Source organism: Nocardioides sp., assembly GCF_964228225.1.
In the GTDB taxonomy this organism is placed as follows: Bacteria; Actinomycetota; Actinomycetes; order Propionibacteriales; family Nocardioidaceae; genus Nocardioides.
This window is the reverse complement of sequence record NZ_CAXQZB010000030.1, coordinates 1-48,339: the sequence shown is the minus strand read 5'-3', so window position 1 is coordinate 48,339 and position 48,339 is coordinate 1. Positions and strand designations below refer to the sequence as shown.

The 48,339-nt window shown below is 74.4% G+C and carries 41 protein-coding genes; 19 read left to right on the top strand and 22 right to left on the bottom strand.

Going from position 1 to position 48,339, the window contains the following annotated elements:
* Positions 1–231, top strand: a 231-nt coding sequence (locus ACERUJ_RS07350) for a lysoplasmalogenase family protein (protein WP_370247842.1), incomplete at its 5' end; no start/stop codon positions are given.
* Here ACERUJ_RS07350 and ACERUJ_RS07345 read toward each other — a convergent pair.
* From ACERUJ_RS07345 to ACERUJ_RS07325, 5 genes are all read right to left on the bottom strand, one after another.
* Positions 210–1,280 (bottom strand): MBL fold metallo-hydrolase, encoded by a 1,071-nt coding sequence (locus ACERUJ_RS07345; protein ID WP_370247841.1) that lies wholly within the window; start codon positions 1,278–1,280, stop codon positions 210–212. The two genes, ACERUJ_RS07350 and ACERUJ_RS07345, sit on opposite strands and share 22 nt — an antisense overlap.
* 41 nt (positions 1,281–1,321) lie before the next feature.
* The gene (locus ACERUJ_RS07340) at positions 1,322–2,152 is read right to left on the bottom strand and encodes an SDR family oxidoreductase (protein WP_370247840.1); all 831 of its coding nucleotides are present in this window, start codon (positions 2,150–2,152) and stop codon (positions 1,322–1,324) included.
* Complete coding sequence (locus ACERUJ_RS07335) at positions 2,149–3,249, bottom strand: diacylglycerol kinase (protein WP_370247839.1); 1,101 nt, start codon at positions 3,247–3,249, stop codon at positions 2,149–2,151. The genes ACERUJ_RS07340 and ACERUJ_RS07335 overlap by 4 nt, the downstream gene beginning before the upstream one ends.
* A gap of 40 nt (positions 3,250–3,289) precedes the next feature.
* Positions 3,290–4,507 (bottom strand): NADH:flavin oxidoreductase, encoded by a 1,218-nt coding sequence (locus ACERUJ_RS07330; protein WP_370247838.1) that lies wholly within the window; start codon positions 4,505–4,507, stop codon positions 3,290–3,292.
* Positions 4,508–4,619: 112 nt separating this feature from the next.
* The gene (locus ACERUJ_RS07325; protein ID WP_370247837.1) at positions 4,620–5,423 is read right to left on the bottom strand and encodes a hypothetical protein; all 804 of its coding nucleotides are present in this window, start codon (positions 5,421–5,423) and stop codon (positions 4,620–4,622) included.
* A 188-nt stretch (positions 5,424–5,611) separates the two neighbouring features.
* Here ACERUJ_RS07325 and ACERUJ_RS07320 point away from each other — a divergent pair, with 188 nt between their 5' ends.
* From ACERUJ_RS07320 to ACERUJ_RS07310, 3 genes are all read left to right on the top strand, one after another.
* Positions 5,612–6,400, top strand: a complete 789-nt coding sequence (locus ACERUJ_RS07320; RefSeq protein ID WP_370247835.1) for a putative protein N(5)-glutamine methyltransferase — start codon at positions 5,612–5,614, stop codon at positions 6,398–6,400.
* A gap of 62 nt (positions 6,401–6,462) precedes the next feature.
* Positions 6,463–8,130, top strand: coding sequence for a metallophosphoesterase (locus ACERUJ_RS07315; RefSeq protein WP_370247834.1), 1,668 nt, complete (start codon positions 6,463–6,465; stop codon positions 8,128–8,130).
* Positions 8,131–8,200: 70 nt separating this feature from the next.
* The gene (locus ACERUJ_RS07310) at positions 8,201–9,139 is read left to right on the top strand and encodes an oxygenase MpaB family protein (RefSeq protein WP_370247833.1); all 939 of its coding nucleotides are present in this window, start codon (positions 8,201–8,203) and stop codon (positions 9,137–9,139) included.
* Positions 9,140–9,142: 3 nt separating this feature from the next.
* On the opposite strand, the gene ACERUJ_RS07305 is transcribed toward ACERUJ_RS07310, so the two are convergent.
* Together ACERUJ_RS07305 and ACERUJ_RS07300 are read right to left on the bottom strand one after the other, a co-directional pair.
* Positions 9,143–11,503 (bottom strand): SpoIIE family protein phosphatase, encoded by a 2,361-nt coding sequence (locus ACERUJ_RS07305; protein ID WP_370247832.1) that lies wholly within the window; start codon positions 11,501–11,503, stop codon positions 9,143–9,145.
* Between the two features lie 16 nt (positions 11,504–11,519).
* Positions 11,520–12,011, bottom strand: a complete 492-nt coding sequence (locus ACERUJ_RS07300) for a MarR family transcriptional regulator (RefSeq protein ID WP_370247831.1) — start codon at positions 12,009–12,011, stop codon at positions 11,520–11,522.
* Positions 12,012–12,078: 67 nt separating this feature from the next.
* Between ACERUJ_RS07300 and ACERUJ_RS07295 the strand changes: the two genes are divergently transcribed.
* Entirely contained in the window at positions 12,079–13,581 is a 1,503-nt protein-coding gene (locus ACERUJ_RS07295; RefSeq protein ID WP_370247830.1) for an MFS transporter, read from the top strand.
* Positions 13,582–13,686: 105 nt separating this feature from the next.
* Here the strand turns inward: ACERUJ_RS07295 and ACERUJ_RS07290 are convergent, their stop codons facing one another.
* The gene (locus tag ACERUJ_RS07290; RefSeq protein WP_370247829.1) at positions 13,687–16,560 is read right to left on the bottom strand and encodes an FAD-binding and (Fe-S)-binding domain-containing protein; all 2,874 of its coding nucleotides are present in this window, start codon (positions 16,558–16,560) and stop codon (positions 13,687–13,689) included.
* 7 nt (positions 16,561–16,567) lie between these two features.
* Here ACERUJ_RS07290 and ACERUJ_RS07285 point away from each other — a divergent pair, with 7 nt between their 5' ends.
* The 5 genes from ACERUJ_RS07285 (at position 16,568) to ACERUJ_RS07265 (ending at position 24,273) form a co-directional block, all read left to right on the top strand.
* On the top strand, positions 16,568–17,251 hold the full coding sequence (locus tag ACERUJ_RS07285; RefSeq protein ID WP_370247828.1) for a GntR family transcriptional regulator: 684 nt from the start codon (positions 16,568–16,570) through the stop codon (positions 17,249–17,251).
* Between the two features lie 61 nt (positions 17,252–17,312).
* On the top strand, positions 17,313–17,897 hold the full coding sequence (locus ACERUJ_RS07280; RefSeq protein WP_370247827.1) for a TetR/AcrR family transcriptional regulator: 585 nt from the start codon (positions 17,313–17,315) through the stop codon (positions 17,895–17,897).
* A 36-nt stretch (positions 17,898–17,933) separates the two neighbouring features.
* Positions 17,934–20,312: an MMPL family transporter gene (locus ACERUJ_RS07275; protein WP_370247826.1), complete on the top strand. Its 2,379-nt coding sequence runs from the start codon at positions 17,934–17,936 to the stop codon at positions 20,310–20,312.
* Between the two features lie 237 nt (positions 20,313–20,549).
* Positions 20,550–23,708, top strand: coding sequence for a fused isobutyryl-CoA mutase/GTPase IcmF (gene icmF, locus ACERUJ_RS07270; RefSeq protein WP_370247825.1), 3,159 nt, complete (start codon positions 20,550–20,552; stop codon positions 23,706–23,708).
* Positions 23,709–23,733: 25 nt separating this feature from the next.
* On the top strand, positions 23,734–24,273 hold the full coding sequence (locus ACERUJ_RS07265; protein ID WP_370247824.1) for a thioesterase family protein: 540 nt from the start codon (positions 23,734–23,736) through the stop codon (positions 24,271–24,273).
* A gap of 508 nt (positions 24,274–24,781) precedes the next feature.
* Here the strand turns inward: ACERUJ_RS07265 and ACERUJ_RS07260 are convergent.
* Positions 24,782–26,740 (bottom strand): clostripain-related cysteine peptidase, encoded by a 1,959-nt coding sequence (locus ACERUJ_RS07260; protein WP_370247823.1) that lies wholly within the window; start codon positions 26,738–26,740, stop codon positions 24,782–24,784.
* A 96-nt stretch (positions 26,741–26,836) separates the two neighbouring features.
* Here ACERUJ_RS07260 and ACERUJ_RS07255 point away from each other — a divergent pair, with 96 nt between their 5' ends.
* A complete protein-coding gene (locus tag ACERUJ_RS07255) occupies positions 26,837–27,619 on the top strand; it encodes a helical backbone metal receptor (protein WP_370247822.1) in 783 nt (260 codons plus the stop codon).
* A gap of 100 nt (positions 27,620–27,719) precedes the next feature.
* A complete protein-coding gene (locus tag ACERUJ_RS07250) occupies positions 27,720–28,115 on the top strand; it encodes a hypothetical protein (RefSeq protein ID WP_370247821.1) in 396 nt (131 codons plus the stop codon).
* 113 nt (positions 28,116–28,228) lie between these two features.
* On the opposite strand, the gene ACERUJ_RS07245 is transcribed toward ACERUJ_RS07250, so the two are convergent.
* From ACERUJ_RS07245 to ACERUJ_RS07220, 6 genes are all read right to left on the bottom strand, one after another.
* Positions 28,229–28,384 (bottom strand): DUF1059 domain-containing protein, encoded by a 156-nt coding sequence (locus ACERUJ_RS07245; RefSeq protein WP_370247820.1) that lies wholly within the window; start codon positions 28,382–28,384, stop codon positions 28,229–28,231.
* 51 nt (positions 28,385–28,435) lie between these two features.
* Positions 28,436–30,679 (bottom strand): heavy metal translocating P-type ATPase, encoded by a 2,244-nt coding sequence (locus ACERUJ_RS07240; RefSeq protein ID WP_370247819.1) that lies wholly within the window; start codon positions 30,677–30,679, stop codon positions 28,436–28,438.
* Positions 30,663–31,685: a hypothetical protein gene (locus ACERUJ_RS07235; protein WP_370247818.1), complete on the bottom strand. Its 1,023-nt coding sequence runs from the start codon at positions 31,683–31,685 to the stop codon at positions 30,663–30,665. Before ACERUJ_RS07235 ends, ACERUJ_RS07240 begins: the two co-directional genes overlap by 17 nt.
* Positions 31,682–31,903 (bottom strand): heavy-metal-associated domain-containing protein, encoded by a 222-nt coding sequence (locus ACERUJ_RS07230; RefSeq protein ID WP_370247817.1) that lies wholly within the window; start codon positions 31,901–31,903, stop codon positions 31,682–31,684. The genes ACERUJ_RS07235 and ACERUJ_RS07230 overlap by 4 nt, the downstream gene beginning before the upstream one ends.
* A gap of 26 nt (positions 31,904–31,929) precedes the next feature.
* Entirely contained in the window at positions 31,930–32,220 is a 291-nt protein-coding gene (locus ACERUJ_RS07225; RefSeq protein ID WP_370247816.1) for a metal-sensitive transcriptional regulator, read from the bottom strand.
* A gap of 64 nt (positions 32,221–32,284) precedes the next feature.
* Positions 32,285–33,148: a thioesterase family protein gene (locus ACERUJ_RS07220; protein WP_370247815.1), complete on the bottom strand. Its 864-nt coding sequence runs from the start codon at positions 33,146–33,148 to the stop codon at positions 32,285–32,287.
* A gap of 76 nt (positions 33,149–33,224) precedes the next feature.
* On the opposite strand from ACERUJ_RS07220, the gene ACERUJ_RS07215 reads away from it, so the two are divergent.
* From ACERUJ_RS07215 to ACERUJ_RS07200, 4 genes are all read left to right on the top strand, one after another.
* Positions 33,225–34,316 (top strand): NADH:flavin oxidoreductase, encoded by a 1,092-nt coding sequence (locus ACERUJ_RS07215; protein WP_370247814.1) that lies wholly within the window; start codon positions 33,225–33,227, stop codon positions 34,314–34,316.
* Positions 34,313–35,824: a YdiU family protein gene (locus ACERUJ_RS07210; RefSeq protein WP_370247813.1), complete on the top strand. Its 1,512-nt coding sequence runs from the start codon at positions 34,313–34,315 to the stop codon at positions 35,822–35,824. Before ACERUJ_RS07215 ends, ACERUJ_RS07210 begins: the two co-directional genes overlap by 4 nt.
* A gap of 67 nt (positions 35,825–35,891) precedes the next feature.
* Entirely contained in the window at positions 35,892–36,476 is a 585-nt protein-coding gene (locus ACERUJ_RS07205) for a helix-turn-helix domain-containing protein (RefSeq protein ID WP_370247812.1), read from the top strand.
* The gene (locus ACERUJ_RS07200; protein ID WP_370247811.1) at positions 36,473–37,045 is read left to right on the top strand and encodes a hypothetical protein; all 573 of its coding nucleotides are present in this window, start codon (positions 36,473–36,475) and stop codon (positions 37,043–37,045) included. The genes ACERUJ_RS07205 and ACERUJ_RS07200 overlap by 4 nt, the downstream gene beginning before the upstream one ends.
* 14 nt (positions 37,046–37,059) lie before the next feature.
* On the opposite strand, the gene ACERUJ_RS07195 is transcribed toward ACERUJ_RS07200, so the two are convergent.
* From ACERUJ_RS07195 to ACERUJ_RS07180, 4 genes are all read right to left on the bottom strand, one after another.
* Positions 37,060–38,199: a methyltransferase domain-containing protein gene (locus ACERUJ_RS07195; RefSeq protein WP_370247810.1), complete on the bottom strand. Its 1,140-nt coding sequence runs from the start codon at positions 38,197–38,199 to the stop codon at positions 37,060–37,062.
* A 298-nt stretch (positions 38,200–38,497) separates the two neighbouring features.
* Positions 38,498–38,959 (bottom strand): DUF5956 family protein, encoded by a 462-nt coding sequence (locus ACERUJ_RS07190; protein WP_370247809.1) that lies wholly within the window; start codon positions 38,957–38,959, stop codon positions 38,498–38,500.
* Positions 38,956–39,708 carry an SDR family NAD(P)-dependent oxidoreductase gene (locus ACERUJ_RS07185; protein WP_370247808.1) on the bottom strand — a complete coding sequence of 251 codons (753 nt, stop codon included), beginning with the start codon at positions 39,706–39,708 and terminating at the stop codon, positions 38,956–38,958. Before ACERUJ_RS07185 ends, ACERUJ_RS07190 begins: the two co-directional genes overlap by 4 nt.
* Positions 39,701–41,404: an acyl-CoA synthetase gene (locus ACERUJ_RS07180; RefSeq protein ID WP_370247807.1), complete on the bottom strand. Its 1,704-nt coding sequence runs from the start codon at positions 41,402–41,404 to the stop codon at positions 39,701–39,703. Before ACERUJ_RS07180 ends, ACERUJ_RS07185 begins: the two co-directional genes overlap by 8 nt.
* Before the next feature lie 102 nt (positions 41,405–41,506).
* Here ACERUJ_RS07180 and ACERUJ_RS07175 point away from each other — a divergent pair, with 102 nt between their 5' ends.
* From ACERUJ_RS07175 to ACERUJ_RS07165, 3 genes are read left to right on the top strand one after another with little or no spacing between them, the layout of a single operon-like run.
* On the top strand, positions 41,507–42,946 hold the full coding sequence (locus tag ACERUJ_RS07175) for a flavin-containing monooxygenase (RefSeq protein ID WP_370247806.1): 1,440 nt from the start codon (positions 41,507–41,509) through the stop codon (positions 42,944–42,946).
* Entirely contained in the window at positions 42,943–43,572 is a 630-nt protein-coding gene (locus ACERUJ_RS07170; RefSeq protein ID WP_370247805.1) for a TetR/AcrR family transcriptional regulator, read from the top strand. Before ACERUJ_RS07175 ends, ACERUJ_RS07170 begins: the two co-directional genes overlap by 4 nt.
* A complete protein-coding gene (locus ACERUJ_RS07165; RefSeq protein WP_370247804.1) occupies positions 43,569–44,492 on the top strand; it encodes an alpha/beta hydrolase in 924 nt (307 codons plus the stop codon). The genes ACERUJ_RS07170 and ACERUJ_RS07165 overlap by 4 nt, the downstream gene beginning before the upstream one ends.
* 213 nt (positions 44,493–44,705) lie before the next feature.
* Here the strand turns inward: ACERUJ_RS07165 and ACERUJ_RS07160 are convergent, their stop codons facing one another.
* From ACERUJ_RS07160 to ACERUJ_RS07150, 3 genes are all read right to left on the bottom strand, one after another.
* Positions 44,706–45,608, bottom strand: coding sequence for an SGNH hydrolase domain-containing protein (locus ACERUJ_RS07160; protein WP_370247803.1), 903 nt, complete (start codon positions 45,606–45,608; stop codon positions 44,706–44,708).
* 74 nt (positions 45,609–45,682) lie between these two features.
* Positions 45,683–46,564, bottom strand: coding sequence for an alpha/beta fold hydrolase (locus ACERUJ_RS07155; RefSeq protein WP_370247801.1), 882 nt, complete (start codon positions 46,562–46,564; stop codon positions 45,683–45,685).
* Positions 46,564–47,898: a hypothetical protein gene (locus ACERUJ_RS07150; protein WP_370247800.1), complete on the bottom strand. Its 1,335-nt coding sequence runs from the start codon at positions 47,896–47,898 to the stop codon at positions 46,564–46,566. The genes ACERUJ_RS07155 and ACERUJ_RS07150 overlap by 1 nt, the downstream gene beginning before the upstream one ends.
* Between the last annotated feature and the right edge of the window lie 441 nt (positions 47,899–48,339).

The following is a 48,339-nucleotide window of genomic DNA, read 5'->3' as shown; positions in this document are numbered from 1 at the left end:
GACGCGGACCCCACGACCCGGCGGCTGCTCGCGGCCGGCGGGGCGGTCTTCCTGGCCTCCGACACCGTGCTCGGCACCCGTGACCTCGTGCTGGCGGGGCGTCCCGACGCGAGCACCCGGTGGATGGAGCGGGTCGTGATGACGACGTACACGCTGGCGCAGGTGCTGCTGGGGCTCGGCTTCCGGCGGCTGGAAGGTCCGCCGCAGGCTCAGGCCCCGACCGCGCGGTAGCGCACCCCGTCCTGGGCGGGGGCGGCGGTGGCCTGACCCCGGGCGACGAGCAGGTCGAGGTGCGCCTTGGTCTCCATGGCGGCCATGCCGCGGCTGAAGACGTCGAGGGTCTCGTAGGCGTGCTCGTGGCGGGTCCAGCCCAGGGTGCCCGCGACGTCGTGGGCGGTCACCGGCCCGCCGGACAGCGCCGCCAGGCTCTGGGCGAGCCGCTTCTCGTGGTGGGTGGTCAGCTCGTCGACGCGGTCGTGGGTCGAGGGCGCGACCGGCCCGTGGGCGGGCAGGATGCGCAGGTCGGGCAGCGAGCGCACCCGGGCCAGCGAGGAGAGGAAGTCGCCGAGCGGCTGGTCGGTCGGTGGCACGGTGAAGCCGATCGACGGCGTGATCGTCGGCAGCACGTGGTCGCCGGCGAAGAGCACGCCCTCGGCGCGGTCGGCGAAGACGAAGTGACCCGGGGTGTGGCCGGGCGTGTGCACGGCCTCGATCGAGCGGTGACCGACGGTGATGGTGTGGTCGCCGTCCATCCAGCGGGTGGGGTACTGCCAGTCCTCCTTGGGCGGCACCTCGTCGTCGCCGCGACCCGCCGCCCACTCCTCGGCGACGTCCAGCGCCCCCGAGGAGCGGAGCACCGCCAGGAACGGGCTCTCGGTGATCTGCTCGACGTTGTTGAGCAGGTCGAGCGCCGGCTCCTCCCCGCGGCCCAGCGCCACCTCGGCACCCACCTCGTGGCCCAGGACGGTGGCCATCGTGTAGTGGTCGCGGTGCACGTGGGTGACCAGGAACCGGCGGATGTCGGCGAAGCCCGCACCGATCTGACCGAGGCACTTCTCAAGCAGCTCGCGCGCCACCGGGATCGCCCAGCCGCCGTCGACCAGGGTCAGCCCCGCGTCGGTCTCCAGGACGTAGACGTTGACCGCCTTGAGCCCGTCCATCGGCAGCGGCAGCGGGATGCGCCAGAGCCCCGGCGCCACCTGCCAGGCACCCTCTGCGGTCCAGTGCTCCCCGGAGTCCGGCGAGACGGCGTGGGCGGTGGGGGTGTTCGACAGGCTCACCCGGCGACCCTAGGACACCTGCTCAGCATGCTCGCGGCCGGTCACGCCGAGACGTCGGGGAAGCCGAGGTCGAGCGTCGGCTGCTGGATGCCGCCGTCGATCTCGAGCAGCTTGCCGGTGAGGTACTGCCCGGCCCGCGAGGACAGGTAGAGCACACCGGCGGCGATGTCGGCCGGCTCGCCGACGCGCCCCAGGGGCGTCTTGCCCTCGAGCTGGCCCATCATCGCGGGGTCGCCGGCCACGAACTCCAGCGCGCTGGTCATGATCGAGCCGACGTAGATGCCGTTGACGCGGATGTGGGGCGAGAGGTCCTGGGCGGCCAGCCGGGTCCAGTGCGCGAGCGCGGCCTTGGCGGTGCCGTAGGCCACGAACCCGCGGTCGGCGGTGCGGCCCATCATCGAGGAGATCGTGACCACCGAGCGCTGCGCGGGTCCGCCCGGCAGGTCGGGCGAGGCGAGCATGAGCGGCACGGCGGCGCGGGTCAGCACGTGCGCGGTGGTGACGTTGAAGGAGAACGACTCCTCCAGGAAGGCCGCGTTGGTGCGCAGGAACTCCTTGGGGAAGGTGCCGCCGACGTTGTTCACCACCGTGTCCAGGCGTCCGAACTCGTCCACGGCGCGCTGGGCCAGCCCGGCGACGGCGTCGAGGTCGCTGAGGTCGGCCGGCACGACGACGCAGCGGCGTCCGGTGGCGCGCACCTGCTCGGCGACCTTCGCGAGGTCGGCCTCGGTGCGCGAGGAGATGAGCACGTCGGCGCCGGCCTGCGCCAGCGCGACGGCGGTGCCGGCCCCGAGGCCTCGGCCCGCGCCGGTGACGATCGCGGCGTAGCCCTCGACCCCGAAGCGGTCCAGGATCCCGCCGTTGGTGCTCATCGGGCCACCAGCCCGCGGCCGGTGACCAGCGGCAGGTCGATGGCGCGCACGATGCCCGGCTCGGCGGCGACCACGGCCGGCAGGGCGTTGATGATGCGCTGGGCGGTGGTGATCATGCCGCTGACGTTGTGGTCGCCGTGCTCGCCGTGGTGGGTGAAGTCGACCTGCATCATCGGCTCGCCGGTGATCCGCACGCGGTAGCAGCCGTCGGTGCCGGCCGGCGGGGTCTCCCAGTCGAGATGGTCGGCGGCGTCGGTGCGGGTGATGTGCTCGAGCACGACGCGCGGGACGCCGTCGACCTTGCCGATCAGCTGGAACCGCACCGCGCCCATCGTGCCGGCGGCGACGTCGCCGCTCACCGACGGGCTGTCGCGGGTCGCGGCGCGGCGCTCGACCTCCTCGGTGAGGGGCTCGTCGAGGGTGACGCCGAGTCCGGCGGCGATCTGGCGCACGACGCTGCCCCACGCCATCGCGAGGATGCCGGGCTGCCAGAGCATGCCGACGAAGTCCATCGGGCGACCGAAGCCGAACAGCTCGCCCATCACGACCGGCTGGTAGTAGGTGGAGTAGTCGCAGATCTCCATCACGCGCACCTCGTCGATGCGCTGGGAGAGGCTGGTCATCACCAGCGGGAGCAGGTCGTTGGCGAAGCCGGGGTCGATGCCGTTGATGTGCATGCTGGCGTTGCCGCGGGCGCAGGCGTCCTCGATGCGGGCGATGAACTCCGGCGGCAGGATCTCCTCGGGCCACTGCAGCAGCACGGGTCCGGAGCTGGTGACGTTGATGCCGCGCTCCACGAACTCGATGAGGTCCTCGAGGCACTCGAACACCCGGTCGTCGGCCATCGCGGTGTGCACGATGGCGTCGGGCTGCAGCGCGAAGAGCTCCTCCTTCTCGGTGGTGGCCAGCACCCCGAGCTCGCGGCCCAGCTCGGCGAGCAGGCCGGCGTCCTTGCCGTGCTTGTCGGGGTTGGACACCCACACGCCGACCAGCTCGAGGTCGGGGTGGGCGTCGATGCCGGCGATGGCGTGGCGGCCGATCGTGCCGGTGGACCAGACGACGACGCGCAGCGGACGCTCGGGGATCACCTGTGACATGACGCACAAACTAGAACATGTTCTAGTTGAGCGGAAGGGGTCAGGCCCGACGAGTGGGTCCGAGCCCGATCGTCGGCGGCACCGGCGCCACCTCGGGGCAGCGGGTGCCGGAGTAGATCGTGGTCATGCAGCGGTTGCAGTGGATGCAGACCCCGCGCTCGGTCTCACCGGCGGCGATGCGGTTGACCAGGTCGGGCTCGCGCAGCACCGCCCGGCCCATCGCCACGAAGTCGAACCCCTCGGCCATGGCGGCGTCCATCGTCTCCTTGCGGTTGATGCCGCCGAGCAGCATCAACGGCATCGCGAGTTCGGCCCGGAAGCGACGGGCCTTCTCCAGGAAGTAGCCCTCCTCGAAGGCGTAGCGCTTGAGGAACGAGCGCCCCACCGGGGTGCGCATGCCCATCCGCACCAGCGGCGGCATCGAGGCGGCGAACTCCTTCAGCGGCACGTCGCCCCGGAACAGGTACATCGGGTTCATCAGCGAGGAGCCGCCGGAGAGCTGCAGGGCGTCGAGGTGGCCGTCGGCCTCGAGCAGCTTCGCGAACGCCAGCCCCTCCTCGGTGGTCACGCCGCCCTTGAAGCCGTCGGAGAGGGAGACCTTCGCCGTCACCGCGACGGCGTCGCCCACCTCCTCGCGCACGGCCCGGGCCACCTGCCGGGCCAGCCGGGCCCGGTTCTCCAGGCTGCCGCCCCACCGGTCCGAACGCCGGTTCAGCCCCGGCGCCAGGAAGGAGGAGATGAGGTAGGAGTGCGCCATGTGCAGCTCGAGCACGTCGAAGCCGGCATCGGCCAGCAGCCGGGCGGTGGTCACGTAGGCGCCGGTCACCCGGGCGAGGTCGGCCTCGGTCGCGCTGTGCACCATCTGCATCGACAGCGGGCTCGGCATGCGCGACGCCGCGAGGGCGTGCACGCCGTTGGACCGGCCGTTGGCCACGGGACCGGCGTGCCCCACCTGCCCCGCGATCTTGGCCCCGGTGGCGTGGATCTCCTCCGCGAGCCTCCGCAGCCCGGGCTGGGTGGCCCGGCTGACGACGATCTGCTCGCGGTGCGTGCGCCCCTCCGGCGCCACCGCGAGGTAGGCCACCGTGGTCAGCCCGATCCCGCCCTCGGCCACGGCCCGGTGGTAGGCGATGAGCGCGTCGCTCACCTGCCCGTCGGGCGCGGCGCCCTCGAACGTGGCGGCCTTCACCGTGCGGTTGCGCAGGGTGATCGGGCCGAGCTGGGCGGGGGCGAGGACGTCGGGAGGCGTACCGGTCACCCGCGAAACTGTAACTCGTTCTAGTTCTGACGGGAACGGTCGCGGTCGCACCAAGCATCCGGCAGCCGGAACCACCGATCCGGGCTGCCGGATGCTTGGTGCGTCGGGGACCTCAGGACCCGGCGACGTCGAGGCCCGGGACGGGGGCCGGAAGGACCGCGAGGGCGGCGCGGAGGTCGGCGGCCAGCGCCGCGGCGTCCGCCCCGGGGGGAGGCGTGAGGCGCAGCCGCGCCTGCGCCGGATCGTCCACCACGATCCGGAACCCCGGCAGGGCGGCCAGCGCCGGGGCGTCGAGCAGCGCGGCGACGGCGTCGCGCAGCGCAGCCGGCAGCTCCCGCGGGAGGTCGACGATCGCGCGCGCGGCGGCGGCGTCGTCCTGCGGGCCCGGTCCCCGCAGCTCGACCCGCCCGAACAGCGGGTCCACCAGCGGGTCGAGGGCGGGGGCGTCGCGGTCCAGGCCCGCCCGCAGCGCGTCGACGTCGGCGTACGTGAGCGTCACCAGGGTCGGGATCGCGGACACGGCGGTGACTTCCGGTCGCCGGGCCAGCCCGCCCAGCGCGGCGAGCCCGACCGATCCCTGCGGGTCGGCGCAGTCGAGGGTGACCAGCAGCCCCGGTCCCGCCACCGACGCCGTCAGCTCCGTGCCGCCGGGCGGCTCGAACCCGCACAGGTGGCTCCGGGTGCCCTCCAGCGTGGCGGGGTCGAGGTCGGCGACGCGCAGCCGCACCGACGTCGTCGCCGTCCCCGGCAGGGTGTCGCGGCCGTCGACCGAGAGGACCTCCGCGGCGGGGAACGGGTTCTGCTCCACCCACGCGGTGAACGCGGCGGCGCCGTCGGCGCCCGGCGTGGCCGAACACCCCGCCAGGGCCCCCAGCCCCACGGCACCGAGCAGCAGCCGCACCAGTCCCCCGCGCATCACCCGCGACGATAGCGAGCCGAGGGACGACCTCACCGCCGGCGGTCGGGTGCACCCGTCTCGCCGACGGCGCCGTCCTCGCCACCCACGGTCGTCGAGGAGGCGCCCCAGCGCCGTCACGAGACGCAGCGAGCCGAGGGACGACCTCACGGTGGCCCGCCCCGTCGGCCACCGGTCAGGATGGGCGGGTGAGCGCTGCGGAGACCGACGTCCTGGTGGCGCGGCTGCGGGCCGCGGGGTGCGTGTTCGCCGAGGAGGAGGCCGCGCTGCTGCGGCAGGCGGCGGCCGAGGGCGGGGACCTGGAGGAGCTCGTGGCGGCGCGGGTGGCGGGACGACCCCTGGAGCACGTGCTCGGCCACGCCACCTTCGACGGGCTCCGCGTCGCGGTCGCCCCCGGGGTGTTCGTGCCGCGGCAGCGCTCGCTCCTGCTGGTCGAGCTCGCCGCCCGGATCGCGCCGCCCGGCGGCGCGGTGCTGGACCTGTGCTGCGGCAGCGGGGCGCTGCTGGCGGCGCTGCGACGACGACGTCCCGACGTCGTGGGCCTGGCCGCCGACCTCGACCCGGACGCCGTCGCGGTGGCGCGGCGCAACCTGCCGGGCGTGCCGGTGTGGGAGGGCGACCTGTTCGACGCCGTGCCGTCGCGCTGGCACGGGCGCCTGGACGTCGTCGTCGCGAACGCCCCGTACGTGCCGAGCGACGCGGTGGCGCTGATGCCCGCCGAGGCCCGCGACCACGAGCACCGCCTCGCCCTCGACGGCGGCCCCGATGGGCTCGCACTGCACCGCCGCCTGCTCGCGCAGTGGCGCCCCTGGGCCGCACCGGACGCCGTCCTCCTGGTGGAGGCCGCACCCCGGCAGGTGCCGGAGCTGGCCCGGATCGCCGCCGCCCACGGACTGCGGGCCGAGGCGCACTCCCAGGAGGAGCGCGGGGGCCTCGCGGTGGAGGTGCGCCTCGCCGCGACGCGCGGAATCCGGTGAGGCGGGCTCGGACCGATATCGTCGGCCCCGCTCGCACGTCGTCAGGGAGGAGCCCCGGGTCCATGCGCCGGAACCGATCCCTGCTGCGCCCCGTCACCGGCGGCCTCGTGGCGGCCTGCGCCCTGACGCTCGTGGCCAGCGGCGTCGCCCTGGTGGAGAACCGCGACTCCCAGGCCGTCGACGCCGCGGGAGCGGCCGGGGCGGCCCCGGTCAGTACCGCCGCCACCGCCACCACCGGCGCGCCGACGGTCACCTGGACCGACACCCAGGGCGGCCTGGCCGGACTCCCCGGCCTGGGTGACACGGTGCCCTCCGGCGTCCCGGTGCGCGCCCGGATCGACCTCGCCGCCCGCGCCGAGCGCGTGGAGCTCAGCCTGCGCGGCGCCCGCCTGCTGGGCGTGCCCGCCGCCTGTCGGCCCAGCACCGTCACCCGCCCCCGCAGCTACCTCGAGCAGGACCGGCTCGTGTGCGAACCCGGAGCGGCGCGCAGCATCGTCGTCGACGCCCTGACCCTGGGCGAGGACGGCACCCGCGTGGGCGGCTCCGTCAGCGCGGTGGCCACGGGCGGCCGCACCCGCGCCGACGTCCCGGAGCGCACCCTGCTGGGCGGCACCGCGACCCTGACCCCCGACCTGCGGCTGCTGTCGAGCCCCGACTTCCTCAACGGCGACGTCGGCGACCTCGCCCGCGGCCCCTCGGCCTGGACGCCGCAGCGCTCGGCGAACTCCACCAACGCCGCCTACGAGACCGCGCTCGACACCGTGATGGACGACTGGGCGGCCCTCGACCCCGACGCCGTGCTCGTGGCCGGCGACCTCGTGGACGGCCGCTGGGGCTACGACGAGCAGCGCACCGGCAACTTCGGGCCGGTCGACACCCCCGCCCAGCAGCAGCGCGCGGTGCGACGGGCGGCCCGCACCTACTACCCCCAGTGGGCCGAGCGGTTCGCCGAGCGCGACCTGCCGGTGGCGCCGGCGATGGGCGACCACGAGTACGGCGACAACCCCTGGTCGGCGCGCAAGCGAGCGCTGGCCCCCACGTTCAAGGACGAGTGGGCGCGACAGTTCACCCGCACCGCCGACGGCGGCCTGCGCTACCCCGACCACCCGCAGGGACCGGCGGCGGCGACGGCCTACGCCGCCCGCCCGACTCCCGAGGTGCAGATCGTCACCCTCGACGTCTTCGACATCACCCCGGCCCGGGCCCGGCTCGGGCTCGACCCGCAGCAGCGGCGCTGGCTGCGCGGGGTGCTGGCCCGCGCACAGCGCGACGGCGTGGAGTGGATCGTGGTCCAGGGCCACATCCCGGTGCTGTGGCCGGTGGTCTCGCGCGGCTCGAGCCGCCTGCACTATCCCGGGGCGGCCCGCTCGGACCTGTGGCGACTCATGAAGCGCTACGGCGTGGACCTCTACCTGTGCGGCGAGGTGCACGACACCGAGGTCGTGCAGCGCGACGGGATCACCCAGATCTCCCACGGCGGCATCTTCCAGTTCGGCCTCACCACAGCGCTGACCATGGACTTCTACGGCGACCGGCTCTACCTCACCCTGCGCGACTACCGGATGTCGCACAGCGACGCGCAGGGGCGGCTGTGGGAGACCCGGCGCGAGGGCATGCCGGCCGACCTGCGCGTCTCCGGGGCACCGATCACCCTGGGCACCGCGATCCTCGGCGGCAACGAGGTGCGCTCGAGCTCCGGCCTGCTCCGCCCCACCGCCCTGCCGGACTGACACTCGCGAACCCTGGACACCCTGTCCAGACCCCCTGGCAGGTCGCCATACCTCCCGGTATCCTCGCCGCATGGCGCTGCGCTCGATCCCCCGTCCCTCCCGACCGCTGCCCAAGCACCACTGGCGCGACCGGCACGCCGCCCTGGATCCCGAGGTGGACTTCCACGAGATCTACCAGGGCCTGAGCCTGCACGAGTTCCCTTGGGACATCACCCAGGCCCTGAGCTTCGCCCTGTTCCGCACCTACGCCGTGCCCAGCATCGGCCGACTGCTCGACGACACCGGCCAGTTCACCGGCGCCTGCCAGAAGCGCTACGACGACACCGTGCTGCTGCTCGAGGCGCCGGTGAGCACGGCCTTCAGCGCCCCCGAGTCCAAGGCCGCCCTGCGCCGGATCAACCAGATGCACGCCATGTACGACATCAGCAACGACGACATGCTCTACGTGCTGTCCACCTTCGTCGTGGTGCCCAAGCGCTGGCTGGACCGCTACGGCTGGCGCCCGCTGATCCCGAACGAGCTGCGGGCGCTGGTGAACTACTACCGCGAGCTCGGCCGCCACATGGCGATCAAGGACATCCCGGAGACCTACCAGGGCTTCGCCGACCTGATGGACGACTACGAGCGCGCCCACTTCGCCTACGACGACGGCGCCCGCCGCGTCGCCGACGCCACCCTGGAGCTGCTCACCAGCTTCTACCCCGCCCCGGCCGCCCCGCTGGTGCGCACCTTCAGCTACGCCCTCATGGACGACCCGCTGCTCGCGGCGTTCGCCTACCCGGGCGTGCCCGACCGGGTGCGCGCGCTCTCCGAGAGCGCACTGCGGGCGCGCGCCCGCCTGCTGACCGTGCTGCCGCCCCGACGCCGTGCCGCCCGCGCCATCGACAGCCCGCGGGTGCGCTCCTACGACGCCATGCCGGCGCTGGAGACCCTCGGCACGTTCACCCCCTTCGGCGGGTGCCCGGTGCCGCACCGCGACGCCGAGCCCAGCCGCGCCACGACGGGCTGAGCCTCAGCCCCGCACTCGCAACACCAGCACGGTGCGGTCGTCCTGACCGTCGCCCACCGAGGCGACGACGTCGTCGCACCAGTGCGGGAGCCCCCCGGCGGGGTCCGCGCCGACCTCGGCGATCCGCTGCGCGAACGTGGCGGTGGCCCCGGCCGTGGCGACCTCGGTGAGTCCGTCGGAGTGCAGCACCAGGCAGTCGCCGGGCTCCAGGCGCACCCGGACGGCCGCGCGGTCGGCGCCCTCCCCGAGTCCGACGAGCCGGCCGACCGGCACCGGCACCGCGTGCGGCGCGAGCCCCGGAGCCGTCGGCACGCGCCAGGGCGCGGGGTGCCCGGCCACCACGACATCGACGTCCGTGGCGCCGGCGGGTGCCAGCCGCGCCACCACGACGCTGACCAGCGGGACGTCCAGCCCGGCGGCGATGAGGGTGTCGAGGCGGGCGAGGGCGGCGACCGGGTCGTGGCCCTCGTGGAGGTAGGCCCGCAGCGCGGTGCTGACCAGCGCCATCGCCGAGGCCGCGGCGGCGCCGTGGCCGGCGACGTCGCCCACCACCAGGACGGTGCCGGCGGGCGAGTCCACGACGTCCCACCAGTCGCCGCCGAGCCCCACGCGGGCGGCCGGCCGCGACGCGGCGGCGATCTCGATCCCCCGGGCGGCCAGCGCCTCGACCAGGCCGCGGGGCACCCGCTCGCGCACGGTGCGTGCCAGGGTCTCGGCCACCACGCGCTGCTCCCCCGAGCGGCGCACCAGCGCCTCGTCGAGGTGGCGGCCGAGGTCGGCGGCGGCCCGCAGCTCCCAGGGCGCGAAGGGCCGGCTGCGCCCGGAGGTGACCTCGCGCCACTTCTCGAACGAGCGCCGCGGGCTCAGCCGCACCTGCGCGCCCTCGGCGTCGGCGAGCCGCTTGTTGGTCGGGTCGCCGCCCCAGTCGACGACCTCGGGCTGCTCGGGCCGCAGCCACATCAGCCAGCGCTCGGCGTCGCCCACGAGCAGCACCCCGGCGGCCGTGGCGGCCACGCCGTCGCGCGTGGCGAGGTCGGCGTCGAGCAGGCCCAGCTGGTCGGTGGCGCGCACGCCCACCAGGCCCGACGGCTCGGGCGCGGCCAGCAGGCGGGCGGCGATCCGGCCCAGCAGCTGGGGCGGCGGGACCGCGCCCACCACCCGGAGCCGTCCCTCGGCGTAGATCGCCAGCCCGCCGGCGCCGACCAGGTCGCGCACGTCGGGGTCGCGCTCCAGCGCCTCCAGCGGGGCGTCGGCGGCGGCGAGCCGGGCGGTGATGTCGGCGATGCGGGTGCGCGCGGCGGCCTCGCGCTCGCGGGCGTCGGCCCGTTCCCGGGCGGAGACCAGGTGGGCGGCCACCTCGGTGACCAGCTCCGCGGCCGCGCGGGCCTCCTGGCTGGGCCGGTGCGGACCGGAGTAGTGGTGGCAGGCGATCAGGCCCCACAGCTCGCCGTCGACGAGCAGGGAGACCGACATCGACGCGGTGACGCCCATGTTGCCGAGGTACTCGAGGTGGATCGGGCTGACGCTGCGCAGGGAGGCGAAGGAGAGGTCGAGCGCGGCGCCGTCGTCGTCGAGGACGGGGTGCAGCGGCACCGGGGTGTAGCCGACGTCGGCGATGAGGCGGATGGGGTTGAGGGTGTAGAGCCGGCGCGCCTGGGCCGGGATGTCGGAGGCGGGGTAGTGCAGGCCGAGGAAGGGGTTGAGGTCCTCGCGGCGGCACTCGGCCACGACCTCGCCGTTCCACTCCTCGTCGAACCGGTAGACCATCACGCGGTCGAAGCCGGTGAGCCGGCGCACCTCCACCGCGAGGCGGTCGGTGAGCCCGGTGAGCCCGAGGTCGGCGTCGGCGCCGGTGAGGCGGGCCAGGGAGGTGCGCGCCGCCCGGTAGCCGCCCACCTCCGGCACCTCGCCGGAACCGTCGGTGCGGACCAGCGGCTCGAGCTCGACCAGCACCCGCCGGCCGCCGCGCCCGGTGCGCAGCACCCGCAGGTCCAGGGGCAGGCCGAGGAGTGCCGCGTCGGCGGGGCCGTCGATCCAGGTCACGACCGCCGGATCGGCCGGGCAGCCCGCGGCCACCCGGTCGGCGACGGTCGCGGCCAGCGTGGGCCCGAGGACGTCGGCGAGCGGGCGGCCCACGGCCACCTCCGGCGCCGGCCCGAGCAGGCCCGCGAGGTTGGCCGAGCACATCGCCACGGGCAGTCCGGGCGCGTCGGCGCACGCCAGCAGCACGCCGTGGGGCTGGATCGCGCCGGGCACGTGGATGGGTTCGGCGTCGCAGGTCTCGAGGGTGGCGACGTCGTAGGCCGGGGTGTGGCGGGCCCCGCCGGGAGGCGGGCCGACGTCGCGGGGCGGGGTGAGGGTCATCGCGGTCCGGTCGGGCTCACGGGTGCTCGGCGCCCGCCTCGTCGAGGGCGGCGTCCCAGGCGTCGTTGAAGGCGGTGAGCAGCGCGACCAGCCGGTCGGCGTCGGCCTGCCCGAGGCGGGCGAGCGCGGCCCTCAGCGCGCCGGCGCGCAGCTCGGCGTCGTGGGCGTAGAGCCGGGCCCCCTGCTCGGTGGGGCGCACGGGCCGGCTCGCGCCCTCGCCGCGCTCGAGCCGCTCGAGGTGGCCGGCCGCGATGGCGGCGTTGACCTGCCGGTTGATCGTGGACTGCTCCAGCCCGAGGGTCTCCGAGAGCTGGCGCAGGGTGCGCGGCGTGCTGTCGGCGAGCACCCAGAGCAGCCGAAAGGCCGAGACCTCCAGCCGTGCGCCCCGGTAGTCGAGGAGCCGCTTGCGGGTCAGGCGCAGCAGCTGGTCGCCGAGGGCCGTGACGTCGGCCCAGGCGGGATCGAGGGCGGCGGGGGCCGCCGAGCTCGCGGGGGGCGTGGGGGTCATCGGTCTCTCCGGGGTGGGGGTGCCCTCGATTGTGTCGTATGTAGGCTACATATGTACCGTGCATGCCATGCCGGATGGGACGACACGCACGACCGGGTCCACCACCACGCCCGCCCAGGACCGCCACGGCGGCACCGCCCGCCTCGCCGTGGGCGTGGTGTGCGCGGGCGGGTTCACCGTCTCCCTCACCCAGACGCTGGTGATCCCGCTGCAGGGCGACCTGCCCCGCCTGCTGGGCGCCTCGCCCGCCGACGCCGGCTGGGTCGTCACGATCACGCTGCTCGCGGCCGCCGTCGCCATGCCGATCGCCGGACGGCTGGGCGACCTGCTCGGCAAGCAGCGGGTCCTGCTCGCCTCCGCGGCCCTGCTGCTGCTCGGCTCGGTGGTGAGCGGGCTGTCCACCAGCCTGGCTCCCATGCTCGCCGGCCGGCTGCTGCAGGGCCTCGCGATGGGTTTCATCCCGGTGGGCATCGCGCTGCTGCGCGAGGTCAGCCCGCCCGAGCTCACTCACACCGCCGTGGCGGCGATGAGCGCCACCCTCGGCGTCGGCGGCGCCATCGGACTCCCGCTGGCGGCCTGGGCCACCCAGACCTTCGACTGGCACGCCGTGTTCTGGCTCGCCGCCCTCCTGGCCGCCGCGCTGCTGGTGGCCGTCGCGGTGCTCGTGCCGCGTCCGCCGGCGCGGGCCGCCGGCCGGCTCGACGTCGTCGGCGCGGTGCTGCTGGCCGTCGGCCTCGTGGGCGTGCTGCTCGCGGTGTCGCAGGGCCACGAGTGGGGCTGGACGTCCCCGCGCACCCTCACCTCGGTGTGCGTCGGCGTGGCCGTGCTGCTGGTGTGGGGCGTGCACCAGGTGCGCAGCGACGACCCGCTGGTCGACCTGCGCGCCAGCGCCCAGCGGCCGGTGCTGCTCACCAACGTCGCCGCCGTGGCGATCGGCTTCGGCATGATGGCGCAGTCGATCGTCGTGCCCCAGCTGCTGCAGCTGCCCGCCGCCACCGGGTTCGGCCTGGACCAGTCGATCCTCGCCGCGGGCCTGTGGATGGCGCCGGGCGGCCTGGTGATGATGGCCTTCGCGCCGGTCTCCTCGCGCCTGATGAGCGCCCTCGGCCCCCGCAGCACGCTGATGATCGGCGCGGGCGTGCTCGCCGTCGGCTACCTCGTGGCGTTCGCGATGGCCCACGAGCCGTGGCAGCTGCTCATCGCCAGCAGCATCGCCTCCGCCGGCGTCGGCATCGGCTATGCCGCCATGCCCACCCTCATCATGGGCGCCGTCCCGCTCTCCCAGGCCGCCTCCGCCGTGGGCCTGAACGCGCTGATGCGCTCGGTCGGCACCACCACCGCCGCGGCCGTGATGACCACCGTGCTGGCCAGCAACCTCGTCGCCGGCCCCGGCGGCGTCCACGCCACCGAGGGCGCCTACCGCGCCTGCTTCCTCATCGGCGCCGCCGCCGCCCTGCTCGGCGTCGCCCTCACCGCCCTCGTGCCGCGCCGCACCTCCGCCCCCGACCACGTGCAGGCGGCCCCCACCCCCGCCGAGGCCCTCGAGGCCGAGGCCCCCACCGCCGGCTGAGGGCGCGACGGTTTGCTCGGTTGGCCGAGCAAACCGTCGGTTTCGAGCCGCATCAGGGCCCGTCAGCGACAGTTTGCTCGGCTGACCGAGCAAACTTTCCGGGCCTCAGCCCCGCTCGGGGTCGAGCAGCTGGGCCAGGTGGAGGGCGGGGCGCTGGCGCAGGTCGGCCACCTGGGTACGGCAGGAGAAGCCGTCGGCGAGCACGACGGCGTCGGGCTCGGCGTCCAGGGCGGGCAGCAGCTGCTGCTCGGCGACGGCGACCGACACCTCGTAGTGCCCGCGCTCCACACCGAAGTTGCCGGCGAGACCGCAGCAGCCGGAGAGCCGGCGGACGTCGGCGCCGGCGCGGGCCAGCAGCGCGGCGTCCTCGCCCCAGCCGAGCACGGCGTGGTGGTGGCAGTGCGGCTGGGCGACGACGCGGGTGCCCGCCAGGTCGGGCGGGGTCCAGCCCTCGGTGCGGGCCAGCAGCTCGGCCAGCGTGGTGACCGCGCCCGCCACGGCGACGGCGTCGTCGTCGCCCGGCAGCAGCTCGGCGAGGTCGGAGCGCAGCACCGCGGTGCAGGACGGCTCGATGCCCACGATCGGCACGCCTGCGCGGGCGGCGGGGGCGAGGGTGGCGACGGTGCGCCCGAGGATCCTCTTGGCGGCGTCGAGCTGGCCGGTGGTGATCCACGTCAGCCCGCAGCACGCGCGCCCGTCGGGCAGCGACGGCTCGTACCCGGCCGCGCGCAGCACCCGGACGGTGGCCTCGGCCACCTCGGGGGCGAAGGAGTCGGAGAAGGAGTCGGCGAACAGCACCACCGGCGTGCGGGTGGAGGTCTGCGGGGTGAACGTGCGGCGGAAGGGGCGCCGGGCGAACGCCGGCACGCTGCGGCGCCCGTCGACGCCGGCCAGCCACAGCGCCAGCGCGCCCAGCACCGGGAGGCGCACCATCAGGTTGGCCAGCCGGGGCGCGAGACCGGCGAGCCGGGCCCAGAACGGCAACTTGCCCAGCGCGTAGTGCGAGCGCGGCCGCAGCCGACGCCGGTAGGTCTGGTGCAGCACCTCGGACTTGTAGGTGGCCATGTCGATCCCGGTGGGGCAGTCCGACGCGCAGCCCTTGCACGACAGACACAGGTCCAGCGCCTCGTGCACCTCGGGGGCGTTCCAGGCCAGCTCACCGCGCACGACCTCCTGCAGCACCCGCGCGCGACCGCGCGTGGAGTCCTTCTCCTCCCGGGTGGCGAGGTAGGACGGGCACATGACGCCGCCCGCGGCGCTGTTGTCGGCCCGGCACTTGCCGACGCCGGTGCAGCGGTGCACGGCCTGGGCGAGGTCGCCGCCGTCGTGGGGGTACGCCATCGCCAGGGCCCGCGTGCCGCCGCCGATGCGCTGCAGCGGGAACGCGCCGGCGAAGCGGACGTCGGCGTCCACCGGGTCGGGGTCCACGAGCACGCCGGGGTTGAGCAGGTCGTCCGGGTCGAAGGCGTGCTTGAGGCCGCGGAACATCGCGATCGCCTCGGGCGAGTACATGTGGGGCAGCAGCTCGCTGCGGGCGCGGCCGTCGCCGTGCTCGCCGGACAGCGAGCCGCCGAAGTCGCCCACGAGCTTCGCGGCGTCGGTGAGGAACGCGCGCAGCACGGCAGTGCCGTCGGGCCGGTCGAGGGGGTAGTCCAGGCGCACGTGCATGCAGCCGTCGCCGAAGTGCCCGAACGGGGCGGAGGTCATGTCGTAGGAGGCCACGAGCTCGTCGAAGCGGGCCAGGTACTCCCCCAGCCGCGCGGGCGGCACCGCGGCGTCCTCCCAGCCGGGCCAGGCCGGGCGGTCGGCGGGTGAGCGACCGGCGAGGCCGGCGCCGTCCTCGCGGATGCGCCACAGCCGGGCCTGCACGGCCGGGTCGGGCACCACGAGCGCGTCGACGCCGAGGTCGGCCTTCGCCAAGGCCTCGGCGCGGGCCAGTACCTCGCCGGCGTCGTCGCCGCCGAACTCCACGAACAGCCAGGCCGCGCCCTGCGGCAGCGGGGGCACGGCATCGGCGCCGCGGCGGGCGCGCAGCACGTCGAGCAACCGGGAGTCCAGGCCCTCGCAGGAGGTGGGGCCGTGGGCCACGACGGCGGGCGAGGCCTCACCGGCCGCCACGATGTCGGAGAAGCCGAGCACGACCACGACGCGCACCGGCGGGTCGACGACGAGGCGCACGGTGGCCTGTGTGACCACCATCAGCGTGCCCTCGGAGCCCACGAGGGCCGGGGTGAGGTCGAAGCGCTCGGGCAGCAGGTGCTGGGCGGCGTAGCCCGACACCTGGCGGCCGAAGCGGTCGAACTCGGTGCGGGCGGTGGCGAGGTGGGCGCCCATCACCTCGCGGACGGCGGCCAGCTCGCGCTCCGCACCCCGCACGAACGGCACACCGGCGTCGTCGTAGCCGGTGACGACGCGCTCGCCGGCGGCGGTGAGGAACTCCAGGCCGCGCACGTTGTCGGAGGTGCGGCCGTAGGCGAGGCTGCGCGAGCCGCAGGCGTTGTTGCCGATCATCCCGCCGATGGTGCAGCGCGGGTGCGTGGACGGGTCGGGGCCGAACCGCACGCCGTGGGGCGTGACGGCCTTCTGCAGCACCGCGTGCACGGTGCCGGGCTCCACGATCGCGGTGCGCGTGGCGGGGTCGACGTCGAGCACGCGGTTGAGGTGGCGGGAGAAGTCGAGCACCAGACCCCGGCCCACGGCGTTGCCGGCCACCGAGGTGCCGCCGCCGCGCGAGGTGAGCGGCACCTCGGTCTCGCGGGCCACGGCGAGCGCGGCCTCGACCTCCTCGGTGTGGCGCGGGCGCACGACCGCCAGCGGCGGGATCCGGTAGAGCGAGGCGTCGGTGGCATACATGCCGCGGGTGCCGGCGTCGGCGCGGAACTCCAGCCCGGCACGGGTGAGCGCGGCCAGGACGTCGGGGCGCTCGCCCCCGGCGGAGGGCGTCGTCGGCGGGATCGCGGTGCTCGTCACGAGTAACATGTTACTCGTGCCCCTGACCCTCCCTCCGGACGCCGAGACGCTGGCCGACGCCGTCGCGCTCGCGGTGCGGGAGGGCATCGCCCGCGGCGACCTCGCCCCGGAGGAGACCTACTCGGTGTACCGGCTGGCCGACGAGCTCGGCGTCAGCCGCAGTCCGGTGCGCGAGGCGCTGCTGCGCCTGGCCGAAGCCGGCCTGGTGGAGATCGCCCGCAACCGCGGCTTCCGGGTGCTCGTGCCCACCGCCGACGACGTCGCCGAGATCGCCGCCCTGCGCCTGGCACTGGAGCCACCCGCGGTGCGCGCGGCCGCCGAGCAGGGCTCCGCCGAGGCGTTGGCGCAGGTCAGCACGGCCCTGGAGCGGATGCGTGCCGCCGCGGACGCCGACGACGAGGCGGCCTTCTGGCCCGCCGACCGCGATCTGCACGACCTGCTGCTGCGCGCCGGCGGCGGTCGCCGCACCGCCGCCATCGTGGCCGATCTGCGGGCCACCACCGCCCTGCTCGGACCCCCCACCACCGCAGCGGGTCGCACGCTCGAGCAGATCCTGGCCGAGCACGAGCCGGTGGTCGCGGCCGTGCTCGCGCGCGACGGCGCTTCCGCCGAGACGGCCATGCGCGAGCACCTGACGCGCACCGGCGCGCTCCTGGTGACCGCGCTCGATTCCACATCGGGCACCGCGACCCCCTGCTGAGGGGCAGATCACACCGCGCAGGAATTGCACCCTCTCCCTTTGGAGTGCAAATCTGCACTCCATGAGCAACAGTGCAATCGCGCGTCGGTCGGCCACGGCCGACCGCATCAGCGCGCACGCCCAGGTGCTCACCGACACCGGCGGCCTGGACGGGTTCACGATGGACGACCTCGCCGTCGCCGCCGACGTCTCGCGCCGCACCCTGTTCAACTACTTCCCCTCCAAGATCGACGCGGTGCTCGGCACCTGGCCCACCTTCGGCGACGACGACGTCGCCCGGTTCCGCGACGGCGGCCCGCACGGCGACCTGCTGCGCGACCTGCGCGAGATGCTCATGCCGCTGCTGGAGACCAAGCTCGAGGACCGCGAGGCGCTGGCCCGCAGCCGCCGCATCCTGCTCCACGAGGAGCGGCTGATGGCCGCGGTGCACCGCCGCTACACCGACCTGTCCTGCGAGCTGGTCGAGCACATCGCCGCCCGCGAGGGCGCCACCTTCCACACCGTGCGTGCGCGCGTGGCCGTCGGCCTGCTCGCCGCGCTGTTCGACACCGCGCTCGACGAGTACCTCCTCGACGCCGAGGAGCGCCCGTTCCTGCACCACTTCGACGAGAGCCTGCGCACCGCGCGCACGGTGCTCGGGGCCTGACCCGGCCCGCCCACCCAGGAGAACCCAGGAGATCCCATGGCCACCCTGCTGTACCGACTCGGCCGCACCGCCTACCGGCACTGGCCCCGCTTCATCGCCGGCTGGCTGGCGCTGCTCATCAGCGTCATCGCCGTGGCCGCGCTGTTCTCCAAGCCGTTCAGCGACTCCTTCAGCATCCCCGGCATCCCCTCCGAGCGGGCGCAGACCCTGCAGCAGGAGTTGTTCCCGGGCTCGGCCGACGCCTTCGACCAGGCCAACGTCAACGTCGTGGTGCAGGCACCCGAGGGCCAGACGCTGGACCAGCCGAAGTGGCGCCAGGTGAACGACGAGCTCGTCGCCGCCATCCAGGACCTGCCGCAGATGTCGGACGACCCGGCGCTGAACCCCGGCCTGGGCGATCCCGTCACCGTGGCGCGCAGCCAGTACGACGCGCGCCTGCAGGCCGCCGGCGTCACCGGCGCGCCGCCCCAGGACCTGCTCGACGACTTCTGGGCCACCGCCCCGCTCACCGAGGACCTGCGCACCGGGCTCATCACCTTCGCCTGGGACGTCGACACCCCGATGGACGTGGAGCAGGCCAGCATCGACGACCTCGAGACCGCGCTCGACCGGGCCCGCGACGCCGGGCTCACGGTCGAGATGAACGGCCCGGGCTCGCAGACCATCCCCGCCCTGGGCGGGACCGCCGAGCTGATCGGCATCGGCCTGGCGCTGGTCGTGCTGCTGCTGACCTTCGGCTCGATGGTGGCCGCGGGCCTGCCGATCATCTCCGCGGTGATCGGCGTCGCGATCGGCCTCACCGGCGTGACCGCGATGACCGCCCTGTTCGACCTCAACTCCAGCACCACCGCGCTGTCCTCGATGATCGGTCTCGCGGTGGGCATCGACTACACGCTGTTCATCCTCGCCCGCTACCGCGCCGAGCTGCGGCGCACCGACGACCGCGCCCACGCCGTCGGCATGGCGGTCGGCACGGCCGGCTCCGCCGTCGTCTTCGCGGGCCTCACCGTGCTGATCGCGCTCGCCGCGCTCTCGGTGGTCGGCATCCCGTTCCTCACCACCATGGGTCTGGCCGCGGCCGCCACCGTGCTGATCGCGGTGCTCGTGGCGCTCACCCTGCTGCCCGCGGTGCTCGGCATGCTCAAGACCAAGGCCTTCGCCGGCCGGGTCCGCACCTACGAGCCCGCCCACGACGCGTCGGGCGCGGTGCGCAACAACGGCGTGCGCTGGGCCCGCACCGTCGGACGCCGTCCGGCCGCGGCCGCGCTGCTCGTCGTGGTGGCGCTCGGCGCCCTGGCGGCACCGGTCACCGGCCTGCACCTGGCCTTCCCCAGCGACTCGACCGCCGACCCCGCCACCACCCAGCGGCAGGCGAGCGACCTCATGGCCGACACCTTCGGCCCGGGCCGCGAGGGACCGCTGCTGATCGTCGTCGACGCCCGCGACGCCGCCGACCCCAACGCCGCGTTCGGCCAGGTGGCCGACTGGGCGAGCAGCCAGGACGGCGTCGCCAACGCCCAGGTGGTGGCCACCAACGCCGACCCGGCCGACCCGGCGGCGGTGCCCACGGGCGCGCTCATCCAGGTCGTGCCGAGCGCCGGTCCCGACTCCGACGCCACCAAGGCGCTGCTGGAGGACCTGCGCGACGGCGAGTCCGGGATCGAGGCGCAGAGCGGCACGACGATCGGCACCACCGGCCTCACCGCGATCACCGTCGACGTCTCCGACCGTCTCGCCTCGGCCCTGCCCGTCTACCTCGCGGTCGTCATCGGACTGGCGTTCGTGCTGCTCATGATCGTCTTCCGCTCGATCCTGGTGCCCCTCACCGCCACCGCCGGCTTCCTGCTCTCGGTGCTCGCCACCCTCGGCGTGACGGTCGCGGTGTTCCAGGAGGGCGCGTTCGGGCTCTTCTCGCCGCAGCCGATCGTGAGCTTCATGCCGGTCTTCCTCATCGGCGTGGTGTTCGGCCTCGCGATGGACTACCAGGTCTTCCTCGTCACCCGGATGCGCGAGGCCCACGTGCACGGCGCCGACCCGCGGGAGGCCGTCGTCGACGGCTTCCGCAGCTCCGCGCGCGTCGTCACCGCCGCCGCGATCATCATGATCTCGGTGTTCGCCGGCTTCATCCTCGAGCACGACGTCGTGGTGAAGTCGCTCGGCTTCGCCCTCGCGGTCGCGGTCCTCTTCGACGCCTTCGTGGTGCGGATGGTCCTCATCCCGGCCCTGATGTACCTGCTCGGCGAGAAGGCCTGGTACCTCCCCGCCTGGCTCGACCGGATCCTTCCGAACGTCGACGTCGAGGGCGAGGGCCTCACCGCCCGCGACCACGGCCCCGACGGCACCGACGGCACCGACGACCCCGGCTCGGACGACCAGGGCCGCAGCGCCAGCCCGGAGCTCCAGCCCGTCGGCTGACCTCCGGCATCACCCACCACGGACGGCGGGGGCCCTCGGGTCCCCGCCGTCTCCCGTTGTCACCAGCAGAATGCACCGGTTTTGGCGGAAATCCGGTGCATTCCGCTGGTGACAACGGGGAACAGCGACCCCCGGACTCCGGTGTGACCTGGCCCACGCTTGGCAACTGGTTGGACTTCCAAGTAAATTAGTAGGGAGTCCAACCTTCTCGATCCGCCTCTCACCCCGGAGTGCCCTGTGTCCGAGCTCCACGTCCCGACGAACCCCGTCCGTCTGGTCACCGCCTCCAGCCTCTTCGACGGCCACGACGCCTCGATCAACATCATGCGGCGGATCTTCCAGAGCCAGGGCTGCGAGGTGATCCACCTCGGGCACAACCGCTCGGTGCAGGAGGTCGTGGACGCCGCGCTGGAGGAGGACGTGCAGGGCGTGGCGGTGTCGTCCTACCAGGGCGGCCACGTGGAGTACTTCGAGTACCTCGTGCAGCTGCTGCGCGAGGCGGGGGCGGGTCACGTGCGCGTGGTCGGCGGGGGCGGCGGCGTCATCGTGCCCTCCGAGATCGCCCGCCTGCGCGAGAGCGGCGTGACGATCTTCTCCCCCGAGGACGGCCAGCGGCTGGGCCTGGTGGGCATGGTCAACACCGTCGTGCGCGACTGCGACACCGACCTGTGGGCCCAGCGCCAGGTGGGTGTCGACGAGGTCATGTCCGGCGAGCGGGGCGCGGTCGCGCGGGCCCTGACGGGCGCGGAGCAGGGTCGGCTCGACCCCGCCGTGCTGGCCGGCCTGCGCGAGGCCGCCGCCGGTGCCCGCACCCGCGTGCTCGGCATCACCGGCACCGGTGGCTCGGGCAAGTCCTCCCTCACCGACGAGCTCGTGCGCCGCTTCCGCACCGACCAGCACGACAAGCTGCGCCTGGCCGTCGTGGCCGTCGACCCCACCCGACGTCGGGGCGGCGGGGCCCTGCTGGGCGACCGGATCCGGATGAACTCCCTCGACCTGCCCGAGCACGACCGCGACCGCGTCTACTTCCGGTCCCTGGCCACCCGTGGCGCCCACGAGGTGCCCGAGCACCTCGACGACGTGCTCACCGTGCTCAAGGCCGCCGGGTTCGACCTCGTGGTGGTCGAGACCCCCGGCATCGGTCAGGGCGACGCCGCGATCGTGCCGTTCGTCGACACCTCGCTCTACGTCATGACGCCGGAGTTCGGCGCCGCCTCGCAGCTGGAGAAGATCGACATGCTCGACTTCGCCGACGCGGTGGCGATCAACAAGTTCGAGCGGCGAGGCGCGGAGGACGCGCTGCGCGACGTCGGCCGCCAGCTGGTGCGCAACCGCGAGGCCTTCGGCTCCGGCCCCGCCGACATGCCGGTCTTCGGCACCTCCGCCGCCCGCTTCGCCGACGACGGCGTCACCGCCCTCTACCAGCACCTGCGCGGCCAGCTGGCCGCCGACGGCCTCCCGGTCGGCGAGGGCACCCTCGCTCCGGTCGAGGTGCGCACCTCCTCCGGCCTCAGCCAGGCCATCCCGGGCGACCGGGTGCGCTACCTCGCCGAGATCGCCGCGACGGTGCGCGGCTACCACGCCGCCACCGAGGACCTCGCCGCCACCGCCAGCCGGCTCCAGCGCCTGCGCAGCGTGGCCGACGAGCTGGCCGCGGACTCCCCCGCCCGCGCCGAGCTCGACGCGCTCGCCGAGCAGGTGGCCGCCGACCTGCCGCGCGAGATCCACGAGCAGCTGCGCGGCTGGGACGACGTCGTCGCCGAGTACCGCGCGGTGCCCGGCCGCGAGTCGCTGTCGGGCACCGTGGTGCCGAAGGTGGCGCTGCCGCGCGTCAGCGACCACGGCGACCTCGTGCGCTACTGGCGCCGGGAGAACCGCCCCGGGCACTTCCCCTTCACCGCCGGGGTGTTCCCCTTCAAGCGCGAGGGCGAGGACCCCGCCCGCATGTTCGCCGGCGAGGGCGACCCGTTCCGCACCAACCGCCGGTTCAAGATGCTCTCGGCCGACTCCGAGGCCACCCGCCTCTCCACCGCCTTCGACTCCGTCACGCTCTACGGCCGCGACCCCGCCGAGCGCCCCGACATCTACGGCAAGATCGGCACCTCCGGCGTCAGCGTGGCCACGCTGGAGGACATGAAGGTGCTCTACGACGGCTTCGACCTGCTGGCGCCCAGCACCTCGGTGTCGATGACGATCAACGGTCCCGCGCCCACGGTGCTGGCCTTCTTCCTCAACACCGTGCTCGACCAGGCGCACGAGCGGGGCATCGACCCCGTCACCGCGCTGCAGACGGTGCGCGGCACGGTGCAGGCCGACATCCTCAAGGAGGACCAGGGCCAGAACACCTGCCTGTTCTCCACCGAGTTCTCGCTGCGGATGATGGCCGACATCCAGGAGTGGTTCATCGAGCAGGGCGTGCGCAACTTCTACTCGGTCTCGATCTCGGGCTACCACATCGCCGAGGCCGGGGCGAACCCCCTGACCCAGCTGGCCTTCACCCTCGCCAACGGCTTCACCTACGTCGAGTCGTACCTGGCCCGCGGGCTGGCGATCGACGACTTCGCGCCCAACCTGTCCTTCTTCTTCTCCAACGGCATGGACCCCGAGTACACCGTCATCGGACGCGTGGCGCGCCGGATCTGGGCGGTGGCGATGAAGGAGCGCTACGGCGCCAACGAGCGCAGCCAGAAGCTGAAGTACCACGTGCAGACCAGCGGCCGCTCGCTGCACGCGCAGGAGATGGACTTCAACGACATCCGCACCACCCTGCAGGCGCTCATCGCGATCTACGACAACGCCAACAGCCTGCACACCAACGCCTACGACGAGGCCGTCACCACTCCCACCGAGGACTCCGTGCGCCGGGCGCTCGCGATCCAGCTGATCATCAACCGGGAGTGGGGCCTGGCGATGAACGAGAACCCGCTGCAGGGCTCCTACATCGTCGACGAGCTCACCGACCTCGTGGAGGAGGCCGTGCTCGCCGAGTTCGACCGCATCTCCGAGCGCGGCGGCGTGCTGGGCGCCATGGAGACCGGCTACCAGCGCGGCCGCATCCAGGACGAGTCGATGCTCTACGAGCACCGCAAGCACGACGGCACCCTGCCGATCATCGGCGTCAACACCTTCCTGCGCCCCGGCGGCCCGGAGGAGATGCCCGAGCTCGAGCTGGCCCGCGCGACCGAGGCCGAGAAGACCTCCCAGCTGCAGCGGGTGCAGGACTTCCGCGCCCGCCACGGCGAGGACGCCGCCGCGGCCCTGGCCCGCCTCAAGGCGGCCGCCACCTCGGGGGAGAACGTGTTCGCCGTGCTCATGGACGCCGCCCGCGTGTGCACCCTGGGCCAGGTCACCGAGGCGTTCTTCGAGGTCGGCGGCCAGTACCGCCGCAACGTGTGAGCGGGGCCGCTGGGATCCTGGTCCGGTGAACCTCCGCACCGACCAGGATCTGCTCGCCCGCGTCCTCGCCCTCCCGTCCTACCCCGTCGGCGACGGGTCGGACGCGGAGGCGGCCGAGGGCGCGATCGTCACGGTGCCGGCGTCCTACATCGACGAGAACGGCCACATGAACATCCAGTGGTTCTTCAAGCTCGGGGCGTGGGCGCCGTGGTTGCACCTGCAGGAGCTCGGCATCGCCGACGACGCCTACCTCGAACAGCGCCGGGTCTCCTTCTTCACCGTCGAGCACCACATCCGCTACCTCTCCGAGCTGCGCGAGGGCGAGCGGTTCTCGGTGCGCACGGCCTTCGCCGGTCGCACCGCCAAGGCCCTGCATGCCGTCGCGTTCGTCGTCGACGAGACCCGGGAGCGGCTGGCCTGCGTGCTGGAGGTGATGTACGTCCACGTCTCGCTCGACGAGCGTCGCGCCACCCCCATCCCCGACGACGTCCTGCCCGCCCTCGACGCCGACCTCGCCCGCCACCCGTGGGTGGCCGACGTCGCCACCGGGCTCTCGCTGCGCTGAGGCGCAGGCTCGGCGGACGCCGTCCCTCGTCTCACCACGTCCCGCGACGGCGCCGGGGGCGCCTCCTCGACGACCGCAGGTGACCACGGTCGTCGCGCCGACGACCGTGGGGAACGACGGTCGTCGAGGAGCGAGCGCCAGCGAGTGTCACGAGACGCCCGCAGCCGGCCCACCGCGTCTCGTGACGGCGCCGGGGCGCCTCCTCGACGAACGAGGGTGATCACGGACGTCGCGCCGACCACCGTAGGGGACCTACGGTCGTCGAGGAGCGAGTGAAGCGAGCGTCACGAGACGCCCGCAGCCGGCCCACCGCGTCTCGTGACGGCGCTGGGGCGCCTCCTCGACGAACGAGGGTGATCACGGCCGTCGCGACGACCACCGTAGGGGACCTACGGTCGTCGAGGAGCGAGCGAAGCGAGCGTCACGAGACGCCCGCACCCGACCTACCCGCCGTGCCTCCCCGACGACCGCGGGTGACCACGGTCGTCGAGGAGGCGACGGGTGCGGCCTACGGCACCTCGATCTGCGTGCCGACGGTGGCGGTGTTGCCGCCGAAGTCGGTGACGTTGAGCTCGACCTGCAGCGGGGTGCCCGACTCCAGCGGGTCGAAGGAGTAGGTGAGGCTCGGGATGTCGGCGTAGAGGCCGATGTCCGTGGTGGGCTCCCAGATCTGCTCGCCGTCGGCGGTGTAGGTGAGCACGTCGGGCACGATGATGCCGTCGGGGTCGGGCGCGAGCTCGCCGTACCCGTCGGTCTGCGGGTCGTAGCCGTACAGCGTCTCGCTGATGAACTCCCCGGCCTCGATGTCGAGCACCATCGAGAGCAGCGCGTCCTGGGGGGTCTCGGGGTCGTAGGAGGCGTAGTAGGTCAGCGGCACGTCGAAGTAGGCCACGGTGAGGTCGTCGGACAGGTCGAGGTCGACGTAGGCGAACGCCTCGTCCTCGCCGTCGCTGATCGTCAGCGCGGTGAGGTCGTAGTTGCCCGACGCCGCGGCGGAGCCGTCCTCGGCGATCTCGGCCAGCTCCTCGCCGAAGTAGGTCACCGAGCCGTCGTCGTTGAGGAAGCCGTAGCTGATGACGGCCTCGGTGAGGTTGTCGAGCGCGGCGTCGGCGAATCCGGCGTCGAGGGTGATCGACCCGTCGTCCTCCAGCGTCACCTGCGGGCCGGCCTCGGGGTCGACAAACGCCGGCAGCTCCTCCTCGGGGATCGCGGCGCCGGCCCCGAAGTAGCTCTGCAGGAACGTGCCCCACTCCTGGGTGGCGTCCTGGCCGACGTCGAGGTACTCGCCGTTGGCGACGTCCTCGGCGGGCGGGAGGTAGATCGAGAGGCCGGTGGCGCCCTCGGTGGCCGCGCCGGTGACGCTGTCGAGCACCACGGAGTCCAGCGCGTCCACCACGGCCTGCGCGGGCTCGGCGACCTCGGGCGCACCGTCGGCGATGCCGGCCGCCACCTGGCCGAGGTCGGAGAGGTTGGAGTCCTGCGCGGGATCGGGGCTGGCGCCGAAGGCCAGCGCCCGCGACTCGGTCTGACCCACGACGGGGGCGACGTCGGCGGCGCTGGCCGAGAGCTGGTCGGCGAACCCGGCCATGGCGTCGTCGAGCTCGCCCATGCGCGTGAGGTCGATCATCGCCAGGGTGATCTCGGCGTCGGTGCCGCTCTCCACGGCCTGGCCCTCGAAGCCGTCGATGATCGCGGAGCCGAGGGTGTCGGCATTGGTGTCGGGGTCCTCGGCCAGCACCGAGAGCGAGCGGTAGTCCCAGCCGTGGCCAGGCTCGAGCTCCTGGGAGGCCACGAGCCGGTCGGCCAGCGGCGCGACGGCGCTGGCGACCTCGTAGTTGGCCATCAGGCAGGCGTCGAAGCCGAGCAGGTCCAGCTTGTCGACGCCGGCGGCGTCGAGACCCGCGCGGATCCCGGAGGTGATCTCGTCGAGGTTGAGGGTGTCGTAGTCGGGGGTCGACTCGTCGGGGCCGATGCCGGGCCAGCCGGCACCGTGGTCGGAGATGATCAGCGCGTAGTGGCCGGCCCGGTTCTCCTCGATGCCGGTGGCGATGAAGTCGGCCAGCACGTCGGGGTCGGCGGAGTTGACGTCGCCGAGGTCGGCCACCACCTCGGTGGTGCCGGGCTCGCCGAGGTCGAGCACGCGCCCGCCCACCCAGTCGCCCTGGTCGAGCAGCGGGTCCTCGCCGTACTCCGGGCTGCGGTCCATGAAGGCCCGCACGTGGAGGTTCTCGTTGGAGCCGACCTCGCCGGCCTCGTTGATGTCGGTGACCATGAAGGGCTCGAGGTTGGTGTCGGCCATGGAGTACACCAGCACGGTCCAACCGTCGCCCTCGCGCCCGGTGGAGGCGCGCTCGGCGGGACCCGCGCCGTCACCGGCGGGGTCGTCGGAGCCGCTGCAGGCGGCGGGGAGCAGGAGCAGCGGCACGGCGGCGAGCAGGCCGAGCCGGCGGAACAGGGGTGTGGGCACGCTCGCAGAGTAGGGCTCCGCGGGCCACCCACGGGCGGTGGTCCAGCCCACCGCCCACCGCTGCTCGCGGCGCCGCGGATGGGTAACGTCGGGGCCGTGCCCCCCACCGCCGCGCCCGACGACCTCGGGCACCCGGTCGCGCTGCCGACCCGGGTGACCCGGGTGGTCTCGCTGGTGCCCTCCCTCACCGAGGCCCTGGCCTCGATCGACGCCGACGCCGTGGTGGGCGCCACCGACTGGTGCACGCACCCGCCCGACCTGGCCGCGACCCGCGTGCGGGGCACCAAGAACCCCGACCTCGCCTCGATCCGGGCGCTCGCGCCGGAGGTGGTGGTCTGCACCAAGGAGGAGAACCGCGAGCTGGACGTGCGTCGGCTCCGCGAGTCCGGCGTCGCGGTGTGGGTGACCGACCACGACACCGTGCCCGACGCCGTCGCCTCGATGGAGCGCCTCGTGGACGCGCTCGGCTGGGCGCGCCCCGACTGGCTGGCGCAGGCCCGCGCGGACTGGTGCGGCCCGCTGCCCGCCGTCACCCACCGCGTGGTGCTGCCGATCTGGCGCGACCCGTGGATGGTGGTGGGCGGCACCACGTTCACCGGCGACCTGCTGCGTCGCCTGGGCTGGGAGAACCTCGGCGCCACGCTCGGCGACCGCTACCCCGGCACCGACCCCGCGGGCATCGCGGCGCTCTCCCCCGACGTCGTGCTGCTGCCCGACGAGCCCTACGTCTTCACCGCCGACGACGGCCCCGAGGCGCTGGACGGTCTCCCCACCGTGGGCCTCTCGGGCCGCCTGCTCACCTGGTACGGCCCCTCGCTCGCCGAGGTGGCCGCCTGGCGCGGCCGCGACCCGCGGGAGTGCGGCCCGACCTGGAGCTGAGCCGTGTGGTGCGGGGGCAGTGTGCTCCGCCCGGATCTCGACGTCGGCGACGAAGCGGAATCCGGTGGCGGCCTGCCCCGCGGTGCCGGAGGCTGAGCAGGTGACCCCCGGACTCGACGCCGCCCTCGCACTGGTGCTGCGCGACCTCGCGGTGACCGGTGTCCCGCAGCCCCGGATCGAGGCCACGTCCTGGCAGGACGCCGTGCCGGCCGAGTCGGCGTGGTTGATCGACGCCGACGGCAGCGGCACGGGGGTGTGGTGGGACCCGTCGGCACCCGACGCCGAGGCACTGTCGCACCTGGCCGACCAGGTGCAGGACTGGGCCGTGGAGGAACTGGCGCACCACGGACTCCCGACCAACTGGCCGGTCTGTCCCGCGCACCCGGCGAACCATCCGCGCCACGCCGTCGTCCGTGACGGGGTGGCGGCCTGGGCCTGTCCCCAGGGCGCCGCAGACACCACCACGCCGATCGGGCAGCTGACGACCTCGGGCTGAGGCGAGTCCAGGGAAAGTTTGCTCGGTTGGCCGAGCAAACTGTCGCTTCAAGGGTCCCCGACGGCTGATTTCCGACGGTTTGCTCGGCTGACCGAGCAAACCGTCGCGCGCCCTCAGGTGGCCATGAACAGGATCATCTCCCGCTCGTAGGTGCGGCCCTCGTGCTGCTCGGCGAGGTGGGCCTGGGCCTTCTCGACCAGCAGGTCCTCGGTCTCGCCGCGGATCTCCTCCCCACAGGGGCAGCGCAGCAGGCTCTTCTGGTAGGGCATGGTTCTCTCCTCGCAGGCCGGGCCCACACGCGTGAGCCGGGTCGCGCCAGGTTAGTGGTCGGCGAGCGCGGCGAAGCGGCGCAGCCGCAGGCTGTTCAGCACCACGAACACCGAGGAGAACGCCATCGTGCCGCCCGCGATCATCGGCGAGAGCAGCCCGGCGGCGGCCAGGGGCAGTGCGGCGAGGTTGTAGCCGAACGCCCAGGCGAGGTTGCCGCGCACCGTGCCGGCCATCCGGCGCGAGAGCCGCACCGCGTCGACGGCGGCCAGCAGATCCGCGCGCACCAAGGTGAGGTCGGCGGCGTGCCGGGCGGCGTCGGTGCCTCCTGCGCCCATCGCGATCCCGAGGTCGGCCTGCGCGAGCGCCGGGGCGTCGTTCACCCCGTCGCCCACCATCGCCACCCGCAGCCCGCGGGCCTGGTGGTCCCGGACGACGTCGAGCTTGCCCTCGGGCCGCACGCCGGCGACGACGTCGTCGGGCGCCAGGCCCACCTCCGCGGCCACCGAGCGCGCCACGGCCTCGTGGTCGCCAGTGAGCAGCACCGGGCGCAGCCCGAGGCGGCGCAGCTCGGCGATCGCGCGGGCGCTGGTGGGCCGTACGGTGTCGCCGATCTCCAGCACCCCGACGGCGTCGTCGTCGACGGTCACGACCACGGCGGTGCGCCCCGCCCCGGCGGCGCGGTCGAGCGCGACACTGACGCCTGCGGGGAGTGCGCCGTCGGGGCGACCGACCACGACCGCACGCCCCTCGACCCGTCCCCGCACGCCGACCCCGGCCGTGGCGTGCACCTCGCTCGCCGCGGGCAGGTCGCCGCGCCGGCGGGCGGCCGCCACGACGGCCCGGGCGATCGGATGCTCGGAGGCGTCCTCCACCGCCCCGGCGAGCCGCAGGACCTCGTCGTCGGTGAACGGGTCGAGGGCGGTGACGCCGCTCAGGCTCATCGCGCCGGTGGTGACGGTGCCGGTCTTGTCGAGCAGCACGACGTCGAGGCGGCCGGCCCGCTCGAGGGTCTCGGGGCCCTTGAGCAGCACCCCGACCTCCGCCCCGCGGCCGCTGCCGACCAGCAGTGCGGTGGGCGTGGCGAGCCCGAGGGCGCACGGGCAGGCGATCACGAGCACGGCGACGGCCGCGGTGACGGCCACCGAGGCGCCGTCGCCGGCGCCGAGCCAGAAGCCCAGCGTGCCGGCCGCCAGGGCCAGCACCACCGGCACGAACACCCCGGAGATCCGGTCGGCGAGGCGCTGCGCGGCGGCCTTGCCGGTCTGCGCCTGCTCCACCATCGCCGCCATGCGCGCCAGCTGGGTGTCGGCGCCCACCACGGTGGCGCGCACGACCAGCCGTCCGCCGACGTTGAGCGTGCCGCCCACCACGGCGTCGCCCGGACCGACCTCCACCGGCCGCGACTCCCCGGTGACCAGCGAGGCGTCCACCGCCGAGCCGCCCTGGTCGACGACGCCGTCGGTGGCGATCTGCTCGCCGGGACGCACGACGAACCGGTCGCCGACGCCGAGCTCGGCCAGCGGCACCCGCTGCTCCGTCCCCGGCGCGGGACCGCGCAGCACGGCGACGTCGGGCACCCGCAGGTCGAGCAGGGACCGCAGCGCCGCCCCGGCGCGGTGCTTGGCCCGCGCCTCCACCCAGCGGCCGGCGAGCACGAACGTCGTCACCCCCGCGGCCACCTCGAGGTAGAGCAGACCGGCGCCGTCCTGGCGGGTGAGGGTGAGCTCGAAGCCGTGGGTCATGCCGGGCATGCCGGCGGTGCCCCAGAACAGCGCGTACAGCGACCACCCGAACGCCGCGAGCACGCCGAGGGAGACCAGGGTGTCCATCGTGGCCGCGCCGTGGCGGGCGTTGACGAGCGCCGCGCGGTGCAGCGGCCAGGCACCCCACACCGCGACGGGTGCGGCGAGGGTGAGCGAGGCCCACTGCCAGTTCGTGAACTGCCAGGCCGGCACCATCGCGAGCAGGATCACCGGCAGCGTGAGCGCCGCGCTGATCAGCACGCGGTCGCGCAGCGCGCGGGTCGGGTCCGGCTCGCCTGCCTGCGCCTCGGCCTGCGCGGTCCCGCCTGCCGCGGCCGGCGGCGCCGGCACCCGGGCGTGGTAGCCCGCGGCCTCGACCACGGCCACCAGGTCGGCCGGGGCGAGGGCGTCGGGGTGCTCGACGTGGGCCTTCTCGGTGGCGTAGTTGACCGTCGCCACCACGCCGTCGACCTTGTTCAGCTTGCGCTCGATGCGGTGGGCGCACGACGCGCAGGTCATGCCCTCGATGAGCAGGTCAGTGCTGGTGCTCATGGCCTTCCTCGCCGGTCGTGGTGTCGGGGGCCTCCGGGGCCTCCGGGGCCTCCGGGGCCTCCGCGGGCAGGGTGCTCAGGGGCGGGGCGTCGAGCACGAACGTGGCGGTGCGCACGACGCCGCGGTGCCGGAAGTCGAGGTAGAGCCGGTAGCGGCCCGGCGAGGGCGCCTGCACCTCGAAGGACACCTCGTCGGTGCCGGAGGTCTCCCCCGGCGCGGCCTCGACTCCGGGGTGGGCGTGGAGGTAGGCCAGGTCGCCCTCGCGCAGCACCACCAGGTGCCCGAACGCGCCGAGGTAGGACTGCAGGTCGGTGACCGGCGCCCCAGCGCGGGTGACGGTGAAGGTCAGCGGGTCCGCGGCGTCGGCGGCGAGGTCGCCGGCCAGCTCCACCCGGTACCCGTCGACGACGGCCACCCGGCGCACCGGCGCCGCGGCCGGCGCCGTGGTCGGGCCGGGCACGGCGAGGTCGGCGCCGAGCACGACCGGGGAGCCGCCGGTGGGGGTGAGGTCGGCGAACACCCGCCAGGCCCCCGGGGTGAGCCGCACCGGCACGCTCCAGCGCCCCTGCTCGTCGCGGGTGGGGTGCACGTGCTGGAACCCCGTGCCGTCGCGGCGCACCACGATCAGGTGCAGCTCCTTCTCGTGCACCGTGTCGAAGGCGGTGACGGGCGCCCCGGTGGCGTCGAGGATCCGGAAGGACAGCGTCCGACGGCCCGGCGCCAGGGAGTCGGCGGCGAGGTCCAGGGTCACGCCGTCGCGGCTCACGGCCAGGCCGCCGGGCAGCGCCGCGGCGCCGGACATGTCCATCCCCTCCATGCCCGCCATCGCGCCGTGGTCGTGACCGGCCGCACTCGCGTCGGACCCGTCGGCGGGCGTCAGCACCATCCGGTCGGGGTCGCGCGCCACCGAGGCGTCGTCGCCCACGGCGGAGCCGATCGCGAACCCGCCGGCCAGCACCGCCGCGAGGCCGGCCCCGACGGCGGCCAGGCGCGCACCGGCGTTCATCCGGCACTCCGGGCGGTGAAGACGTACCCGGCCTCGGTGACGGCGGCCGCGACGGCGTCGGCGTCGACGGGGCTCTGGGCCGTCACCGTGATCGCGCCGGACTCGAGGTCGACGCTCACGTCGGTGACGCCCGGCAGCTCGCCGACCTCCTCGGTGACGGAGGCGACGCAGTGGCCGCAGGTCATGCCGGCGACGGAACCGGTGAGGGTGTGGGTCATCGGGTGCTCCTGGATCTGGTCGGGGGTCAGGACTTCACGAGCCGGGCGATGGCCGCGGAGGCCTCGGCGAGCTTCGCCTCGGCCTCGGGCCCGCCGGCGCGGGCGGCGTCGAGCACGCAGTGGGCCAGGTGCTCCTCGACCAGCCCGAGCGCCACGGCCTGCAGCGCCTTCGTGACCGCCGAGACCTGGGTGAGGATGTCGATGCAGTAGGTGTCGCCCTCGATCATCCGCTCGATCCCGCGCACCTGCCCCTCGATGCGGCGCATGCGCTTGAGGTAGTCGTCCTTGCGGGAGGCGTAGCCCGGGCCGTGGTCCATATCTCGAAGGTACCCTACCGGGGTACCGTTCCCAAGACCGCGGGTCAGGACGGGTCGGAACGGGTCAGGAGCGGGAGCGCGGATCGTCGGCGTAGTCGCGGGCGCCCATGTCGATGCTGCGATGCACGTTGGCCAGCGTGGTGATCGTGGTGATGCCCAGCGCCCCCTGGCGGTCGAACACCTCCGCGGAGGCCACGGCGATGCCGTCGCTCTCCAGCCGCTCGGTGACGGCCAGGCCGATCTCGGTGCCGATCGGCTCCCGCGCCAGCACGAGGGTGACGTCGGTGTTGATGTGCTGCACGCCCTGGGCGCCCCAGCTGGCGGCGAGGTTGGTGCCGTCGGCGATCGCGGCCACCGCCTGGAACGGGGTCAGCGGCTCCCCCGCCACGATCGGCACCGCCGAGTTCCAGGTGATCTTGCGGGCGGCGTCCTGGTGCTGGGAGAAGTCCTGGGACCAGTCGGCGCCCGAGCGCACGAACGGCACCCGCGGCTGGTCGGTGGGCGGGGCCACGTCGAGCGGCGGCGGCGTGTGACCCGACGTCGAGGTCCACACCTCCCCCGGAGCGCTGGCCGTGGCCTTGAGGAACAGCACCGACGCCCGCGCCACCCGCTTGCCGCCCTGGGTGAGCCGCACGTCGACCAGGCAGATCCGCCGGCCCTCGCGCACGACCTCGGTGGCCAGCTCACAGGGCCGGTAGCCGGGGGCGGCGAACAGGTCGACCGTGATGCGGGCGGCGCGCAGGTCGTCGGGCGCCAGCCGTCCCAGCCGCGCGACGGTGCGCTCCGCCGCGCGCCCCAGCGCCCCGCACAGCGCGACGCCGTGCAGCGAGTCGGTGGCCCACGACCCCCGCGCCAGCTCGGTGGGCGCCAACGCGTCGCCGTCGCGCACGAAGTAGGACATCTGGACCGCGGGAGCCGTCTGCACCATGACCGCAGCGTAGGGCGGGGCACACCGGGCACGGGGGCCGTCCCGGGTCCACCCGGGGCCGGGGCAGACTGGAACGGTGACCGTCGCGACTCCCGCCCTCAACGCCCCGCTCGCCCTCGCCCACGGCCCCGCCTGGGCGAACCGCATCGCCCTGGCGCCGTTGACCAACACCCAGTCGCACCCCGACGGCTCGCTCTCCGACGACGAGCACCGGTGGCTGGCAGCCCGGGCGGCCGGCGGCTTCGCGCTCACGATGACCTGCGCGGCGTTCGTGAACCAGGACGGCAAGGCCTGGCAGGGCCAGCTCGGCCTCCACGCCGACGCCGACCTCGGCCGGCTGCGACGGCTCACCGACGAGATCCGCGCCCACGGCAGCGTCAGCGCCGTCCAACTGCACCACGCCGGGCTGCGCGCCGACCCCGCGACCAGCCAGGGCGGCGAGCGCGTCGCCCCCTGGGACGACGCCGCCAAGGGGGCGCGGGCCCTCACCACGGCCGAGGTCAGGCAGGTCGTCGACGACTTCGTGGCGGCCGCGGTGCGCGCCGAGCAGGCCGGATTCGACGGCGTCGAGATCCACGGCGCCCACGGCTACCTGCTGGCCCAGTTCCTCGACGGCCGCAAGAACCACCGCACCGACGGCTACGGCGGCGCGTTCGCCGACCGGGCCCGGATCGTGCACGAGGTGGTCGACGGCATCCGCGCCGCCGTCGGCCCCGACCTGCAGGTCGGCATCCGGCTCACCGCCGAGCGCTACGGCATCACGCTGCCGGAGTTCCTCGAGCTGGCCGGCGACCTGATGGCCGGTGGGAAGCTGGACTACCTCGACGCCTCGCTGTGGGACGTGCGCAAGGAGCCCGCCGACCCCGCGTTCGCCGGCACCCGGCTGATCGACCACATCACGGCGGTGCCGCGCCACGGCACCGCCCTGGGAGTGGCCGGTGAGGTGCAGTCGGCCGCCGACGTCGCGTGGTGCCTGGAGCAGGGCGCCGACTTCGTGCTGGTCGGCACCGGCGCGATCCTGCACCACGACTTCGCCGCGCGGTCGTTGGCCGACCCCGCGTTCGTCGTCCGGCCGCGGCCCGTGCCGCGCGAGGTGCTGGAGGCGGAGTCGGTGGGCGCGGCGTTCATCGACTACCTCGCCGCCGGGTGGGACGAGTTCGTGGCATGAGCACCGCGCCCCCCACCGGCCCGATCGCGGGGTTGACCCACCAGTTCGCCGACACCGTGCCGGACCTCGCCGTCCCGTGGCGCGCCGCACCGGTGGGTGACCCCACGGTCCTGGTGCTCGACGACGCCGTCGCCCGCGACCTCGGCCTGGACCCCGAGCGCCTGCGCACCCCCGCCGGCCTGGCCTTCCTCGCAGGTCAGGAGGCGGGCCTGGCCGGCACCGGGGCCCGGCCCGTGGCGCAGGTCTACGCCGGCCACCAGTTCGGCGGGTACTCCCCGCGGTTGGGCGACGGCCGGGCGCTGCTGCTGGGCGAGCTCACCACCCCGGCCGGCGAGCTGCGCGACCTGCACCTCAAGGGTTCGGGGGCCACCCCGCTGTCGCGCGGCGGCGACGGCCTGGCCGCCGTCGGACCGATGCTGCGCGAGCACCTCGTCTCCACCGCGCTCCACGCCATGGGCGTGCCCACCACCCGCGCGCTGGCGGTGCTCGCCACCGGCGGCACGGTGCAGCGCGACACCCCGCTGCCCGGCGCCCTGCTCGTGCGCACCGCCCGCAGCCACCTGCGGGTGGGCAGCGCGCAGTACGCCCGGGCCCTGGCCGGCGGCGAGCCGGACGCGCAGTCGCTGCAGCCCCTGGCCCACCTGGTCGCGCTGGCCCTGCTGCGCCACTACCCCGACGACGTCGACACCCCCACGCCCGCGCTCACCCTGCTCACGCGGGTCTGCGAGGCGCAGGCGCGGCTCGTGGCGGCCTGGATGGGGATCGGCTTCATCCACGGCGTGCTCAACACCGACAACGTGCTGCTCTCGGGTGAGTCGATCGACTTCGGGCCGTGTGCGTTCCTCGAGGCCTTCGACCCCGCCACCGTGTACAGCTCCATCGACCACGACGGCCGCTACGCCTGGGGCCGCCAGCCCGAGATCACCGAGTGGAACCTCGCCCGCCTGGCCGAGGCGCTGCTGCCCCTGATCGACCGCGACCAACCGGCCGCCATCGAGGCCGCCACGCAGGCGCTCGGCACCTTCCGCCACACCTACGGGCCCGCCTGGCAGGACGGCCTGCTGCGCAAGCTGGGCCTGGCGGACGCCCCCACCCGGGTGCCCGGCGAGCAGCTGACGTCGTTGGTCACCGGCCTGCTCGATCTGATGCGCGCCGAGCGGGTGGACCTCACGGGCTTCCACCGCGCCCTCTCCGACGCCGCCCGCGGACGCCCCGAGGGGGTGCGCGACCAGGTGCTCGACCGTGAGCGGCTCGACGCCTGGCTCGCCCAGTGGCAGGCCCTCGGCCCCGATCCTGAGGCGATGGATCGGGTGAACCCGCTCTACGTGCCCCGCAACCGGCAGACCCAGGAGGCCCTGGACGCCGCCGACGCCGGCGACCTCGGCCCCTACGAACGGCTGCTCGCGGCGGTGCGCGACCCCTTCACCGAGCGCCCCGGCCTGGAGTACTACACCGAGCCGGCGCCCGAGGCGTTCGCGGCCGGGTTCCGCACCTTCTGCGGCACCTGAGCCGCACCGACCTCGGCGCGGTCCGGGACCCGGGCGCCAGTGATGCCTGATCACATATCATGGGTCCATGAGTGTGGTCCCCCCGGCGGCAGGCGACCTGGTGCGAGCGCGTCGCGTCCGCCTCGGCCTGAGCCAGCGGGTCGCCGCGCGCGCCTGCGGAGTTCCGCAATCGATGCTGTCGCGGATCGAGACGGGCCGGACCCAGCCGAGCATCGCGACCCTGCAGCGGATCCTCGAGGGACTCGGGGCCGAGATCCACGTGGAGGTCCGGGCCACCCCGTCCGGCGACGACGGGCGCGAGCGTCAGCGGTCGTTGTGGCTGAACCGAGCGGTGGCCGGCGAGATCGCTCGTGATCCCGATCGTGCGATCGCCGTCGCACGCGACAACATCGCCCGATGGCGGACCGTCCACGGCCCCCACCCCTCCGTCGTGGCGGCGCTCGACCGCTGGGAGGAGATCATCGGCGACGGGATCGACGTCGCGATCGCCACGCTCACCGGACAGAGCGAGGAGGCCGAGGACCTGCGGCAGAACTCGCCCTTCGCCGGTGTCCTCAGCCCGGAGGATCGCGCGCAGGCGCTCACGGCCTTCCGCACCTGGTGGCAGTCACGGCAGGTGGAGCAGCACGTGCCGCCAGCAGCGGCCCGATGAACCGGGAGCAGCTCGCGCAGGTGCTGCGTGCCGCCAGCCGGATCGCCGGAGATCGTCCGATCGTGATGGGGTCCCAGGCGATCCTGGGAACCTTCGACCACGAGGTGCTCCCCGACTCCGCCACGGTGTCCATGGAAGCGGACCTCGCCTTCCTCGACGACCCTGACCGCGCCAAGGCGGATCAGGTCACCGGCATGATCGGCGAGGACTCCGAGTTCCACCTCGAACGCGGGTACTACGCGGAGGGGATCCACGTGACGACCGCGCGGCTCGCCCCCGGCTGGGAGGATCGGCTCGTCGTGCAGGTGGTGCCCCCGGGCGCCGACGGACCGGGCGCCGTCGCCTGCTTCCTCGAGCGCCACGACCTCGCTGCCGCCAAGCTCGCTGCGTTCCGCGCGAAGGACATCCGGTTCGTCACCACCCTCGCTGACGCACAGCTGATCGACCTCGCCACGGTGCGCGAACGCATCGAACAGACCGACCTGAGTCCGGTGGCGCGTCACCGCGCTCTCACGCTGCTCGACAGCCTGCCCACGGCTTCGGACACGAGAGCCGACCACGACACCTGAGCCCCGACCGACGCTCAGCGCTGGAGCAGCACCAGCACCTCGGCGTGGTCGGTGTGGGGGAACATGTCGAGCAGCCGGGCGCGCCGGGCGGTGAACCCGGCGCCGGTGAGCACCGCCAGGTCGCGGGCGAGCGAGCCGGGGTGGCAGCTGGAGTACAGCACCGCCCGGGCCGGGGAGGCCGCGATCGCGGCGGCCAGGTCGTCGCCGATGCCGCGCCGCGGCGGGTTGACGACGAGCAGGTCGACGTCGAGGGCGTCCGGACCGACCGCGGCGGGGTCGGTGGCGTCGGCGGCGGCGAAGGTGGCGACCAGCCCGGCTTCGGCGGCGGAGCGACGGGCGGCGTGGACGGCGTCGACGCTCACCTCGACCCCGTGCACCCGTGCCTCGGGCAGGGCCCCGGCGAGGTGGAGCGCGAACCCGCCCACCCCGCAGTACAGGTCGAGCACCGTGCGGGGCGCGAGGTCGCGGGTCCAGTCGACGGCGGCGGCGTAGAGCGCGCGGGCCACGTCGGTGTTGGTCTGGAAGAAGCTGCGCGGACCCAGGTGCAGCCTCACCGCCCCGAGGTCCATCGGCAGGGTCGCGACCGGGGTGAGCACGTCCTCCTCGGGCCCCTCGAGGATCGCCTGGTGCACCGGCTGGAGGTTGGCAGTCACGACGCGCACCTGCGGCAGCTCCCGCTGCAGCTCGGGCAGTGCCGCCCGCAGCCGCGGCAGCTCGTCGCGGGAGCGCAGCACGAACCGCACGAGGAACTCCCCGTCGGGCGATTCGGTGACGAGCACGTGCTTGAGCTCCCCGACCCGCGCCGGCACGTCGTAGGGGGTCAGCCGCAGCCGCGCCACGAGGTCGGCGACGCCGGCCAGCACCGCCTGCATCGCCGACGAGTACAGCGGGCAGTCGCGCAGGTCGACCCCGGCTCCGTCGGGGCCGAGGATGCCGAGCGTCGGCTCCCCGGCCCGCCCGGCCACGACCATCTTCGCCTTGGTGCGGAACCCCGCCTCACGGCTGGTGGTCGGCGGCTCCCACACCGGCGCCGGCACGACGTCGGCCAGCACGGCCTGCGCCGCCGCCTGGGCGCGCGCCACCTGGTCGGCGTACGGCACCGGCAGGTGGGTGCACGACCGGCACCGACCGGCGTCGAAGTGGTGGCACTGCACCGCCGCAGCCTACGGGCGGCGGGCAGGCGCCCCGGCGCGGGTCAGCGGTCCGTGCGGGCGTCTCGTGACGCTCGCTGCGCTCGCTCCTCGACGACCGGGGCCCACCGCGCCGTCACGGGTAGCGACGCCCGTCGCGGATCAGGACCACCACGGACGGCTCCGCCACCACCGGCCCGCGCGCCGCGACCCGTGCCACCAGCTCCTGCCGCGTCGGCGACGGCGGGCCTGTGGGACGCGCAGATCGTCGGCGCGGCCATCGAGGCCTGCCCCGGTCCGTCTTCCTCCGCCCGAGCATCCCTCACTCCTCCCGGAGCTCCACCCCGACCCGCTCACCGAGTTCGCGTACCTGCCGAGGGTCCGACGGTCGCCCGCCGGAGTCGACCGCGTTCTGCAACGCCCGGGACCACGTCGCGACATCGGGGGCGCCCGGCCGCGCGAACCACCGGTAGCCCCGCGGTCGAGGCGGCAGCGCCGCCTGGACCAGGTACTCGTCGACCGAGTCCTCGATCGCGTCACGCTCCTCGACCGTGGTGGGGCGCTCCCACGTGACCGACGAGTCGCCGTCCACCATCTCGACACGCGTGACACCGACCTCACCGGCGACCCGAGCGACCCGCACGACGTCCTCGGGACCGGCGATCCAGCACAGCAGGGCGCCCCAGCCCGACTCCGGGAACTCGGTCGCGCCGGCGGAGTCCGCCTTCACGACCGGGACGTCGTCCCACCTCGTCGTCATCACCCGGGCCACCCCTCCGCTCACCCGCCGAGCATCCGCTCCAGATGCGCGGGGATGTCGGGGTAGCGGCGCAGGTGGGCACCGCCGTTGAGGTCGAGCACCTCCCCGGTCATCCAGGCGGCGTCGGGTGAGAGCAGGAACGCCACGGCGGCGGCGACGTCGGCGGGGGTGCCGGGGCGCCCGAGCGGGGTGTTCTCGACGTAGTCCTCGCGCACCCCGGGCACGTCCATGGCCGGCGCGGTGAGCGGGGTGATCACCAGCCCCGGCGAGACGGCGTTCACCCGCAGGTCGCGCGGCCCCAGCTCCAGCGCCGCGACCTCGGTGAGCGAGACCAGGCCGGCCTTGGCCGCGCAGTAGGCCGCGAGGCCGGCGCCGGGCTGCCGGGCGTTGAGGGAGGTGAGGCTGACGATCGACCCGCCCTCGGCGAGCCGCTGCGCGGCGTGCTTGATCACGAGGAACCCGCCCGTGAGGCAGACGTCGACCACGCGGCGGAACTCCGCCGCGTCGTGCTCGGCCACCAGTCCGAAGGTGCTGACGCCGGCGCAGTTCACCACCGCGTCCAGCCGCCCGTGGGCGGCCACGACGTCGTCGAGCAGCGCGGCCACCCCGTCCTCGTCGACGACGTCGACCCGGTGCACGCCGGGGGCGTCGGCGACAAGATCGGCCACCTCGACCGTCCACCCGTCGGCCCGCAGGCGGTCGACCGTGGCGGCCCCGAGCCCGGAGGCTCCGCCGATGACAACGGCCACCCGGATCACCGGCGCGTCAGACATCCGCGTGCTCCCCTCGCACGACGGCCGTGGCCCACCGGTAGTCGGCCTTGCCCGAGGGCGAGCGCTGGACGTGCGCGACCCGCACGATGCCCTTGGGCAGCTTGTAGCGCGCCACGTGCTCGGCGGCGACCGCGAGCAGGGCGTCGTCGTCCACCCCGGCACCGCCGTCGGCCAGGGCCACCACCGCCACGACCTCCGAGCCCCACCGCGGCGAGGGGCGGCCGGCCACCACGCAGTCGCGCACCGCCGGGTGCGCCATCAGCGCCCGCTCGACCTCCTCGGCGAAGATCTTCTCCCCGCCGGAGTTGATCGTCACCGAGTCGCGGCCCAGCAGCCGGATCCGGCCGTCCTCGAGCAGGTCGGCGCGGTCGCCGGGCACCGACCACCGCACGCCGTCGATCACCGGGAAGGTGCGGGCGGTCTTGGCGGCGTCGCCGAGGTAGCCCAGCGGCACGCGGTCGCGGCGCGCCAGCCAGCCGCCGGTCTCGCCGGGGGTCAGCACCCGGTCGAGCTCGGCCGAGAGCACCGTGGTGTCGGGCTGAGGGGTGAAGGTGGCGGCCTCGGTCTCCATGCCGGCCAGCGACATCGCGCTCAGCTGAAGCCCGGTCTCCGAGGAGCCGGCGGCGTCCATGAGGATCAGGTGCGGCAGCGCGGCGAGCAGCCGGGAGCGGGTGGAGGGCGACAATGGGGCGGCGCCGTTGTTGATCGCCGCCAGGCCCGAGAGGTCGTAGTCGCCGCGCTCGATCTCCTCCACCAGCGGCAGCGCGACGGCGTCACCCACCACCGGCAGGCTCACGCACCTCTCCGCGATCACCGTGCGCAGGGTGGCGGCGGGGTCGAAGGACACGACGTCGTCGGGCAGCACGATCGTGCCGCCGCCGGTGATCATGTGGAACGTCGACCACTGCGCGGCGCCGTGCATGAACGGCAGGACCAGCATCATCGACATCCGGCCCGCGCCGGAGGCGGCGTGCGCGGCGACGGCCTCATACGAGGTGAACGGCTCGGTGGTGCCGAACGGGGTGCCGCCCATGGAGGAGACGTAGATGTCGTGCTGGCGCCACAGCACGCCCTTGGGCAGGCCGGTGGTGCCGCCGGTGTAGACGACGTACAGGTCGTCGCCCGGCGGCGTGGGCAGCGGCGCGGGCACGGGGGTGGCGACGACGTCGTCGTAGGCGATCGCGCCGGGAAGCAGGGGGTACCCCGAGCCGTCGGGCACCTGGATGAGCACCCGCAGGCTCGGCACCCGCTCGCGCACCGCGGCCACCTGCGGCGCGAACTCGGCGTGGTAGACCAGCGCGGTGGTGGCGGCGTCGTGGAGCAGGTGGGCCAGCTCGTCGGCGACGTAGCGGTAGTTGACGTTGTAGGGCGCGACCCGGGCGCGGGTGGCGCCGATCATCGCCTCGAGGTACTCGTTGCCGTTGCGCAGGTAGAGCCCGAGGTGGTCCTGGCCCGACTCGTGACCGGCCAGGCCCGCGCGCTCGGTGTGGCAGCCCAGCCCGGCGTCGGCCAGGTACTGCGCGATCGCGTCGGCGCGCGCGTCGAGCTCGCGGTAGGTGATCCGCCGGTCGCGCCAGACCAGCACCTCCTGGTCGGGCACGGCCGCCGCCACCGCGGCCACCACCCCGGCGAGGTTGAACCCGGTCCACCCGGGACTCTCGGACGTGTGGTGCTCGTCGGCGCCGCGCTGCGTCATGGCGCCAAAGTAGAACCCGTTCTAGCCTGAGACAAGGCCGTCGGCCCGATCGCTCGCCACTCACTCTTGACGCGTGTCAAAAATGTCGTAGCGTTCCGTGGTGTGACCGCGACCACGCCCGACGCCCCCGCCGCCCAGCCCGTCACCGGCTGCGGATCTGGTGCCCCCGGCCTGCCCACCGTCGCCGTCATCGGCGCCGGCATCAGCGGGCTCACCGCCACCAAGATGCTGGTGGACTACGGCGTGCCCGTCACGACCTTCGAGTCCTCCGACCGGGTCGGCGGCAACTGGGCGTTCGGCAACCCCAACGGCCACAGCAGCGCCTACGTGAGCCTGCACATCGACACCTCGAAGTACCAGCTGTCGTTCAAGGACTTCCCGATGCCGGAGTCCTATCCCGACTTCCCCCACCACACCCTGATCAAGGCCTACCTCGACGACTACGCCGACACCTTCGGGCTGCGCGAGCACATCGAGTTCGGCAACGGCGTCGCCAGCGCCCGCCGCCTCCCCGGCGGCGGCTGGGAGATCACCGACCAGGCCGGGGCCGTGCGCGGCTTCGACCTGCTCGTGGTGGCCAACGGCCACCACTGGGACCCCCGCACCGCGCAGTTCCCCGGCGAGTTCACCGGCCAGAGCATCCACTCCCACCACTACATCGACCCCTGGACCCCGCTGGACCTGATGGACAAGCGGATCCTGGTGGTGGGCCTGGGCAACAGCGCCGCCGACATCACCGTCGAGCTCTCCCAGCGCGTGTTCCGCAACGAGGTCACCCTCTCCACCCGCAGCAGCGCCTGGATCGTGCCGAAGCTCATCAACGGCAAGGCCGCCGACATGAACTACCGCACCATCCCCCAGCTGCCGCTGTCGTGGCAGCGCAAGGTGGCCCAGTGGGGGCAGCGGTTCACCGCCTCCGACCCCACCCTCTACGGCCTGCCCACGCCCAACCACAAGTTCTTCGAGGCCCACCCCACGCAGTCCGGTGAGCTGCCACTGCGCCTCAAGAGCGGCGACGTGACCCCCAAGCCCAACGTCGAGCGTCTCGACGGCGACGTCGTGCACTTCGTGGACGGCACCTCGGGCACCTTCGACGTCATCGTCTACGCCACCGGCTACAACCTCACCTTCCCCTTCTTCGACCCCGACTTCCTGCACGCCCCCGACAACCGGATCGACCTCTACAAGCGGATCTTCCACCCCGAGCACGACGACCTGCTCTTCGCCGGTTTCGCCCAGGCCACCCCCACCCTGTTCCCGTTCGTGGAGTGCCAGGCGCGGGTGATCGCGGCCTACGCCGTGGGCCAGTACTCCCCGCCGTCGGAGGCGGAGATGCGGCGGGTGATCGCTGCCGACGACGAGCTGTACATGGGCCACATGCTCGACCGGCCCCGGCACACCCACCAGCTGGACTACTTCCACTACGAGCACCAGATCCGCACCAAGGAGCTGCCCGCCGGACGACGCCGCGCCGCCACCGCGGCCCCCGCCCTGGCCGGGCGTGCGGCGGGCGTCGGGACCGGCGCCGGGACCGGCCGGTGAGCCCCGCCGCGGCCTCGGCCGCGAAGGGCGACCGCCGCCGGTTGGCGCTGCTGGAGTCGCTGGACGCCTACCTGCTCGAGGGCGGGCACCTGGACTCCATCAACATCGCCGACATCTCCCGGCGCGCCGGCGTCACCCGCTCGGCGTTCTACTTCTACTTCGAGAACAAGGCGGCCGCGGTCGCGGCGCTGATGGAGGAGCTCTACGACGAGTCCATCGCCGCGGCCGAGCTGCTGCACGGCGACGGCACGCCGCAGGAGCGCGTGGCCGGCATGGTGCGGGGGCTCTTCGCCGCCTTCGACCGCCACCAGCACCTCTACCGCGCGATGCTCGAGGCGCGCGCCACCAGCGCCCCCGTGCGGGAGATGTGGGACGCCGACCGCCGCTCCTTCGTGCCGCACCTCGCCGCCGTCATCGCCGCCGACGGCGTGGACGTCGCCGACCCCGAGGCGCTCGCCTCGGTGCTGCTCGAGCTCAACGACCGGATGCTGGAGCGGCTCGCCCTGGGCGGCGACCTCACCCGCGACCAGCTGGTCGACACCGTGGTCGGCATCTGGCTGCGCGCGATCTACGGCCTCGCCCCCACCGACTCCGTCCACACCCCCACCAGCGAGGGACCCCGATGACGTCCACCGACCTGACCCTCCGCGCCCACGGCACGACCATCGCCGCCCGGCACTGGGCCGGCGCTGCCGACCGGCCGCTCGCGGGCACCGCCGTCGTGATGGCCCACGGCTTCGGCGGCACCGTCGACTCCGGCCTGGCCGACTTCGCGGAGCCGCTCGCCCGCGCCGGCTGCGACGTCGTGGCCTTCGACTACCGCGGTTGGGGCGCCTCCGGCGACGCACCCGACGCGCCCCGCCAGCAGGTGTCGCTGCAGCGTCAGCGCGACGACTACCGCGCGGTCCTCGAGCACGCCCGCGGGCTGCCCGGCGTCACGCGGGTCGTGCTGTGGGGGGTCTCGCTGTCCGGCGGCCACGTGCTGTCGGTGGCTGCGGGCCGCGACGACGTCGCCGCCGTCGTGAGCCTCACCCCGCTCGTGGACGGCGCCGCCGCCGGCCGCCTCGCCCTGCAGCACCACACGGCGCGTCACCTGGCCCGCAGCACCGCGCTCGGCGTGCGATCCCGGGTGGCGGGGCGGCTGGGCCGCACGCCGTCGCGCATGCCGATCGTGGCGCGGCCCGGCGAGCTCGGCGCCCTCACGCTGCCGGGCGCCTACGAGGACTACACCGCCCTCGCCGGCCCCACCTGGCGCAACGAGGTGGACGCCGCCGTCGGGCTCGAGCTCGGCGCGGTGAAGGTGGGCAAGGACGCCGCCGACGTGCGCTGCCCGGTGCTCGTGCAGATCGCCGACGCCGACCGCTCGGCCCCGCCCCACGCCGCCGCCACGGCGGCCTTCGCCGCCAGGGCACAGGTGCGCCACTACCCCTGCGACCACTTCGACGTGTGGCGCATCGGCGCCGGCACCCGCCCCTGGCACGACGCCGCGGTGGCCCACCAGATCGCGTTCCTCGAGCGCGTCCTCGCCCCCGCGCCGGTCGCCTGAGGCGGCGGTCCGTCGGAGGCGCACGTCTCGTGGCGCTCGCTCCTCGACGACCAGCGCAGCCCACGTCCGTCGAGGAGGCGCCCCAGCGCCGGCACGAGACGCAGCGAGCCGACCAGCGGCCCTTACCGGCAACGTCCAGGGTCCACGTCCGTCGAGGAGGCGCCCCGGCGCCGTCACGAGACGCAGGGAGCCGACCAGCGGCCCCGGCCCCGCTCAGCCGGCGAAGGCCTCGCGGTAGAGCGGGGTGAACTCGGGGGCGATCTCGGGGTTCAGGTGCAGGGCGTCGAGGTAGGTCGGGACGCCGTCCACCTGCGCGAGGCAGACCTCGAGGCTGCACACGAAGCCCGTCGCGTCGACGGTGAGGTCGGTGCGGCGGGCGAGCCAGCGCTTGTACCGCTCCTCGTCCGGCACGGCCTGCGCGCGGGGGAGGTCGCAGGCGTAGCTCTCGGCGCAGGCACCCTCGGGGATCATCGGCATCTGCGCGAGGCCCACGAGCCGAGTGCGGCGCAGCTTGCCGAGCGCCCGCAGGGCTGCCGGGATGCCGTCGTCGCTGAGCGCCGCCTGCCGGGCGAGGTAGTCGGTGGTGGCGATGGAGCCCTCGCGCACGCCGCGGTAGAACGCCCAGGCGCCGCCCAGGATCACCGTGGTCGGGAGCCCGCGCAGTGCACGCGTCGCCACGAACTCGTAGACGAGGCGGCCCATCTTGGCGCACTCACCGGGGGTTCGGGGGTCGATCAGCATCGGGGGGCAGGCGCCCATCTGGAACACGACCAGGCTGGTGCGGGTGCGCTCGGCCTCGGCGATGATCGCTGGTGTCTGCTGCCAGGCGTGGGAGTCGCCCCAGACCACCACGAGCGGCCGGTCCTTGCTGCCGAAGCGGGTGATCCGGCACGGCCGCGCGCGCACGGGGATGACGTTGTCCCGTCCGGTGCACCGGGTGGGGAGCACCCGCACGGGCGACGGCGGCTGCAGGGCGTCGTCGTCGGAGTAGTTCGGGGTGTCGGTGGCCGGCTGCCCGCTGGTCGGCTCGACGGCGAGGCCCGGAACGGTCGCCAGCGTGGCGACGCACACCAGGGCGGTCACGAGCGCGACGATCAGCCGAGACGGGGAGAGCACGGGAAGCACCGTAACCAGTGCCATGCCCGGGGACCACACTCCGAGGGGCCTCCCCGCGGCCGACGTCGCCGATGTCACACCGCGAGTCGCGCCCGCACCTGCTCGGCCAGACGCTCCGGCACCTCCAGGCTCGGCCAGTGTCCGACGTCGTCCCACTCGACGACGTCGGTGCCCGGACGCAGGTCGGCCAGCCGACGCGGCATGGCGGGCACGGCGATGGGGTCGCGGGTGCCCCAGAGCGCGGCCAGCGGCCCGGCGAAGTCGACGAACCCGGCGGTCCAGCGTGCCTGGTGCACCCGCCGTTCGCGCAGGTACAGCAGCTGCTGCACGAGCACGCGGTCGCCCCGGCCCTCCCGGATCAGGGCGAGCAGGTCGGCCAGCGGCGCCGGGTCGAGAGCGGGGTCGATGCGGGTGCCCGGCGCGATGCTCTCGCGCAGGCTGCGGCGCACCACGGCGTCGGGCAGGCCCAGCGGCATCGCCCGCGGCCCCAGCCGCAGACCCGCGCGCTGGCCACGCGTGAGCTGCGCGAGGTCGATGAAGATCGAGCCGTTGGTGAGGACCACCGAGGCGATGCGGAAGCCGAGCCGGCCCTCGTGCTGACGGGCCAGCAGCTCGGCGGCCACGGTGGTGCCCATGTCGTGCGCGAGCACGGCGACCTCGGGAAGGTCGCCCACCACCTGCTCGACGAGGTCGGCCTGCGCGAACAGCGAGTAGTGCCGCGCCCCGACGGGCTTGGCGGAGTACCCGAAGCCGCGCAGGTCGGGCGCCACCCAGGGTGCTCCGAGGGCCGGCAGCACGCCGGCGAAGTCGACGCTGGAGCCGGGGTAGCCGTGCAGCAGGAGCACCGGGGTGCCGCGACCCTCGCCACGGCTGACGAACACGGCGTGCCCGTCGACGTCGGCCGTCCGGCCGGTCTCGCGCCACGCGAGCGCCGCCGGGCTCGGGCCTGCGCTCATCAGCAGCGGCCGAGTCCGGCGCGCTGGGCCGCCGCGGCGTCGTCGTAGTAGGTGACGCGCGGCAGGTAGGCGCCCATCGTGCGCGCCTCCCGGCGGTAGGTGGCGCGCTGGATCGACTGGCGGAACCGCGGGTCGGCCAGCATGTGGCGATAGATCAGCACGCCCTCGGCGTTGGGGCCCCAGGCCAGCCAGGTGACGCCGCAGGCCGCGCGCGCGGCTGGGGGCCGCTGTCCCGGCGTGCTCACCACGAACGTGGCGAACCCGTCGCCATCGGGGCGCACCTGCTCGTCGTAGGCGCAGTCGATGAAGCGCTGGGTGACGAACTCGTTGGTGCACATCGACCAGTAGCGCAGCTGGCTCCGGCCAGGCATGCGCGGCTGACCGGCGAGCGTGCGCGGTGTGGTCGGCACCTTCAGGCGCACCACGGCCACGGCGCCGTAGCGGCGGTTGATCGCGGTCGAGACGTAGGAGTTGTGCACGTTGGACAGGAAGCCCCCGGAGCCGGCGGCGGTCGACAGCGGCCCGGAGAGGGCCTCGAACGCCTCGAGTCCCTGGCTGCTCCCGAGGAAGTCGGTGAACGCGGTCGGCAGGTTCACGAACTTGCGGAACGGCGCCCGCGGGCTGCCCCAGGGCTGGAGGCCGTCGAGGGCGGCGACGCCGTCGGAGGACGACTCGAAGCCGCTCACCAGCGCCAGTCCGGGACGGTCGATCTCGGCGCAGGCGGAGTCGGTGAGCGGCTCCCCCGTGCCGGCACGCTCGAGCGTGACCGTCGGGATCGGCACGCCGCCGCGGTCGCCGAGGCCGGTGTCGGGCAGGTAGATGCGGTACATGAACAGCCCGCCCAGGAGCGGCTCGCCGTTCTGCCCGCGCCCGACGTACATCGTGTTCGGCGCCCGGTCGGCCGGCTTCGGCGGCGCGGTGAACTCCACGAACACCGTGTAGTCGCGGTCCTTCGCCGCCCGGCGCGCGTTCGGCAGGAAGGGGTTGCTGCTGCCCGCGTCGGGGCGGATCTCGACGTCGGCGATCGCCGCGATCGGGCGCAGCGTCGGGTCGTAGGCGTTGAAGCTGGCGTACCGCGCGAACGGGAACCGCCCCTCCACCCGCAGCCGCAGCCCCGGCACCGCCGGATACGTCGTCGCGAAGTAGATCGCCCCCTCGTCGGGGAAGGCGATGTTGAGGGTGTCGGGATCCGACTTCACCAGCGCCATCTGGCACGTCAGGTCCACCCCCGCCGCCCGCGCCGGTCCACCCCCACCCGGCGCCACCACCGCCGCGAGAACGAGACCGAGGATCAGGGAGACGACGCCGAGGCGGGGGCGGGAGGGGAGCTTCACGCGGGTTCAACGACCCAACGTGGCGGAGGTCACCGTCGTGCGGAGGGACGGCAGGGCGACCCACCGCGGACCGTCCGTGGCGGCGCCGTCCGCTGTTGGTCGCTCACCGTCACGAGAGGCGCTCGCGAGGAGAGTCCCGTGGGCGCCTGATGCCGACGCTCGGGTGCGCGTCGGGCGTCGTGGGGCACGGCACGGTCCTCGAGGAGCGAGCCCCAGCGAGCGTCACGAGGCGCCCGCACTCGACAGACCACCTCGGGCCAGTGCCGTCTGCCGGCTCGCCGCGTCTCGTGACGGCGCCGGGGCGCCTCCTCGACGAACGTCGGTCCCCCGGTCGTCGAGGCGCCCGCACCCGACCGACCCCCCTGTGGCCGGTGCCGTCTGGCGGCTCGCCGCGTCTCGTGACGGCGCCGGGGCGCCTCCTCGACGAACGTCGGTCCCCCG

What these genes read in the sequence shown, in the direction of transcription:
- ACERUJ_RS07245 (WP_370247820.1), bottom strand. Translation starts at nt 28,384, where the DNA reads ATGCCCTACCAGAAGAGCCTGCTGCGCTGCCCCTGTGGGGAGGAGATC.
- ACERUJ_RS07280 (WP_370247827.1), top strand. Translation starts at nt 17,313, where the DNA reads ATGAGCAACAGTGCAATCGCGCGTCGGTCGGCCACGGCCGACCGCATC.
- ACERUJ_RS07165 (WP_370247804.1), top strand. Translation starts at nt 43,569, where the DNA reads ATGACGTCCACCGACCTGACCCTCCGCGCCCACGGCACGACCATCGCC.
- ACERUJ_RS07205 (WP_370247812.1), top strand. Translation starts at nt 35,892, where the DNA reads ATGAGTGTGGTCCCCCCGGCGGCAGGCGACCTGGTGCGAGCGCGTCGC.
- ACERUJ_RS07200 (WP_370247811.1), top strand. Translation starts at nt 36,473, where the DNA reads ATGAACCGGGAGCAGCTCGCGCAGGTGCTGCGTGCCGCCAGCCGGATC.
- ACERUJ_RS07275 (WP_370247826.1), top strand. Translation starts at nt 17,934, where the DNA reads ATGGCCACCCTGCTGTACCGACTCGGCCGCACCGCCTACCGGCACTGG.
- ACERUJ_RS07315 (WP_370247834.1), top strand. Translation starts at nt 6,463, where the DNA reads ATGCGCCGGAACCGATCCCTGCTGCGCCCCGTCACCGGCGGCCTCGTG.
- ACERUJ_RS07220 (WP_370247815.1), bottom strand. Translation starts at nt 33,148, where the DNA reads ATGGTGCAGACGGCTCCCGCGGTCCAGATGTCCTACTTCGTGCGCGAC.
- ACERUJ_RS07185 (WP_370247808.1), bottom strand. Translation starts at nt 39,708, where the DNA reads ATGTCTGACGCGCCGGTGATCCGGGTGGCCGTTGTCATCGGCGGAGCC.
- ACERUJ_RS07325 (WP_370247837.1), bottom strand. Translation starts at nt 5,423, where the DNA reads ATGCGCGGGGGACTGGTGCGGCTGCTGCTCGGTGCCGTGGGGCTGGGG.
- ACERUJ_RS07300 (WP_370247831.1), bottom strand. Translation starts at nt 12,011, where the DNA reads ATGACCCCCACGCCCCCCGCGAGCTCGGCGGCCCCCGCCGCCCTCGAT.
- ACERUJ_RS07310 (WP_370247833.1), top strand. Translation starts at nt 8,201, where the DNA reads ATGGCGCTGCGCTCGATCCCCCGTCCCTCCCGACCGCTGCCCAAGCAC.
- ACERUJ_RS07295 (WP_370247830.1), top strand. Translation starts at nt 12,079, where the DNA reads ATGCCGGATGGGACGACACGCACGACCGGGTCCACCACCACGCCCGCC.
- ACERUJ_RS07340 (WP_370247840.1), bottom strand. Translation starts at nt 2,152, where the DNA reads ATGAGCACCAACGGCGGGATCCTGGACCGCTTCGGGGTCGAGGGCTAC.
- ACERUJ_RS07180 (WP_370247807.1), bottom strand. Translation starts at nt 41,404, where the DNA reads ATGACGCAGCGCGGCGCCGACGAGCACCACACGTCCGAGAGTCCCGGG.
- ACERUJ_RS07230 (WP_370247817.1), bottom strand. Translation starts at nt 31,903, where the DNA reads ATGACCCACACCCTCACCGGTTCCGTCGCCGGCATGACCTGCGGCCAC.
- ACERUJ_RS07235 (WP_370247818.1), bottom strand. Translation starts at nt 31,685, where the DNA reads ATGAACGCCGGTGCGCGCCTGGCCGCCGTCGGGGCCGGCCTCGCGGCG.
- ACERUJ_RS07210 (WP_370247813.1), top strand. Translation starts at nt 34,313, where the DNA reads ATGAGCACCGCGCCCCCCACCGGCCCGATCGCGGGGTTGACCCACCAG.
- ACERUJ_RS07290 (WP_370247829.1), bottom strand. Translation starts at nt 16,560, where the DNA reads ATGTTACTCGTGACGAGCACCGCGATCCCGCCGACGACGCCCTCCGCC.
- ACERUJ_RS07155 (WP_370247801.1), bottom strand. Translation starts at nt 46,564, where the DNA reads ATGAGCGCAGGCCCGAGCCCGGCGGCGCTCGCGTGGCGCGAGACCGGC.
- ACERUJ_RS07225 (WP_370247816.1), bottom strand. Translation starts at nt 32,220, where the DNA reads ATGGACCACGGCCCGGGCTACGCCTCCCGCAAGGACGACTACCTCAAG.
- ACERUJ_RS07305 (WP_370247832.1), bottom strand. Translation starts at nt 11,503, where the DNA reads ATGACCCTCACCCCGCCCCGCGACGTCGGCCCGCCTCCCGGCGGGGCC.
- ACERUJ_RS07240 (WP_370247819.1), bottom strand. Translation starts at nt 30,679, where the DNA reads ATGAGCACCAGCACTGACCTGCTCATCGAGGGCATGACCTGCGCGTCG.
- ACERUJ_RS07335 (WP_370247839.1), bottom strand. Translation starts at nt 3,249, where the DNA reads ATGTCACAGGTGATCCCCGAGCGTCCGCTGCGCGTCGTCGTCTGGTCC.